Genomic DNA, 57532 nt, shown 5'->3' with positions numbered 1-57532 from the left:
CGGGCGCGTAGTCGGCCGGGTCCAGCAGGTGGTTGCGCATGAACTTGAGGATCAGCGCGAGGTTGACGTGGACCGTGCCCTCCAGCTTGGGCAGTCCGCGGATCTCGACGGCGGCCTGGGCGAAGTAGTTGTCCTTCTCGAAGCCCTTGGCGGCGATGACGTCCCACATCAGGTCGATGACCTTCTCGCCCTCCGTGGTCACCTTCATCTTCGTCATCGGGTTGAAGAGGAGGTAGCGGCGGTCGTCGGGCCCGGCGGAGCGGAAGTAGTCGACGGCGCGGTCGCTGAACAGCTTCATCCCGACGAGCCGGACGTACGCGTCGGTCAGCTCGCGGCGCACGTGCGGGAAGGCGGTGACGGGGCGGCCGTAGAGGACGCGGTTGTGCGCGTGCGTGACGGCCTCGTACATCGCGTGCTCGCAGATGCCGATCGAGGCGGTGCACAGGTTGAACTTGCCGACGTTGACCGTGTTGAGGGCGGCGTCGAAGGCGGCGCGGCCGGTGTGCAGGACGTCGTCCGGGCCGACCGGGTAGTCCTCCAGGTGGAACTCGCTGACGTACTTGGAGGAGTCCACGACGTTCTTGACGAGGTGGTACGAGGTGTGGCGGCTGTCGGCCGCGAAGAAGACGTAGCCGTCCGGGCCCTCGACGTCGGTGCGCCGGCCGAAGACCGACACCAGCCCTGCGGCGTTGCCGTTGCCGATGTAGTACTTGGAACCGGTGGCCCGGAAGCCGCCGTTGCCGTCGGGTTCGAGGAGCATGTCGGTGGAGTAGATGTCGGCGCCGTGCGTCTTCTCCGACAGGCCGAAGGCGAACACCTCGCCCTGCGAGAGCAGTTCGGCCGCGCGGGTGCGGGCGGCGGCGTTGTCGCTCTGCCAGACGGGGCCGAGGCCGAGGATGGTGACCTGCCAGGCGTACCAGTAGTCGAGGCCGTAGAACCCGAAGATCTCGTTGAGGGCAGCGATCCGGGCCGTGTCCCAGCGCTGGTCCTCGTTCCCGGCGTCCGAGGCCGGGGTGAGGAAGGTGGCGAACAGGCCTTCCTTGGCGGAGAAGGCGAGGAAGTCCGCGAGCCAGGCGCGGGAGCGGTAGTCCTCGATCAGCTTGCGCTTGCCGCGCGCCTCGAACCAGTCGACGGTGGCGCGCAGCAGCCTGCGGGTCTCGGGGTCGAAGTGCGCCGGGTCGTAGGTACGCGGGTTGAACAGCAGGGCGTCGGCCATGAAAGGTCTGCCTTTCGAAAGGGATCGGGGTCGAAGGTCAGTGGTCGTCGGTGGTCGGCGAGCCGGTGGACAGCCGGTGGATGGTGGCGAGGACGTCGTCGAGCCAGGCGATCGTCATCCGCTCGTACGCGATGCCGCCCCGCAGCACGACGTGCTGCAGCTCCTGGCCGGTGTCGAGCGGGGCGGGGGCGGTGGGCCCGGTGAAGTCGCGCAGCTCCCCGGCGAGGTAGTGGGCGAGCCGGTCGCTGTGCACCCGGCGGTGCCGCTCGACCTCGTGGAGCACCGCGGCCGGGTCGTCGAAGGCCGCACCGCGGATCTTCACGGCGAGGTCGTGCCGCAGGCTCTCGGGTTCGATCGGCTCGTGCAGCCACTGGGAGAGGGCGGCGCGGCCGGGGCCGGCGACGGAGTACTCCTTCTTGTCCGGCCGGCCCTCCTGGGCCACCTCGCGGACGGCGAGCATGCCGTCGCTCTCCATGCGCTTGAGGACGCGGTAGATCTGCTGGTGCGTCGCTGTCCAGAAGTAGCCGATGGACCGCTCGAACCGCCGGGCCAGCTCATAGCCTGAGCCCGGCTTCTCCAGCAGGGAGACGAGGATCGCGTGTTCGAGCGCCATACCGCGATCCTTCTATGCAACTCGTTGCATAGCCAAGCCGCACCGCCCGAGTGAGACCCGGATCACCCCGGCGAAGGTCCGCGCCGACTGTGCTGTGGTGGCTCGGCGGCTCGTTCGTACCCGTCGAGGAAGGGGTCGCAGTGGCCGCCGGCATGCGGACGAGTTCCCCGTGCGGCACCCGCCCGCCCGGCGGCGTCGGCGGCGGGCTCGGGGAGTGCCGGCGACCGTCTGCCGCCACTCGGGGTAGGTGTTGCCCGGGTTGAGCGCCCTGTCGGCGTCGATGCCGTCCGGTGTGGTGAGGAGCGCGACGGTGCCCGGTTCGCCCGCGAGCGGGACCGACAGGCCGCAGGCCGATCAGTTGGCCGACGGCGTCGAGCAGGGCCGGCCGGTCATGCGCCGCGCCGCGAGCGGCTTCTGGTGGCGGGCCGCGCCGCGCGTGGCCGCCGGCCCGTCGGCGAGCGGGCGTCCGGGCGATCGCCGCCGCGAGCTGCGGGTTGCGCGCCGCGACGGGGAAGACCTAGCAGCCCGAGAGGGAGAAGCCCCAGATCGCGAGTCCGGCCGGGTCGACTCCCGGCAGGGTCGCCGCACAGGCGATCGCGGCCTGCCAGTCGTCCAGTTGCTCACCGATGGGCAGCACCTTGTGCGTCGTGCCCGCCGCCCGCGCCGCACGCCGCACGCCGCGGCGAATGTGCGAGATTCGTCGAGCGGCCGGGCCGCCGCCATGGCTGCGATCGCCCGTATATGAAACATAGATGCCCCACTGCGACACTCGGGCGCAGAACTACCCGCAGGCCAGGTCGCAGCCGTAGGCCTCCTCGAAAGACAGGGAATTCCCGTGCAGCACAACCTGAAGTCCGGCGCCCGCCGTACGACCGTTCTCGTCCCGGCCCTCATCGCCGCCCTCCTCGCCGTCTCGGGACCGGTCCTGTCCGCGGTCCATTCCGGTGACACCGCACGGACCTCCCTGGCCGACGGCCCCTTCCACTCCGGAAAGGACACCAACGAGTTCAACACCAAGGCGTGACGGCGGCTGCCACCGGGGTCATGGCGATGTAGGGCGGACCCCCCTGCCCTACATCGCCATGACCCCGGTGGCCTCCTCCACGAGCAGCCGCGCCTGTGCCGCCTCGGGCAGACCGGCCCGGGTGAAGACCTCCAGCGCCTCCCGGGAGTGGGCCAGCGCCTGCCCGTGGTGACCGGCGTCGGCGGAGATACGGGCGTGGATCAGCAGCGCGTAGCCCCGGTCGCGGTCACGGTCGGGCACGGTGCGGAAGTAGGACACCGCGCGGGCGGCCGCGTCCAGTGCCGACTCGACGCGGCCCAGGACGCGCAGGGTCTCGGCGTAGCGGTACAGGGCCTGCGCCCGCTGGCCCGGAATCCTCTCGGCCTCGCAGACCTCCAGGCACTGGGCGTAGTCGGCCAGCGCGTCCGGCAGCCGGTCCAGTTCGTGCAGCGCCTGGCCGCGTACGCACAGCGCGTGGGCGATGCCGTGGTGGTCCGCCATCTCGCGCAGGGCGCTCAGCGCCTCGTCGCAGGCGGGCAGCGCCTCGTCGGCCCTGCCTCCGCGGATCCTGGCCAGCGCGGCGTTGAGGGTGGTGGTCAGTCCGCCCGAACGGTGTCCCAGCTCCCGAGCCAGGGCGAGCGCCTGGTCGAAGTGCTCGGCCGCGTCGTCGTAGCGCTGCTCGAACTGGGCGATGACGCCCAGGTCGTTGTACGCCTGTTGCAGGATGGCGCGGTCCCCGGCCCGGCGGCATGCCTCGGCGGCCAGTTGGGAGTCGGCCCGGGCCTGCGCCAGCTGGGTCGCCTGGAGCGCCGCGTTGCCGCAGATGAAGTGGGCGCGCCCGGCCGCGTGGTCGTTGCCGTGCTGTGCCGAGACCCGGGCCAGCGCCCTCGCCGTGAGGGCCATCCGCCCGTACGGGATGTCCTGGCCGAACGAGCTGAGGGCCACCAGCAGGTCCGCCGCCACCGTCAGCAGGTCCGGTTCGGCGCTGTCCCCGCGCGCGACCAGGAGCTGGACGGCGTGGACGGCGCAGTCGAACTCCGCCACCACCCAGGCCCGCGCCTGCGCCAGGGTCGCCAGCCGGTGCTCTCCCGGCTCCGCGGTGACGACGGAGATCGTGCTGTGCACCGGGTCTCCCGGGACCATCCGGTGGAACGCCTCGGCGGCCATCCGCAGCAGATGGTGGAGCAGTCGGCGCTCCACCGCGAAGTCCGCCTCGCCCGGCGGTGCGGTGTCCGGCCGCGGCAGGTGCAGCGCGAAGTCCCGGCCGAGCTCGTGGTAGCGGTACCGTCCCGCTTCCGGCGATTCGAGCAGCGCGGCGTCCACCAGCGCTTCCAGCAGGGTCTCCGACTCCGACTCGCCGAGCCCCAGTGCCGCCGCCGCGGCGGACAGACCGATGCTCGGCCAGGCCACCGGGGCCAGCGAGCGGAACACCATCGCCTGTCGCGCGGTCAACTGGCGGTAGCCGAGCTCGAAGACGGCGGAGACGGCCAGGTCGTCGGCCCGCAGTTCGCTCAGCCGCCGCCGTTCGTCGGCCAGCCGGGCCAGCAGGTACGCCACCGTCCAGCCCGGCCGGGCCGCCAGCCGGGCGGCCACGATGCGCACCGCCAATGGCAGATGGGCGCAGGCGCCGACCAGGGCGACCGCGGCGGCCTCCTCCTGGTCGATCCGGTGGGCGCCGACGACGTGCCGCAGCAGGGACAGGGCTTCGGCCGGGGTGAACTCGGTGAGCTGGACATGGGTGCCGGACGGCACACCGGCGAGGTGGGCCCGGCTGGTCACCACGACCGCGCAGTGGACGGCGCCCGGCAGCAGCGGCTTGACCTGCGCGGTGTCGCGGGCGTCGTCGAGCAGCAGGAGGACCCTGCGGCCGTCGAGGACCGTACGGAACAGCCGGGCGCGGTCCTCCACCGAGCCGGGCACCTCCTGCCGTGCCACGCCCAGCGCGGCCAGGAAACTGGCCAGGACCGCGCCGGGGTCGGCCGGCTCCGCGCCGGTGCCGCGCAGGTCCGCGTAGAGCTGGCCGTCGGGGAACTCCTCCTTGACGCGATGGGCCACCCGCAGGGCCAGCGCGCTCTTGCCGATGCCGCCCATGCCGCTCACGGTGGCGACGGCCAGAGCGGTGCGGTCCTGATCGGCGAGGGCCTCGCACAGCGCGGACAGCGTGGCGGCCCGGCCGCTGAAGTCGGCGATGTCGGCGGGGAGTTGCGCCGGGCGCGGGAGGTACGCCGGGCCCGCACCCCCGGCCTCGGCGGCCTCCTCCCTGGTGGACGGCGACGCGGCGGGGGCCTGGGCCGGCGCGACCAGTTCGGCGTCTCCGGCCAGGATCCGCTGGTGCAGCGTGCGCAGCTCCGGCCCCGGATCCAGCCCCAGCTCCGCCGCGAGCACCTCGCGCGCCGCCCCGAACACGGCCAGCGCGTCGCCCTGGCGCCCGGCTGCGTACAGCGCGCGCATCAGGAATCCGTAGGGCCGCTCGCGCAGCGGCTGTTCGCCGATGAACGCGGTCAGTTCCGGGATGACCTGGGTGTGCCGCCCCAGCAGGAGATCGAGGGCGAATCGTTCCTCCAGCAGTTGTCGGCGCAGCTCGGACAGGCGGGAGCGCTGCTGCTCGGCGAACGGTCCCGGCACCCCCGCCAGCGGCTCGCCGCGCCACAGCGCCACGGCCTCGGCGAGCAGTGCGGCCGCCTCGTCGTGGCGTCCGGCCTCGCGGGCGCGTGCCGCGTCCGCGGCCAGCTGCTCGGCGCGGAACGCGTCCACCGACTCGGGAGGCACGGCGAGCCGGTAGCCGTCGTTGACGGAGGCCAGTGCCTGCGGATCGCAGCCGCCGCTCTCCAGGATCTTGCGCAGCCGCCACACGTAGGTCCGCAGGATCATCACCGCGGAGCCCGGTGCCGCCTCGCCCCACACGGCGCTCATCAGCTCGTGCAGGGGGACGACGTGACCGGCGCGGAGCGCCAGCGCGGCCAGGGTGGCCTGCTGCTGGGGCGGGCCACCGCCCACGACGCTCCCGCCGCTCTGAATGCCCATGGATCCGAGCACGAAGAATTCCACAGTTCCCCCGGCGCGCGCGCAACTCTCACCGGCTGCTGGTCTCCAGCGGTCTGGCGCAAGCCGGTAAACGGAGGATCATCTTACGGTGTTGGGGACTCCGACCAGGTGCGATGTGATGGCGTCCGGCTTCAGACCGATGGACGCCACATCGGCCAGCGGCACCCACACCAGCCGGTACTGGTTGTCGCCGGATTCCCGCTCGCTCTCCGGGCCGCCGAGGCGCGGCGTGCCCGTGGCCGGGCCCATCACGAAGTAGTGCTCGGTGCGGCCCGCGTTGTCGAGGGTGTGCAGTAGGGACTCGACGGTGGCGTGCAGCCCCGTCTCCTCGGCCAGTTCGCGCACGCACGCCTGCTCGGGCGTCTCCCCCTCCTCGACTCCTCCGCCCGGCAGGGTGTAGTACTCCGCGCCGTCCTTGCGGCGGTGGATCAGCAGCACGGCGTCGTCCTTGCGGACGATCGCCACGGCCCGGGACTTCATCGGGTCCTCCCATGATCGACAAGTGTGCGCAGGACGTTACCGAGGTCGTCGCGCCCGTTCCAGAAGTGCAGCACCAAGGCGGTGCAGGCGGCCCGGTCGGCGGGGTCGAGCGTGTCGAGGTCGAGCACCCCGACCGCCCGCATGACCAGGTACGGGGCCAGCCCGCGGTCGAAGAGCTCGGGGCCGAAGGCGTCGGCGAAGACGTCCAGCAGACGGCCGAGCAGGTCGGCCCGGGCGGGTGAGAGCCGGTGTGCGAAGTCGATGTGGAGTGTCGCGGTGCGGGGCTCCAGGCGCGCTCTGCAGAGCGGGGCCGCGTCGGCGTAGGGGGCCTCGCGCCACCGGTAGGCGGCCGGATGGTACTTGGGGAACAGGTATCCACCGCCGAGGAAGAGCGACCAGAAGGCGGTCGCCAACTCCCCGCGCACATCGTTGTGTCCGGCGTTGCTCAGGTCGACGAAGACCGCTCCCCGGCCCACGTTGGTCTCGCTGAAGTCCCCCTGGGACAGCATGCATTCGCGTGCGCCGAGGCCCTCGAAGAAGGCCGCGGTGCCCTCCATCACGTCGCGCATCGTCACGGGCTGCGGCACCGAGTTGACCACCACCCGCTGGTCCAGCCAGGGCCGGTGGCGCGCGAAATACCAAGGGTGGAGCCGTTCGGTGACACGGCGGGCGAAGAACGCGTCGATGGGCGAGGCCGAACTCACCGTACGGTAGCCGCAGTTCGCGCGGATCCGGTCGAGCAGCGGCTCGACCTCCCGCTCCGGCAGCAGCGTTCCGGCCCGCTCGGCCCGGCACAGCAGGTCGAACAGGGTGCCCCGCCCCAGCCCCATCGAGGGAAGGTACTCGTACACCATGACCGTCCCCGCGTCCGTGCGCAGCAAGGACAGCAGGGCCGGCACCCGGTTGCCCGCGGCGCCGAAGTCCAGGTACCCGGCGAGTTCGGCGACGGCGCTCCGGGCGCGTACGTATTTGAAGAAGTACGGCCGTCCGTCCCGCTGGGCGAAACCGCAGGTCGAGTTCTTCAGCTCGCTCACGTCGGTGATCCGGTAGCCCCGGGACACGAGCGCGTGCCGCCAGGCGGGGGCGCTCGGGCCGGCGGCCGACGGCACGGGACCGAGCACCTCGACACCGCTGAGCGCCTCCACCCCGGCCCAGTCCCGCGCGTCGGCCCGGTCGGCCAGCAACTGCCGCAGGGAGGTCGCGGTGGTCGGCGCGGTCACGGGGACCCGGCCAGACCGGTGCGCACCCAGTCCGCCGCCCGGGCCGCCGTCGTCTCCCGCTCCGCTCCCGGCAGGCCGAGTGCGTCGGTGTCCTTCAGCAGGTCCTCGACGATGTCCTGGACGCGCTGCTGGTAGGCGATGAAGCTGTCCCGGTAGGCCTCCTTGGGCCCGGCGAACCGCAGTCCGTCGTCACCGTGCACGTCCACCCCGCACTCCCAGTACGAGAAGGTCGTCGACAGCGCGGCCTTGCGGTCGAAGCACTGCGCGACGGGAGTGCGCAGATGCAGGGTGCGGTGCGGCAGGGTGGCCGGGGCGAGGAGGTCGGTCAGCCACTGCCGGTCGCAGCCACGGGCCTCCGAGCGCCCCATGACGGAGTAGAGGTAGCGGTCCATGATGACCACACCTCCCGCGGCCAGGTGCGGAAGAACCTCCCGGTTGACGAGGTCGACGAGCGAGGAGGCGTACATGAGCGCCATGGTGTACGGATCCCAGTTGTCGTACTTGCCGCGCGCCTTGGAATGCCAGATGAGCGGGTTCCTGATGAACGCGCAGACCCGCACGTCCCAGCCGTCGGCGGTGAGCGCCGCCTTCAGCAGCTCGATCTGGGTGGTCTTGCCGGCGCCGTCGGACCCCTCCACCGCGATGAGCCGGTACGGCGACACGGCCGCGGCGGCCTCGGCTCCGATGTTGCGCACCGGAGCCAGGCGGGGGTAGGGCCGGATGACCTCGCCCGGGTCGGGAACGTCGTCGTCGATCTTCACAGTGCGGTACTCCTACGGATCAGACTGCGGTCATGGCTGCCGCGTCGACGGTGGCCGACGCGGGGGCGGTGGCCAGGTACTCCTCGAACCAGTGCAGGACGGACGACGCGACCGCCGCGATCTCGTCCAGCCCCAACTCCCGGTACTCCACCCGGTCCGGGATGCGGGCCCTGCCCCGAGCGGGGAACACCCGCTCGAACTGGGCGGAGATGGCGGCCGGATCGGTCTCCTCGACACCGGCGAGCCGCAACAGCATCTTGGCGGCGTTCAGCACCGACTTGTACAGGCGGTAGCGGCTCGTCTCGACGCCGAGCAGGGGACGCCGGATCTCGTGCAGGGTCCGGGCCAGGTACTCGATGGTCCGCTGATGGCGCTGCGTCCCGCTGAAGTCCGGCAGTTCCAGGTCCGTGCTGACGTACTGGCAGCCGATCCGGCCCTGCCCGAGCGAGTACAACGCACTGTACGTACGCGAGTCGCAGCGCTGCAGCAGCAGTTCGTGGCGGGTCAGCACGGTGATGCCGAGTTTGACGTCCGACTCGCCGCGCAACCGGACCAGTTCGGCGGCGAGGTCGGTGGTGCATCCGGTCTCGACGACCACCAGGACGTCGAGGTCGCTGAGTTCGGGGTCGGCGGTGCCGAACCCGACGCTGCCGGCCACGGCGAACAGCAGCAGCCGATCGCCCAGTGCGGTCCGGATCCCGCGCAGGGCGGTGGCGGCGGCCTGTCGCAGCGCGGTCGGCGCCACCAGCTCCAGGGGATCGGTCACCCGCAGGGACGCGGCGGCCGGGCGGGCGGTGGCTCCGGTCATCAGACGGTCCAGCACGAGCTCCAGATCGGGGCGGGGACCGCTGTTGTCGACGAGCAGGTCGCAGGTCTCCGCGATCCGGTCGGCTCCCCGCGCCCGCTTCACCTCGTCGTTGTGGGCCAAGGTGGCCGGGTCGACGAGCGAGCGCCGGGCGCGCACCTGCGGGGAGGCATCCAGGTAGACCACGTCGAGACGCTCCCCGAGCAGCCGCTTCAGCTCCTGGGTGACATCGAGGCGGTGCAGGCTCTCGATGGTGTAGTCGAGCAGGTAGTAGTGGGCGTGGGCGTACCGGTCCAGTTCGTCGACGACCAGCTCGGCAAGGAGCCGGGGCTCTTCGCCGTAGGGATCCGCGAGCCCGTGCCGGGCCGCCGCCAGCTCGATCAGATAGCCCAGCTTCAGCCGGGTGGTGGCGAACCGGCGGCGCAGATACTCCCCGGCACTGCTCTTGCCGCTCTCCGACATACCGCCGAGGCCGATGACCCGCCGGACGTCGCCCAGCAACGGCCTTACGTGTAGGCCGACTTGGGCCAGCTGGACTCGGAGATGGTTCTGCACGGTGACGATGTCGGCCCGGTCCGCCTCGATGACCGCGCTGTGGCGGTTCCGCCGGGTTTCGAGGGCGGTGTGCAACAGGTGCTGGTAGCGGGCGTACCGCTCGTCCGCCCCTCCCTCCCGCCCAACACTGAGCGCGGCCCCTTCGACCGCCGGGCCCAGACCCAGCAGAACGCTGTACGGCTCCGGCGTGGACTCGCCCAGGACCTCGGCGCGCACCTCGGCGACCATGGCCTCGGCGTCCCGTGCCGAGCAGTCGTCCTTGAGCATGACGGAGGCGACGCAGCTCGCCTCGACGGTGGCCAGGCCGCGGTCCAGGACCACCCAGCCGGGCTGGCCGGTGAGCGCGTCCAGACGCCTGCGGTAGCCGTCGAGGAGCAGGGTGACGAGCTCTTCGCTGCGCGACTCGGTGAACCACCAGTGGGCCAGCTCGGCGCCGGAGAGCTCGGGCCACCGTGGCTGGTAGTGGTGGACGCTCCCGCCGATCCGCACCTCGTCGCCGGTCGCCGACCGCAGCAGCCTCAGCTGGGTGGTCTTCCCCGAGTTGTCGGCTCCGTCGAGGGCGATGACGCGGGGCTGCCGGTGGCCGTTCACGAGGCCCAGTCCTGCTGGAAGTCGGTGTGCAGGCTCAGTCCCCCGTCGATGAGGACCGACTGCCCGGTGATGTAGCGCGCGGCGTCCGAGAGCAGGAAGAGGGCGAGCGCGGCCACCTCGTCGGGCTGTCCGATCCGGCCCAGCGGAATGCGCGCCTCGGCCCGGGCCTTCTTGTCCCGGTCGGACACCCAGTCCTGGTTCATCTCCGTGTCGACGGCGCCCGGGGCGATGGCGTTGACCCGGATCCCGTGCCGCGCGTACTCCAGGGCCAGGGTGGCGGTGAGCATCCGCAGCGCCGCCTTGCTCGCCGCGTAGCTGACGAACCCGGGCTTGGGGACGGTCTCGTGGACGCTGGTGATGTTCAGGACCGCGCCTCGGACGCCGGTCTGCACAAAGTGGTCGAGGGCCGTCCTGGCGCACAGGAACGCCCCGACCAAATTGGTGTCGAGGACGCGGGAGAAATCCGCCAGAGAATGGAGGTGCGTGGCCGAGGGAAGCTGTTCACCGGCGTTGTTCACCAGAAAGTCGAGCGAGTTCGTCCCGCTCAGCGCGAGCTGGTACATGTCCTTCACCGCGCCTTCCGATGAGACATCCGCTTCGACGAGCTGGTAGTCGGCCCCCAGGCCGTCCAGATATTCCCGGGTCTCTTTTTCCCGGCGGCGGCCTTCCGTGCTGCTCCAGTCCCGGTCGTTGAGCACCACGCGGGCGCCGGACCGGGCCAGGCCCCAGGCTATCGATCGGCCGATCCCGGAACCCGCACCGGTTATCAGGGCACTTTTGCCTGCCATCGGCAACTGGTCGGTCATGGCTGGCCGAACCCCTCTCATCTGCTGGTGAGCACCCGATGCTGGCAAGCCTCCATATATCTCTGATCTACGCCGGAGCGGCCGCGCATATACAGCTCATCAACGAATTATCTATGCGCGAGAAAAACGAATGAGACGCTCGATCCTGGCTTGACGCGGTGTTTCTGATGCTCATATGTTTCTGGGGCACCCCCGGCGGATCGAGAAACGAAGGGAGGGAACGAAAATGCGAGCTCACAAGGTGACGCTCCGTCCGCGTCTGGACAAGACGTCGACGAAGCAGCGGTAATTTCCGCTCATAAAAGCAGGGCGGGGCACTTGCTCCGCCCTGCTTTGTCTCTCCGTATAAAGCGTCCGTGACACATCGTCCGAGCACCCCAGGGAAAGGCCGAGATGCCAAGCTCGCCCACCGTCGTCGAACCTTCCGCACTGCCGACGATCGCACTACTGGACGAGCGGCTGCGCACGACCAGCATCTGCCTCGCCGTCCGCTACGGCTCGCGCGACGACCCGGCGGAGCACGGCGGCCTGGCCCACCTGCTTGAGCACACCTTGATGTCGGCCCCGCTGGACGGGCGCCCCTCGTTCTGCGAGCAGGTGGAGCGGCTCGGTGGCCACGCCAACGCCGAGACCGGTCTCGACATCATGCTCTTCTACGCCCAGGTGCACGCCGACGACGCCGATACGGTGGCGCGACTGCTGCACCAGGCGGTGCTGCGGCCCGAGTTGACGGACGCGGTCCTCGACACCGAGCGCGACGCGGTCCTGCAGGAGCTCGCCGCGGCACAGGCCGACCCGGGCGACGTCGTGCAGGACGCCTTTCTGGCCCGGCTCTTCCCCGCCCACCCGCTGGGCCGGCCGGTCGGCGGCGACGTCGAGCAGATCCGCCGGATCACCCTCCCCGACGTACTGGACGGATACCGCAGCAGGTTCCTCACCAGTGCCATGACGCTGGTCGTGATCGGGCCCCGGCTGCCGCGTCTCGACGGCCTCGGGCGGACCGTGCCGACCGCCGCCGTCGCACCGCCCGCCCATGCGCTGTCCCCGCTTGCCGAGCCCACGGAGACTGCCGTGGCCTGGCCCGACGAGTACGGCTGGGTCTGCGTCGGTGCCCGCTCCAGCGCGGCCGACGACCCCGGCCGCCGCCGCTTCGCGATCCTGGCCCAACTCCTCGGCGACAGCCCGTCGTCCCCGCTCTACCGCAAACTGCGCAACGAGGCCGGGCTCGCCTACTCCTTCGCGTGCTGGGACCGCGGCTACCAGGAAGCGGGCGCATGGCGGGTCCTGGTCGGCATCGAGCCCGGCAACGGCGAGACGGTCGTGGCGATCGTGCGCGAGATCCTGGCCGATCTGGCGTCCGCCGGCCCCGCCCCGGACGACCTGGCGGCCGCCCGCCGGCAGGCCCGGATGCGGCTGATCCTGGACAGCGAGTCGCCCCTCGACCATCTGCGGATGGTCGCCCAGCGCACCCGCGCCGGAACCGCCGCATGGTCGCTGGCCGCGGAGTTGGCGGCCCTGGACGCCGTCGACACGGAGCAGGTCCGCACCGCGGCCGCCGAGGTACTGAGCGAGCTGACCGTCGTCGTACGACCGGAGGCGTCATGAGCACCCCCACCTCTGCCTCCCCCGCCTATCTGACCTGGGCACACGAGCAGCGGATGCGGGCCGAGATCGCCCACCACGTCTACGTGGCGGGAGCGCAGACCGACCCCGTCACCCGGGAACAGCGCTGTCTGGTGGAGTACGCCGCACCGGAGCTGCTGGCCACGCCCACCGCCCTGGCCGAGCTCGAACGACAGCTGGCAGCAGCCCACCCCGAGGCGGGCGAGCTGCTGCTGCGTGCGCCCGGCGACACCCGACTGCCCGCGCCCTGGCTCCCGTCGGTCAGCTATGTGCGCTTCACCGGCTCCGTACCGCAAGCACCGCGCCCGTCGGACGGTCTCGCCATCGCGCCGGCCGGACCGGAGCACGACGCGCTGATCGTGGGCTGGCTGGCCCGCGCGATCGCCGACGGCTACGGGCCCGGGAACGTACCGGACGCGGAGCTGATCGAGGCCGCGGCCGCGGACGTACTCGACGCCCCCGACCGGGTCTCCTTCCTGCTGACCCGTGACGGCCGCCCGGTCGGCCACGCGTCCGTGCTGACCGAGGCCCAGGACGAGGTCACCGGTACCGAGTTCATCGACCTGTTCGACCTGCTGGTCGAGGAGAGCGACGTCGTACGGCCCGGCACCGCGGCACTGGTCGCCGCGTGCGCCGCCTTCGCCGCCGAGCGGGAACGGCCGCTGTTCGGCAACGTCGTGCACGACGGCACCGGCCCCGACAGCGGCGCCCGGGTCGTGGCGTCCCTGCTGGAGCGCGGCTGGTGCCTCGACCACCGGTTCTGGCGCCGCCCCCGCCCCGACGAGGAGACCTCCGCATGAGTACCCGCGCCCGCGCCGACTCGGTCGATCTGCCGCTGCTGTACCGGCTGTTCGACCTCTCCCCCGACGACGACCTGCGCTTCCTGGTCCGCCGCGCGAGGGCCACCCGGGAAGCGCTCGTCCAGCTGGTCTTCTCGGTCGCCGAGCGGGCCGGACACAAGCTCGGCACCGGATCCGCCGACGATCTGCGCCGCGCCCGCGCCCGCGCCGACGGCTACCGCCGCCTGCACTCCGCGGTCTCGGCCGCCCACCCCGTACGCGTGCTCAAGGGACCCGCGATCGCCCAGCACTACCCCGAAGGCGTGCTGCGGCCGACGGGCGACCTCGATCTGGTCGTCTCCGGCGAGCGGGAGCTCTGGAGCGTCGTCCGGGTGGTGCTCGACCACCAGGCCGTGGACGCGATCGACTACTCCCTGGTCGACGGCGAGCACCGGCACATGATGGCCACCCTCTCCTGGGTGCCGCTGGACCCCCTGCTCGACCGCGATGCCAAGATCGACGTGGGCACCGCCGCCTACTTCGGGGACGGCGCGGTGCTGCCCGTACGCTCCCGGCCCCCGGCGGACGACGTGCTCACCAGCCTCCTCGCGATCGCCGAGGAGAAGTTCCAGCGCGCCTTCCACGCCGTCGACGCGATCGACGTGATCGTCCTGTCCCAGGTCGGCCCGGACTCGGTCGCGGACGCCGAGGCGACGGTCCGCGAGTACCGGCTGGCCCCGGAGGTGGCGGAACTCCTCGCCCACGCCGGACGGTGCGCGCCGCTCGGCCCGTTCGAGGAGCTCCGCCGACGGCTGGAACCGGCCGCCGAGCAGGAGCGCGAGCTGCGCGGCGCGGTCGCCGCCCGGGAGACCGCGCCGACCACACGGGTCCGCTACGGCATGGAGCTGCGCCGGGCCCAACGCCCCGACTGGCGGCGCGCGGTGGAGCACCACGCGGGCGGCGACACCCTGATGCTGACCCCGGTCGGCGACTACCTGCTGGTCGAGTCCGAGCTGGTCGCACCGGACCGCTACGAGGCGGCGCTCGCCGCCCTCCCCCATCTGCCCGAAGGACCCCGATGAGTGCCATCGAGATACGCGCGCTGTGCCGCGACTACGGCGTGGGACGGGCCGGTGCCAAAAGGACCCAGGCCCTCAGCGACGTGGACCTGACCGTCGAACTCGGCGAGGTACGCGGCCTGGTCGGCCCCAACGGCGCGGGCAAGACCACCCTGTGCAAGATCCTTTCGACCGTCCTCGAGGCCACCTCCGGCAGCGCCAAGGTGCTGGGCCACGACGCCGCCACGGACGCGGCGGCCGTCCGCCGCCACATCGGGATCGTCTTCGGCGGCGACCGGGGCCTCTACGGGCGGCTCAACGCCCGGCAGAACCTGCGCTTCTGGGCCGCGATGTACGGACTGCACGGCTCCGCGCTGCGGCTGCGGGTCGACGAACTGCTGGAGCGGCTCGGCCTGGCCGACCGCGCGGGCGACCGCGTCGACACGTTCTCGCGCGGCATGAAGCAGCGGCTGCACCTGGCCCGCGGGCTGGTCGGCGACCCGCGCGTGCTGCTCCTCGACGAACCCACCGTGGGCATGGACCCGGTGGCCGCCCGCGACTTCCGCTCGCTCGTCGGCGAGATGCGCGCGGAGCGCAGGACCGTGCTGATCACCACCCACGACATGGCCGAGGCCGAGGCGGTCTGCGACCTGGTGACCATGATCGACCGGGGGCGCGTGCTCCTCACCGACACCCCCTCCGCCATCGGCGAGGTGGTGCCCCGTCACGAACGCGTGGTCGCGGGCGCCGTACCGGCACAGACACGGCAGGCGCTCGCCGCGCTGCCGGGCGTCGTCTCGGTCGAGCCGGAGCCGTCCGGCCGGCTCCGGGTGGAGACCGCCGACTCCTCGGTGACCCGTACCGTACTGCGCCTCCTGGTCGACGCGGGGGTGTCCGACCTGTCCACCCAGCGGCCGAACCTGGAGGACGCCTACCTCCACCTCATCGGCGACCGAGGGATGGCGGTCGGCTGATGCGGATCTTCCTCACCGGCTTCCGGTTCCAGCTCAGAGTCGCCTGGGGCGCCCCGGACACCTTGCAGATCTGTGTCACCGCCCCGCTGTTCACGCTGGTCTTCATGGCCATCTCGGAGCACGCGGAACGGCCCGACCTCGCCCCGTTCGCCATCGTGTCCCCCACCCTCATGTCGCTGTGGACGCTGGCCCTCTTCATCGCGGGCGAGCTGATCGGCGACGAGCGCAGGTCGGGCACCCTGGAAGCGCTGATCGCCGTACCGGCGCGGCTCTCCACCCTGGTGATCGGGCGGATCTGCGCGGTGACCACCCTCGGTCTGCTCTCCTTCGCGGAGGCGTGGCTCGTCGCCGGGCTGGTCTTCGACCGGTGGCTGGCGGTGCGCCACCCGCTCCCGTTCGTGCTGTGCCTGGTGGTGACCGCGCTGGCGATGGCCGCCACCGCGACCATCTTCTCCCCGCTGTTCATCCTGATGCCCTCGGCCCGCACGGTCCAGAACACCCTCACCTACCCGTTCTACCTGCTCAGCGGTGTCCTCATCCCCGTGGCGATGCTGCCGTTCTGGCTCCGTCCGGCATCCCACCTGATCTTCCTGTCCTGGAGCGGCGACCTGCTGCGCGACAGCCTGGCCGCCCCGGCCCCGCACGACGTCGCCGCCCGCATCGCCGCCGTCCTGGCGCTGGGCGTCGCGAGCCATCTGATCGGAATGGCGCTGCTGCACCGCGTGCTGCGCCGAGTCCGCCGACTAGGAACGCTGTCCCACTCATGAGCCTCACGACATCGATCACCGCGCCCGCGCGCATCATCCGCTACAGCGCCGCCAACGCGCTGGCCGACATGCGCCACATGTACACCTGGAAGACCTGGACGTTCGGCTGGCTGGGCCGGATGCTGGCCCAGGTCACCTTCTTCGCCTTCTTCGGCCACGTCATCGGATCCGCCGACCAGACGCGGTATCTGCTCGTCGGCAACGCGGTCATGACCTGTGTCATCGAATCGATGATGGTCGTCGTCTCCACCACCTGGGAGCGACGGGTCGGCACCCTCACCCTGCTGACCGCGGCACCGGCCCCGCTCTCCTGGGTGTTCATCGGGCGCAGCCTGCAGTGGCCGGTCAGCGGCACGATCACCTCACTGGTCGCGCTGTTCGGCCTCGGACCGGCGTTCGGGGTGCACTGGGAGGCCGGGCAGATCCTGCCCGTCACCGCACTGGTCGTCCTCACCGCGGTGAGCACCTACTGCTTCGGCCTGTTCGTCGCCGCGGTGGCGTTCAACGCCGACGGCGCCCGCAACATCATCTCCAACGCCACGTATCTGCTCATGATGGCGGTGTGCGGAGTCCAGGTGCCGACCTCGTACTGGCCCGACTGGGTACGGGCCGTGGCACAGGCGATCCCCCTCACCCAGACCCTCAAGGCGATACGTTCCGTCAGCGGCGGCACCGGCCCCGCCCTGCTCCCGGCCTGCTGGGCCGTGCTGCTCGGCATCGGCTGGCTCGTCGCGGCCTCCTGGATGTTCCGGCTGATGGCCCGTCGGGGCCGCCGGTCGGGCTCGATGGGAACGGGTGCCTGACGTGACCCGGACACGCGCCACCCGCGTACCCCCCACCGACGCCGTGGTCCTGGACTGCGACGGCACCCTCGTCGACACCCAGACGCACTGGGACCGGGCCTGCGCGGCCGTCTGCGCCCAACACGGAGTGTCGCTGGGCGACGCGGACCGACTGGCCCTGATCGGACTGCACCTCACGGAGCTGGGCCGGGCCCTGGGCCGACTGCTCGGGCGGCCGGCCGAGCACGAAGCACTCGCCGGACAGGTCCGCGCACTCGTCTCCGACAGTCTCGACGAAGGCGTCACCGCCATGCCGGGCGCGGCCGAGTTCGTCGCCCGGCTGTCCACGAGCCGCCCGCTCGCGGTGGTCTCCAACTCCCCGCGCCACGCCGTCGTCCAGCACCTCGAACACGTCGGCCTGGCCGACGCGTTCGAGGTGGTCCTCGGCAGTGACGACGTCGACCGCCCCAAACCGGCGCCCGACCTCTACCGCACCGCCTGCGAACGGCTCCGCGTCGTACCCGGCCGTGCGGTGGCGGTGGAGGACTCGGCGATCGGCATCCGCTCGGCCCGGGCGGCGGGCCTGTACGTGGTCGCCGTCCCCTCCTCGCCCGGCCCGGCCCTGAGCGGCGACGCCCTCTACACCACCCTGGCCGAGCCGGAACTGCTCCGGAGCCTGCTGGCGGTCAGTTGACGGCGGCCGCGAACATGCCGACCTCGTAGGAACCCCCCTTCTGGTGCACCGGCACAGCGAGCCGGTTGGCCGCGTTGATCAGGGCGACCAACGAGACGAGCGCGGCGATCTGGTCGTCGTCGTAGTGCTCGCGCACCTGCGCCCAGGTCTCGTCGGACACGCCCTGGTGGGCGTCGGCGAGCCGGGTGCCCTCCTCGGCGAAGGCCAGCGCGGCCCGCTCGGCCTCGGTGAACACGGTGGACTCGCGCCAGGCGGCGACCAGGTTGAGCCGTACCGCGCTCTCACCGGCGGCCGCGGCCTCCTTGGTGTGCAGGTCGATGCACCAGCCGCAGCCGTTGATCTGGCTGGCGCGCAGCGCCACCAGCTCCTGCGTGGACGCCGGCAGCGACGACTGGCGGACCACCAGGGAGGCGTTGGCGAACCGCTTGCCGAACTTGGAGCCGAGCTCGTTCTCGAACAGGTTGAAACGGGTTTCCATGACTTCGTCCTCACTCGTGGTGTCGCGTGAACGAACACCAGATGCCGGCGGCGCGCTGTTTGTGACGCGGGCGGTCGTGTGACGAGCGCCACCGCTCAGGGGTGTCACAAGGCCTCGGGGTGCGGTGTCTTGTGCGCATGGCACCGTCGAGAGCGAACAGGCAGGAGCAGATGGTGAAGACCGAGCATGCCGAGCGGACCGAGGACACGGCGGAGCTCGCCGACGGCGGACACACCGACGCCGCCACCGAGGCGTTCGTCGCCCATCGCAACCTGCTGTTCACCGTCGCCTACGAGATGCTCGGCTCGGCCGCCGACGCGGAGGACGTCCTGCAGGAGACCTGGCTGCGGTGGGCGGGCGTCGATCTCGCCGCCGTGCGGGAACAGCGTGCGTACCTGGTCCGGATCACCACGCGCCAGGCGCTGGTCCGGCTGCGTACGCTCGGCCGACGCAAGGAGTCCTACGTCGGCACCTGGCTGCCCGAGCCGCTGCTCACCACGCCCGACGTGGCCGAGGACGTCGAACTGGCCGACAGCGTCTCGATGGCGATGATGCTGGTGCTCGAAACGCTCACACCGACCGAGCGGGCGGTGTTCGTGCTGCGCGAGGTGTTCGCCATCGAGTACGACGAGATCGCCGAAGCCGTCGACAAGAGCCCGGCGGCGGTCCGCCAGATCGCCCATCGGGCACGGGCCCACGTCACGGCGCGCCGACCGCGCGGGACCGTGACCCGCACCCAGACCCAGGACGCACTCGACGCGTTCCAACGGGCGGCCGCGACGGGCGACATCCAGGGCCTGCTCGACGTCCTCGCGCCGGACGTCGTCTTCCTCGGTGACGGCGGCGGAGTCAAGCAGGCCGTCCTGGAGCCCGTCCTGGGAGCCGGCAAGGTGGCCCGCCTGCTGGCCGCCGGGCTCGGCAGGATGAGCGCGTCGTCGCTGCGCCCGGCCCAGGTCAACGCCTACCCGGCGCTGGTCCTCCGGCTCGACGGCGAGGTCGACACCGTCGTGGCGGTACGCATCGACGACGGCCTCGTCACGGGCCTCTACGCGGTACGCAATCCCGCGAAACTCTCGCACATGCAGCGGGAAACCGCCCTGCGCCGATAAGGGGTGGAGCAAGTCACCTCGTACGAAGATCCGTCGGGGCCACGCCCCCGCTGAACCTTCGGGCTCCGCCGGGTCACCCATGGGTATTGGCGCGCGTCGCCACGGCATGGATCGGTAGTCTCCCTCCATGCCCACCACCCCGGTTCGTGTTCGCTTCGCTCCGTCCCCGACAGGAATGTTCCACGTCGGCGGGGCCCGGTCCGCTCTCTACAACTGGGCCGTCGCGCGACAGTCCGGCGGCACGTTCGTCCTGCGCATCGAAGACACCGACGCCGCGCGCAACAAGCCCGAGTGGACGGAGGGGATCATCGACGCGCTCGCGTCGATCGGCATCTCCGAGGCCGACCCCGCCTTCGAGGGACCGTACTTCCAGTCGCAGAACGCCGACCGGCACCGCGAGGCCGCGCAGCGGTTGTACGCGGACGGCCGGGCGTACTACTGCGACTGCACACGGGAGCAGGTCCAGGAGCGGACCGGGTCGCGGCAGCTCGGGTACGACGGGTTCTGCCGGGGGCGCGGTCTGGAGTACGCGGAGGGGCGGGCGCTGCGGTTCCGTACGCCCGACGAGGGCGCGACCGTCGTCGTGGACCTGGTCCGGGGCGAGCCGGCCTTCCCGAACTCCGCCATCGAGGACTTCGTCATCGCTCGCGGTGACGGATCGCCGGTCTTCCTGATCGCGAACGTGGTGGACGACCTGGCCGAGGGGATCACCCAGGTCATCCGGGGCGAGGAGCACCTGTCGAACACGCCGAAGCAGCAGTTGCTGTGGGAGGCGCTCGGGGCGACGCCGCCGGTGTGGGCGCATCTGCCCGTGATCGTGAACGAGAAGCGGCAGAAGCTCTCCAAGCGGCGCGACAAGGTCGCGCTGGAGGACTACCTCGCCGAGGGCTATCTGCCGAAGGCGATGGTGAACTATCTGATGCTGCTGGGCTGGGGCCCCGGCGGCGACATGGAGATCCGGCCGCAGGAGGAGCTGGAGCGCCTGTTCCGGGTCAAGGACGTCAACGGCTCCTCGGCGTTCTTCGACGTGAAGAAGCTGTCCGCCTTCAACGGCGCGTACGTACGCGACCTGTCGCCCGACGAGTTCATCGAGGCGTGCGGCCCGTGGCTGACCGAGCCGTACGCGACCTGGGCGCCCGAGTCCTTCGACGCCGCCGCCTTCGCGACCCTGGCCCCGCTGGCCCAGACCCGTATCACCGTGCTCAGCGAGATCACCAAGTACGTCGACTGGCTGTTCCTCGCCGAGCCGGTGGACGACGAGGCGTCCTGGACGAAGGCGATGAAGCCGGGCGCCGACGCGATCGTCAAGGACACCCGGGAGCGCTACGCGACGACACCGTGGGACGCCGAGTCCCTGAAGACGGCACTGGAGGAGGTGGCCGCGACCCACGACCTCAAACTGGGCAAGGCCCAGGCCCCGGTACGCGTCGCGGTGACCGGCAGGACGGTCGGCCTGCCGCTCTTCGAGTCGCTGGAGGTCCTGGGGCGCGAGCGGGCGCTGGCGCGGCTGGATGCCGCGCTGACGAGGCTCGCCAAGTAGTTCGGTCAGGCCCCGTCGTCGGCGTCCTCCCGCAACCCCGCCCGGTCGTGGAGGCGGCGCAGTGGTCCGGGGGCCCACCAGTTGGCGCGGCCCGCCAGGCGCATGAAGGAGGGGACCAGGACCGCGCGGACCAGCGTCGCGTCCAGGATCACCGCCAGGGCCAGGCCGACGCCGAGCAGCTTCAGCAGCGTCACCCCGGAGACCGCGAAGACGAACAGGACCACGGCCACCAGGACCGCCGCGGCCGTGATGATGCGGCCGGTGTGCTGGAGGCCGAAGGCCACCGACTCCGTGTTGTCGCCGGTGCGCAGGTAGCGCTCGCGGATCCGGGACAGCAGGAACACCTCGTAGTCCATGGAGAGGCCGAAGGCCACGCAGAAGGTCAGGATCGGGATGGTGGCGTCCAGGGTGCCGGTGTGCAGCGGGCTGCCCACCAGGAACGACAGGTGGCCCTCCTGGAAGACGAACACCATCGCCCCGAACGTGGCACTGAGGCTGAGGGTGTTGAGCACCAGCGCCTTCAGCGGCATCAGCACGCTCCCGGTGAACAGGAACAGCAGCACCAGGGAGAAGCCCACCACGATGCCGATCGCCGCTGGAGTGGCCCGGGTGATGGCCGCGGTGCTGTCCTTGACCTCGGCGGCCCGTCCGCCCACCCACACCCCCTCGGTGCCGTCGGGCGGCGCCACCGTCCGTAAACGGCCTACGAGTCGGGTGCCGGCGGACGAGTCCTGCTCCACCGAGGAGACCACGGAGAGCAGGGCCGTATCGCCGTCCACGAGGGCGGCGGAACCCGCGCCGGGCTCCTGGACCCGGCGTCCCGCCGCGTAGGCGCCGGTGGACGCCGTCACCTGGCGTACGCCCTGCACCGTGGACAGTGTGCGGGCGTAGGAATCCAGGTCGCGCCCCGCGCCCTGGACCACCACCGGGACCGTGCCCAGCACACCCGCGTCGAAGCGGTCGCGCAGCAGCTGCGTGGCGCGGTGCACCTGGGAGTCGACGGGCAGCGAGCGGTCGTCGAAGAGGCCGGAGGAGACCCGGGTGAACGGGGAGGCGAGGACGAGCAGCAGTACGATCACGGCCCCGCCGTAGAGGGCCGGGCGGCGCATCACCGCCATCGCGAACCGGTACCAGCGCCCGTCCTCGGGGGCGGCGGGCGGCGCGGCACCGCGCCACCGGGCGAAGACGTCGTAGCGGTTGACCCGGTGGCCCAGGACGGCCAGCAGCGCGGGCAGCACGAAGACCGCGCCCGCCGCGGCCGTGAGGACCACCGCGATCCCGCCATAGGCGAAGGACCGCAGGAAGAACTGCGGGAAGACCAGCAGGGCGACGAGGGACAGCGCCACGGTGAGCGCGGAGAACGCGACCGTCCGTCCGGCCCTGCGCACCGTGGGCACCAGGGCCTCCCGCACCGAGGCGCCACCGCGCAGCTCCTCGCGGAAGCGGGCGAGGATGAACAGGCTGTAGTCGATGGCGAGTCCGAGGCCCAGCGCGGTGGTGGAGTTCATCGAGTACACCGAGATCGACACGGTGTCCGCCAGCGCGTTGAGCACGGCCCGGCTCACCAGGATCGACAGCAGCGCGATGACCAGCGGCAGGGCGGCGGCCAGAGCGCTGCCGAAGATCAGCAGGAGGAGGACCAGGGTGATCGGCGTGGCGATCGCCTCGGCGAGCAGCAGATCGTGGGCGGTTTGCTTGCCGACCTCCGACTGCACCTGCGCGGACCCGGCCGCCATCACCGTCAGCCCCTGCGCGTGCCGCCGCACGTCCGGCACCAGCCGCTCGGCGGTCTTCGCCCGGTCGTCCTCGTCACCGCGCAGGGAGAGGGTGACGAGCCCGATGGAGCCGTCCCGGGAGCGCAGCGAGGGCGCCTGCCCGGATGTCCAGTACGAGGTGGCCGCGCGTACGCCGGGGGTCCGTTCCGCGCGCCGGGTCAGTTCTGTGCCCAGGGAGACCATCTGCGCCGAGTCGATCGGACCGGCGCCGCGCAGCAGCAGCACCAGGTCGTCGTCGGCGCCGGGAAAGTGCTCGGCCACCAGGCGCTCGGCGCGGGAGGACTGCGCCCCGGGATCCGCGAACCCGCCGTGGACCAGCCGGTTCTCCACCCCCAGGCCGCCGATTCCGGCCAGTACGACGACTACCGCGCTCACCCACAGCACGGCCACGCGTCGCCGGTACAGCGACGCGCTGACGCGGTCGAACATGGGGGGTCCTCCGATCGTGGAGCGGGCGTTGCTCCCAGGTACCGCACGGACCGGCATCCTGTCAGCGGCACAACTCGGCCACCTTTCGGGCCTGTTCGGTTGATGGGCCGGGCCGGCCTGGCGATACTGGCTGGCGCACGGCGACGCCGAGGTGAGTGGGGCCCATGGATCAGGAACGCGCACTCCTCGACCTGCTCGGCCTGCTCGATCTGGACCCCGCGCCCGACCGGGGCGAGGGCGAGCACTTCCTCGGACCGGCTCCCCTGGAGCCCTCCTCCCCCGTGTACGGAGGACATCTGGCCGCCCAGGCGCTGGCCGCCGCCGGCCGTACGGTGTCCGACGGGCTGGACGTGCACTCGGTGCACGCTCACTTCACCCGGCCCGCCGTGCCGCACACGCCCTTCGAGCACCGGGTCGAACGGGTCAAGGACAGCACGGCCTTCGCCGCCCGACGGGTGTATACGGGCCAGCGTGGCCGGGAGGTGTTCTCCCTGACCGCCTCCTTCCACCGGCCCGAGCCGGGCCTCACCCACCAGGACCCGATGCCTCCGGTTCCGGCCCCGGAGGACCTGCCCACCTACGAGGAGCGGCTGACCAAGGCGTTCGGCGCGCAGGTGTCGCCCCTGGGCAAGCCCTACGACCAGCGGTTCGTCGGGCCGTTGAGCTTCGACGTGGAGAAGGACCCGTCGCTGGCGTCGGCCCGGACCCAGGTGTGGTTGCGTGCCAAGGGCAAGCTGTCTCCCGGGGCGGGCGGCGACCGCGAACGGCTGCTCCACGCCTGCCTCCTGGTCTACCTCTGCGACGTCACCATGCTGGAGACGGTGCTGGTGCGGCACGGCGTCTCGTGGTTCCACGCCAGTGGCGCCAGCATCGACTACACGGTGTGGATCCACCACCCCTTCCGCGCGGACGACTGGCTGCTCTGCGCCCACGAGACGCCCGTGGCCGCCGGCGGACGTGGCCTCGTCCTCGGCCGGGTCTTCACCCGTGACGGAATCCTGGCCGCCACTCTCGCCCAGGAGGGACTCCTGCGCGTGAGCGGCGGCCATGGGCAAACGGTTTGAGCCACCCCCGTACGGCACCTATACGACCAGGCCGCCGGAGACCTCGATGGCCTGCCCGGTGATGTAGCGGGCCCGGTCGGAGGCGAGGAAGCACACCAGGTGCGCCACGTCCTGCGGGGTGCCGAAGGCGTGGCCGGGGATGAGGGATTTGAGGAACTCGGTCTTGTCCGGTGGTATCCCGGCCGTCATATCGGTCTCGATGAGTCCCGGGGCGACCGCGTTGACGGTGACGCCCCGTGCGCCGATCTCCTTGGCCAGGGCCTTGGTGAAGCCGATCACCCCGGCCTTGGCGGCGGAGTAGGCCGTTTGGCTGGGGATGCCGTGCAGCCCGGAGGAGGAGGCGATGTTGATGATGGCGCCGCCGCGCTGTTTCACCAGCGGCATCAGCAGCGGTTTGGTGACGGTGTACATGCTGTCGAGGTTGGTGCCGATGACCTCGTGCCACTGCTGCGGGGTCATCCGGGCGAACAGGGTGTCCCGGGTGACGCCCGCGTTGTTGACGAGGACGTCGAACCGGTCGAGGTGGCCGAGCGCCGCAACGGCGAAGCGCTCGGCCTCGTCGGTGTCGGCGACATGGGCGTAGAGCGGGACGCAGCGCTGGTCGGGATACGCGGCGCCCAGTTCGTCGGCGAGGGTGCGGGCGCGGTCCTTGTCGCTGTGGTAGCCGAAGACGACATCGGCGCCCTGCGCCAGTGCGAGGCGCACCACCGCGGCGCCGATGCCGCGCGACCCGCCGGTGACGACGCAGCCGCGCCCCGCCAGGGGGAGGTCGTCCGTCACTGTCCGCTCCGGGACGCGGCCGCGGGCCGGGACTCCTTCTTGCGCCGCGCCGCCTCCTCGCGCAGCTCGCGGTAGCGGTCCTCGGAGATCAGGGCGGAGATCATCGGTGCGTAGAACGGGCCGTCGCCGGTCAAGGTGATCCGCTCCGGTGTGATCCGCGCGTACCCGCGCTCGGCCAGGGCGTCCCAGACGGTGGCGAACTTGTCGTAGACGTCGAGGCCGAAGGCGGCGGCGTACTGGGTCCGGTCGATCTCCGTGCTGATGAGGCTGCGGAAGAGCAGCATCATCAGCCAGTCCTCGGAGGTGTGCCGGTAGCCCCGTTCGACGGGGAACCGGCCGTTGTCGACGGCCGCCTTGTACTGGGCCAGGTTGCGTTGGTTGATGAACGACCAAGAGCGGCCCGAGGCGAGTGCGGGATTGCCGAAGAAGGTGATCGCCGCGTAGCCGAGTCCCAGGGTGTCCAGGTGGTCGAAGCGGGTGGTGTAGCCCTCGCGGAAGTCGTGGGCCGCGGGGTCGCCGGGGCGGCGGAAGTTGTACGTGGACAACTGCTGGTAACCGCGGTCGAGCAGGAAGTCGCGCCCCGCCCGGTACATCTCCAGGTTGGCCAGGGTGCTGGGCAGCTCGTGGAAGCGGTTGAGCGCGAAGTCGGTGGGACCGCCGACGTTCAGCTCGTAGTGGGTGATGTCGTAGACGTCCCACGACACCAGGGTCTCCAGGTCCTCCAGCATCGTGTCGACGGTCTGCTGCGGCCAGCCGAAGATCAGGTCGACGTTGGCGGACAGCCCCAGTTCACGGGCCCACTCCAGGCTCTGGATGACGTGCTTGGTGGTCTGCTTGCGGCCGCTGAAGCTGTTGAGGCGTTCGTTGACCTGCTGCACGCCCATGCTGATGCGGTTCATCCCGGAGTCGCTGATGGCCTGCATCTTCTCCCGGGAGAACAGCTGGGGAATGCCTTCCAGGGTGAGGTCCGCCTGCTCCGAGATCTCCGGGAAGAGGCGGCGCACCATGTCCATCAGCCGGTGGTAGACGGGGCCCTTGTAGAGGTTGGAGGTGCCCCCGCCGAAGTACGCTCCGGCGAGGACGGAGCCCTGCATCTGCTCCCGGTACATCTCCGCTTCCCGCTCCACGTACCCGTAGTAGGTCTCCAGGGCGGCGTTGCCCTGGAACTCCTCCACGGGGAAGAGGCAGTACCCGCACTTTCCGGGATCGGTCTGGATGCAGTACGGGACGCCTACGTACAGGAACACGGGTGAGGTGCCGTGCGCTTCGCGCAGGCGGATCCGGTCCTCGGCGATCTCGTCGAGGGGTACGGACGTCTCGTTCCAGAAGCGCGGCGACGGGAAGCCGTGCTGGATCTTGTTGACCTGGCGTTCACCGAGGTGGCTGTCGAGGTAGTTGTTGACGAAGTCGGGGCTCAACACGGTTGCTGGCACTTCCCCTCTGGTGGGATCTGCCGGATGTGGTCTGCCGATCGCGGCGGTGGGCCGGGCTCAGGAGTGCGCCGGAGCGCCGGCGTCGGCCGGGTCCGCCAGGATCACCTGGTGGAGGAGGTACTCCGCCAGTTCGTCGATGCTCTGGTACTCCAGGGCCTCCATGGCCTTGAAACGGAAGTCGAGCTTCTCCTGGATGCGCCGCTGGAGTTCGGTGATGGTCAGCGAGTCGAGGCCGATCTCAAGGAGGGCCAGCGAGGGGTCGAGATCGCTCATGTCGATCTCCAGCTCCGTCGACATCCGGCCGAGGGTGTCGACGATCTCGACCATGAGCCAGTCGATGACCGCCTGCCGGCGCTCCCCGGCGGCGAGGGGTCCGACGCGTTCGCGCAGTTCGCGCCGCGACTCGCCGCTCTCGCGCGAGCGGCTGCCGGCGGGCCCGGCCGGGTCCGCCGAGGGATCGGTCAGCGAGCCCACGCGCCGGAACTCGATGGCGTCGAGGTCCGCGAGGAGGCGCCCGGTGTCGTCCAGGACGCGCAGGCGCGCCGTGAACGCGGTGTCGGTGGCATCGGCCAGCCGGACATGGCCCCAGATCTGGTCGGGCAGGGGTCCGTGCAGCACCATCTTGCCGATTCCCACCGGGAGGTAGGTGCCCTTGGCGGCGCCGTCGAGTGCGGCGGCCGCGGCCAGGTGCAGACAGCCGTCGAGCATGGTCGCGAACCGGTGCGGATGCCCGGCCCGTGCCGCGCCGTCGGGAGCGGCGGTGATCCGGCCCAGCGCCTGGCCGCCCGCTTCGTCGGTCCACAGCTCGCGGACGGTGGAGAAGCTCGCGCCGTACTCCAGGCCGTCCTCGCGCAGCAGTCCGTAGAGGCGTCCGGGCGCGAGCGACGTGGACATCTGGGCGCGCAGATCGTCAAGGCGCTCTACGGAGTCGCCCGCTTGCTCCCCGACGGGTCCGACCGTCCCGTGGCAGTACCGGGGCGCGTCGTCGCCGTCGCCCCCCGCCACGGTGAACCGGAAGCGGCCGTCCGCCGGAGCGCCCTCGCCCGCCAGGTCCACCCGTACGCTGCTGGGCCTGGCGGGGGCCAGGACGAGCGGCCGCACGAAGCTGACGTCGGTGAGCTCGACGGGCGCGGAGCCGTAGCCGTCGGCCGAGGCGCGGGCGTCGACGGCCAGCTCCAGATAGCCGGTGGCCGGGAAGACGGTCGCGCCGAGGATGCGGTGGTCCACCCACGGCGTGCCGGGCTGCACGTCCTGCCGGTGGACGCTGTGCGCCGCCGGTCGCGGCTCGGGTACTGCCGTCGGCGGCGCCTGCCGTCGCGGAGCCGCCGGTGCCGGCGCCGTGCGGTCGGCGTCCTCGGGCGTCACCCAGTACCGGTCCCTGCGGAAGGGGTACTGCGGGGCGGAGGAGGTACGGCGGTGGCGCGGGCCCCGGTAGAGCGCGGGCAGGTCGACCCCTGCACCCGCGGTGAACAGCGCGCCCGCGGCGGCGAGGAGGTTGCGTACGTCCCGCCCGTCCTGCTGGAGGGTGGGGATCACCGTCACGTCGGCCTTCCCGAACGCCTCCGCCACGTACGTCCGCAGCGCGGGGTGGGGGCCGATCTCGACGACCGCGGTGCAGCCGCTGGCGGCCACCGCACGCAGGGCGTCGTGGAACCGGACGGGCCGACGGGCCTGCTGGCTCCAGTACTCGGGTCCCTCCTCACCGGTCAACGCCTCGCCCGTGGCGCCGGAGAACACCGGGACGGCCGGGGCGACGGGACTCAGCGTGGCGGCGGCCTTGCCCAGCTCGGGCAGGACCGGGTCCATCAGCGGCGAGTGGAAGGCGTGGGAGGTGCGCAGCCGGGTGGTGCGGATGCCCTGTGCCCCGGCGAGGCGCGCCACCTCGTCCACCGCCTCCGCCCGGCCGGAGACGACCACGGCGCGCGGCCCGTTGACCGCGGCCAGGGAGACGTCGGCCTCCCGCCCGGACAGCCAGCCCTCGACGGTCCCGGGGTCGGTGGCGATGGCCAGCATCACTCCGTCGCGCGGCAGTTCGCCCATGAGTCGGCCGCGTACCGCGCTGAAGCGGGCGGCGTCCTCCAAGGTGAGCATGCCTGCGACGCACGCGGCGACGACTTCGCCGATGCTGTGCCCCACCACCGCGTCCGGAACCACTCCCCAGGAGCGCAGCAGGGACGCGAGCGCGTACTCGACGGCGAACAGCGCCGGCTGGGCGAGGCGCGTGTCGTCGAGCGCCTGCGGTGACTGCTCCTCGAAGAGGAGCTGGCGCAGCGGTACGGGCAGTTCGCCGTCCAGCACCTCGGCGCACCGGTCGATCGCGGCGGCGAACTCCGGCTCGTGGTCGTACAGTTCGCGGGCCATGCCCGGGTACTGGACGCCCTGGCCGGTGAAGACGAAGGCCGTCCTGGCGGCCTTGACCGGGTGGCCGCCGGTGACCGACGGGGGTGTGCGCCGGGTCCGCCACAGCCGCAGGTCGTTGGCGATCTCGGTGCCGCCCCGTCCGGTCACGGCGAGACGGTGGCGGTGCGCGGCCCGCCCGGCGGCGGCGGTGTAGACGGCGGCCGGCAGACTGTCGCGGTCGGTGCGCGAGAGGTACTGCGCCCAGCGGTCGGCCAGCGCGTCCAGGCTCGTGGACGACTTGGCGGAGAGCACAAGGAGTTCGGCGGGGCGTCGGCGCACCGCGTCGGTGTGCCGACGCGGGCGCGGGGCCTCGCGCAGCAGCACATGGGCGTTGGTGCCGCTGTAGCCGAAGGAGTTGACGGCGGCCAGCCGCGGCACGTCCCCCCGGGGCCAGGGCACCGGCTCGGTGGGGACCTCCACCGCGGCGCCCCTGAGATCGATCTTGGGGTTCAGACGGTCGAGGTGGACGCTGGGGTAGATGGTCTCGCGGTGCAGGGAGAGGGCGGCCTTGACGACGCCGAGGAGTCCCGCGGCGGCTTCGGTGTGTCCGAAGTTGCTCTTCGCCGAGCCGACGTACAGCGGCCGCCCTTCGGTGCGCGGCCGGCCGTACGCGTTGGCGATGGCGCCCATCTCGATGGGGTCGCCGACCGGGGTCCCGGTGCCGTGCGCCTCGACGTAGTCGACCTGCGCCGGGTCGATGCCGCTGCGGGTGAGGACGGCGCGCATGACCTCCTCCTGGGTCCGCCCGTTGGGGGCGGTCAGCGCGGGGGTGCGTCCGTCGTGGTTGATGGCGGTGCCGACGATGTGGGCCAGGACCGGATCGCCCCGCTCCTCGGCGAGCGACTGGCGGCGCAGCAGCGCGGCCACACAGCCCTCGCTGCGCACGTACCCGTCCGCCTTCGCGTCGAACGACCGGCACTGCCCGCTGGGCGAGAACAGGCCGAGTTTGCAGAACGCGATGTGGACCTGCGGGTTGAGGATCAGATTGACCCCGGCCACGATGGCCGAATCGCACTCGCCGGTGAGGATGGACTGCCGGGCCAGGTGCATGGCGACCAGCGAGCCGGAACAGGCGGTGTCCACCGTGAGACACGGGCCCTTGAGGTCGAGGAAGTGGGCGACGCGGCCGGCGCTGATGCTCATCGAGTCGCTCATCGAGTCGTAGGCCGTGATGCCGTTGAGGCCCACGGCCTCGTGTTTGAGGATGAAGTAGCTGTTGCTGTTCATGAGAGCCAGGAAGACACCGGTGTTGCTGCCCCTGATCTCGTCGGCGTTCTGCCCGGCGTGCTCCAGGGCGTGCCACACGGTCTGCAGGAGCAGGCGCTGCTGCGGGTCCATGCGGGTCGCCTCGGCGTCCGAGATGCCGAAGAACGTCGCGTCGAAGAGGTCGACGTCGTCGACGAATCCGCCGTGCCGGGTGTAGGTCTTGCCCAGGGCCAGGGGGTCGGGATCGTAGTACTCGTCCACGTCCCAGCGGCTGGACGGTATTTCTTCGACGCAGTCGCGCCCTTCCCTCAGGACGGTGTGCATGTCGTCAAGACCATGGACTTTACCGGGCAGTGTGCATCCGATCCCTACTAAGGCAATGGGCTCAGCGTCCATGCCGATCTCCTTCGGCTGGGGGGTGACGGCGCTGTCGTGGCGGGGCCCACACGGGGTGGCGGCCCAGGACGGCCACAAGGTGTGAAGTGTCAAAGCGCGTTCACTTGCCGGCTTCCAGGGCTTCGGCGAACCGCCGGTCCACGCATGAGTCAGCCGAAATGCCCCTTAGCGCACCTTTGCAAGGCTAGGTGCGGGGCAGCGGCGGGGTCAAGGACACCTTCAGCGGGCGGGGCGGTGCGTCCGGGGCGTGCGACGGCGCGGAGGCACGACAGAGGGGAGGGCGCGTAACTCGGCGTGCGCTTACGGGAGTTGAGCATGTGACGGCTGCGCCTTCGCGTGGCGGTGCGGACCTCTGCCCGCGGCTGGAAGCCGTGAGTCCGCACCGCCGCCATACCGCCATACCGTCACAGTGACGCGATGAGCCACTGCTGGCTGAAATCCCCCGTGTCGGTCTGTTCGACGATCTTCGCACCGTCGGTGGTCGCGTTGCCGGACACCCCTAGCACCTTCCCGGTGCTGACGCTGACGAGTTTCACGTACCCGTCGCCGGTGGGCACCTGGCGCCACCGCTGGTTGGCGCCGCCGTTGGCGGGCCACTGGATGACCGGTGTGCCGTCGGCGGACGCGTTGCCCTGCACGTCGACGAGTTGGCCCGAGTTGACGTTGGTGAACGTGCAGGTCCCGTCGGCGACCGCGGTACGGCGCCACTGCTGGTTGGCGCCTCCGTTGCCGCTCCACTGGTTCAGCTGCACACCATAAGCGGTTGACCAGTCCGGTACGTCGAGGAGTCTGCCGCTGCGCCGGTTGGTGAGAGTGCAGGGGGTTTCGGCGAGGGTCGCCCGGAACGGGATGGGCTGGGGGCGCAGTTGGTGCAGGTCGAGGACGAGGATCTCGTTCTGTCCGACGGTGAGCCACGGGGCGGGGCAGTACAGGCGCTGCTGGGGTCCGACCGACCAGTACCGGCCGAGATTGCGTCCGTTCACCCAGACGACCCCCTTGGTCCAGCCGGACATGTCGAGGTAGGTGTCGCCGGTCTCGGCGAGGGCGACCGTGGCGCGGAAGAAGATGCCCGCGCGGCCGGGGTCGCTGATCTTCGGGCGCAGGGCCGCGACGAACGCCTCGTCGACCGGCAGGGCGTACGTCTGCCAGTCACTGACCGTGCCGTTCAGCGGGCCCGCGCCGGAGAGGGAGACCTGCTGGGTGATGCCCTTGCGGTCGACCAGGCCGTGGCCGAAATTGGTGCGGCCCATGCCCTCGACGAGAATGTCCAGTGTGGGCCTTGCGCCCGCCGAACCGAGCGCCATGCGCGACCCCGTGGTCACCTTCAGCGGCGTCGCGTACGCCGAGGGGACCGCCGGACGGGAGATACCGCCCTGGTAGACGCCGTCGAGGAAGACCGTGGCGTAGTCGTGGACGGAGGTGACGTCGAGCGCGGCCGCTCCCGCGTACCCGGAGAGGACCTTGCGGTAGAGCATGAACCCGGAGTTCTGCCCGTAGTTCTCCATGGGTTGCGGCGCGACGGTCTGCGCGGGCGGCAGCGCGGCGGGCAGGTTGTCCCACAGCGACGCGTAGGCGCTCGGGATCGGGGCGTCGCTTCCGGTGCGCGTGATGGTGGGGACCGGTTCCGGTACCGGAGGCAGTGAGACACCGGGATAGCCGCCGATGAGCGAGCGGTACGCGGCGTACCTCGGCGCGGGCCGCCCCTGCTCGCTGATCGGCGCCCCGTAGTCGTAGGTGGTGATGTCGGCGGTGTAGCCGCTTCCGTCGTCGTTCGCATTGGCACCGGCCCAGTAACCGAAGTTGGTGCCGCCGTGCACCACATAGACGTTGAACGACTGCCCGGCGTTCATCAGGTCCCGCAGCGCCCCGGAGAGATCGGTGTCCTGCCCGGCGAAGGCGCCCTCGCCCCAGTGGGTGAGCCATCCCGGGTAGAGCTCCCCCGACATCGCCGGGACCCTCGGATACGCCGTGCGGCAGGCTCTGATGTCCGAGGAGGTCCCGCCGCTGAGACCGATCGCCCCGCCGGTGACGTTGGTGTGGTTCGCCACGACCTGGCCGAGCCCGTCCTGGGTGTAGAACGGCCCCTCCACACCTGCCCCGAGCCACAGTTGGCGCAGCTGCTCCAGATAGGTGCCGTCGCTGCCGTACGAGCCGTACTCGTTCTCGATCTGCACCATCAGGACCGGGCCGCCGTTGACCGCCATCAGCGGCCGGACGACCGGGGCGATCGCGTTCACGTACCGGGCCACGGCCGCCATGTAGTCCGGGTCCTGGCCCGAGTTCACCCGCAGCCGGACCGACGGCTTCTTCAGGAGGTACGAGGGCAGCCCGCCCAGGTCCCATTCGCCGCAGACGTACGGGCCCGGGCGCAGCAGCACGTACATGCCCTCCTGCGCGCAGAGCCGGATGAAGGCGGCGAAGTCGCGCCGGTCGGTGGTGAGGTCGAAGACGCCGGGCCGCTCTTCGAGGTAGTTCCACATGACGTAGAGCGCGATGGTGTTGAGGCCCATCGCCTTGGCCATCCGGATGCGGTGGCGCCAGTACTGCACGGGGATGCGGGCGGGATGCATCTCACCGCTGCGGATCTGGAACACGGCGCCGTCCAGGATGAATTGGGACCCGTCGGGAGAGAAGCCGAAGGTGTGACCGGCGGCGGAGGCGCGCCTGCCGGAGGCGGCCAGCGCGGCGGCCGGGCTCAGGGCGGCGGCGACCAGCAGGGTGCGTCGGTGCATGCGTACTCCCCGGGGCGGCGGGCGGACCGTGCGGTCATGAGGCGTTCGGCGGCACATGAGGCGGGCGGAAGGACACGCCTCTCTCCGCCGTGCTGCGCCGCAACGTAATTAATCGATCAAGAAGCGTCAAGAGTGCACGTAACCAAACACGCCGCCTGGGGAAAGCGTGCCTCGGACCTCCCCGAGCCACCCGGCCGTGCTCAACTCAAGCTGGGTGCACGGTGATTGAAGGTGCTTCAAACTCCGCGCTACGATGCATCATTAATCACGCCAGGCCGCACGTCCCCTTCTCACCACAGAGGAGCTCCCCGTGCCACGCCCCCCACGCATACGCACCGCTCTGACGGCGGTCGCCTCGGCCCTGCTGTGCCTGCCGCTCGCGACGGCGACCGGCGCGCACGCGTCCCCCGAGGCCCTCCCCGCAGCGGCCCAAGTACCGGCCTCCACCCCGCCGATGGGCTGGAACGACTGGGCCCACTACCAGTGCGGCGTCACCGAGCAGACCGTCACCGCCAACGCCGACGCCCTCGTCTCCACCGGCCTGGCCGCCAAGGGATACACCACGGTGACCGTGGACGACTGCTGGACGACCCGGTCGCGGGACGCCGACGGGAACCTCGTCGCCGACCCGGTGAAGTTCCCGCACGGCATGGCCTGGCTCGGCTCATACCTCCACGCCCGCGGGCTCCGGTTCGGGATCTACGAGGACGCGGGCTCGTCGACGTGCGGCGGCTACCCCGGCAGCGGCCGACCGCAGGGCGGCGGCGCGGACCACTTCGCCAAGGACGCCGCCGCGTTCGCCTCCTGGGGCGTGGACTACCTCAAACTCGACGGCTGCAACGTGTACGTGGCCCCGGGCCAGACGCGGGAGCAGGCGTACCGGCAGGCGTACGACGCCCAAGCGGCGGCGCTGCGCGGCTCGGGCCGCGAGATCGTTTTCTCCGAGTCGGCGCCCGCGTACTTCCAGAGCGGCGAATGGGGCAACCCCACCTGGTTCGACGTGCTGTCCTGGGTCGGCTCGGACGGCCAGCTCTGGCGCGAGGGCTGGGACATCGCCACCTACGATCCCGCGCGGCCGAACACGAGCCGCTGGTCCAGCGTGCTCGCCAACTACGGCTACAACCGCTGGATCGGCCGCTACGCCGCGCCGGGCAACTGGAACGACCCGGACTTCCTGATCGCGGGCGCGGGCGGGCTCACCGACGACGAGTCCCGCAGCCAGGTCGCCCTGTGGTCGATGATGGCCGCGCCGCTCATCCTCTCCTCGGACGTCGCCAAGCTCACCCCGGCGGCCCGGTCCGCGCTGGGCAACACCGAGCTGATCAAGGTGGACCAGGACGGCCTCGGCCGGCAGGCGGGCGTGGTGTCCACGGACGGCAGCACCGACGTGCTCGCCCGGCCGCTCGCCAACGGGGACCGCGCGGTCGCCGTGCTCAACCGGAGTGCGACCGCCCGCTCCCTCTCCACCGCGCTCGCCGACGTCGGCCTGCCGGGCTGCCCGGTGACCGCCAAGGATCTGTGGACCGGCGCCACCTCGACGGTCAGCGGCAGCCTGACCGCGAGCGTCCCCGCCCACGGCACGGCGGTCTGGCGCCTCACCCCCGGCAGCGGCTGCGGCGCCGCGGTCCCCACCGGCCAGCTCACCGGGAACGGCGCCAAGTGCGCGGACGTCACCGGCAGCGGCACGGCCGACGGCACGCAGGTGATCCTCTACACCTGCACCGGCAACCCCAACCAACGCTGGACCACGGGCACCGACCGCACCTTCCGCTCACTCGGCAAGTGCCTCACCGCGAGCAACACCACCGCCGGCAGCCCCGTCACCCTGTCCACGTGCACGGGCAACACGGCCCAGCAATGGACCGTCAACCCCGATGGCACAGTCCGCAATGCCGCGAGCGCGCTGTGCCTGGACGTGTACGGGGGCGGTACGGCCGATGCGACGAAGCTCGACACCTGGACGTGCGGCCACCTCCAGGCCAACCAGGTCTGGTCCCTGCCCAATTGACGAGCTCGCCTGCGCAGCCCCAAAACCCGGTTGACTTGGAGTGCACTCCAGCGCCTAGCGTCCTGAGCAGATCGTTTCACGTTCAGGAGGCAGCAATATGACCACCGTCCCCACCCGCTACCTGGGCAGCCTGGCGGTTTCCGCGCAGGGCCTGGGGTGCATGGGCATGAGCCACGGCTACGGCGCCACGGACGACACGCAGTCGATCGCGACGCTGCGCCACGCCCTCGACCTCGGGGTGACCCTGCTGGACACCTCCGATTTCTACGGTTCCGGTCACAACGAGGAGTTGATCGGTCAGGCCATTGCCGGGCGGCCCCGTGACGAGGTGGTGCTGGCCACCAAGTTCGGTTTCGCCAACAGCCTGGGCGAGCCCACCCGGATCCGCGGGGACGCCGCCTACGTGCGGCAGGCGTGCGAGGCGTCGCTGCGGCGCCTCGGGGTCGACCACATCGACCTCTACTACCAGCACCGGGTCGACCCGGCGGTGCCGATCGAGGAGACCGTCGGCGCGATGGCCGAGCTGGTCCAGGAGGGGAAGGTACGCCACCTCGGGCTTTCCGAGGCCAGTGCCCAGACCATCCGGCGGGCGCACGCGGTGCACCCGATCGCGGCACTGCAGAGCGAGTGGTCGCTGTGGACCCGCGATCTGGAGGAGGAAATCGCCCCGGTCTGCCGCGAACTCGGCATCGGCCTCGTCCCGTTCTCCCCGCTCGGCCGCGGCTTCCTGACCGGCCAGTACAGCTCGGTCGAAAAGCTGGAGGCCACCGACATACGGCGCAGCCAGCCGCGTTTCGCGGACGGCAACCTCGAACGGAACCTGGCGATCGTGGCGAAGCTCAACGAGCTGGCCACGGCGAAGGGCGTCACCGCCGGGCAACTCGCCCTGGCCTGGGTGCAGCACCGGGGCCAGGACGTGGTGCCGATCCCCGGCACCCGGCGCCAGCGTTACCTGGAGGAGAACCTCGCGGCCCTGACCGTCGAACTGTCCCCGCAGGACCTCGCCGCCATCGAGGCCGCCGCCCCGCGCGAGCAGATCGCGGGCACCCGCTACGACGCCACCAGCCTCACCTTCGTCGACAACTGAACCGCTGCTGAACCTGTACGCCCGAAGGGGTGTCGAGCTCCTGCCGCGGCCATGGAGCGGTCTGCGACGATGTGGCGCATGACGGTGTGCGGCAGGAAACATGTGACGGTGACCGGCCGGGCCGGGGGGCCGGTGGTCACCGTGCCCACCCTGGTCGCGCAGTGTTCCAGCGACGCGACCGGGCACTGCCCCCAGCTCGCCGCACCCGAGGGAACGGCTGACGCGATCACCGGGTTCGTGCGAGCGGGCCACTGATGTGCCCGGCCAACGGCGGCGACAGCGACGAGGACCGGGCTCGCGAAAAGCGGCCCGGTGACGGCGACGCCGCGTTCTCGGCCTTGCTGGAAGACAGTGCCGAGGATCTGTACGAGCATGCGCCGTGCGGCTACCTGTCCACCCTCCTGGACGGCACGATCGCGAAGATCAACACGACGCTGCTGGACTGGCTGGGCTACGCACGGAGTGACGTGGTGGGCCGCAGGACGTTCGCCGACCTGCTCACCGTGGGAGGCCGCCTCTCCCACGAGACCCACTTCGCTCCCCTGCTGCGCACGCAGGGCGAGGTCAGCGGGATCGCCCTGGAGCTCAAGGCGGCCGACGGCAGCCGTCTGCCGGTGCTGGTGACCTCCACGGTCAAGACGGGCGGCGACGGTCGGCCGCTGCTCATCCGTACCACCGTCCTCGACGCCCGCGAACGCCGCGCGTACGAGAGCGAGCTGCTGCGCGCCCGCCGGGAAGCGGAACGCGAACGCGAGGAACTCAAACGTCTCAACGCCACCCTGCAGCAGACCTTGCTGCCTCCGGCTCTGGTGAACGTGCCCGGTCTGAACGTCGCCGCGCACTACCACATCGCCTCCACCGACAAAGTAGGCGGCGACTTCTACGACCTCTTCCCCCTCACCCACGGAACATGGGGACTGTTCCTGGGCGACGTGTGCGGCAAGGGCGCCACCGCCGCGGCCATCACGTCGCTCGCCCGTTACACCCTGCGCGCCGCCGCCGTCTACGACCCCGACCCGGCCGCCGTCCTCAGCAACCTCAACACGGTCCTCAACCACGAATACAACGGCACCGACCCGCGGTTCTGCACCGTCGTCTTCGGACTGCTCACCCCCGACGCCGACCGGGACGGTTTCCGCATCACCCTGGCCAGCGGCGGCCACCCGCCGGCCCTGCTGATACGGGCCGACGGCAGCGCCGACTTCCTCCCCACCCCCGGAGGGCAGCTCATCGGCGTCCTGCCCGACGCCCACATCGCCACCACGACCGTCCACCTGGACCCCGGCGACACCCTGCTGCTCCACACCGACGGCCTCACCGAAGCCCACACCGCGCAGATGGGTGACAGCGACCGCTACGGGGACGAAGCGCTCCTCGACTTCGCCCGGGCCCTGGGACCCACGACCGCCGCCCACACCGTGGGCGCGGTCCGCGACCTGCTCGACACCTTCGGCACCGGAGTGGACGACGACACGGCCGTCCTCGCCATCAGCGTGCCCCGACTCCCCAGTGAAGAGCCGCAGTGACCGAGCTGACCGTCCGCACCCGCACCACCCCCGCCGGGCCCGTCATCGAACTGGCCGGAGAGCTCGACCACGACAGCGTCCCCGACGTACGCGCGCTCCTGCCCGGCCTCACACTCCGGGCAGGCCAGCAACTGGTCATCGACCTGAGCGGCATCACCGTCTGCGACTCCAGCGGCATCACCGTCCTGCTCGCCGCCCGCAACCACGCCCTCGACGCCCGGGCGGGCATCGCCCTGGCCGCCGTTCCCGCCCGTGTCAGCCGCATCTTCCACATCGTCGGCCTCGACCAGGTGTTCCCCACCTACGCCACCGCGCGAGCAGCCGAGGCGGCTTGGACACCACCCCCGTCCCATCCGTGAACGGGCAAGTCCGAACAAGTGGTTGTGCCTGTGGGGACGGGCGCCAGACTAGGGGCCATGGACTACGTTGCGCAGTTCCGCCACGAGATCCAGGCGTTCGACGCCGCGATCCGCACGGCGTCACTGGAAGCGGGGAGCGATGGGGTGCCCCTGGTGCCGTCCTGCCCCGGATGGTCGATGGCCGACCTGACGTTTCATCTGGGCTCGGTGCACCGATACGTGATCGACGTCATCGCCGAGAGGCGCCGACAGCAGCCGGAAACGGCCGACCTCTCCTACCTGAACCTCCCACCCGTACGCGCGAATTGGCCGCTCCCGGAGAACGCCCCGCACCGCGGCCCGTTTCCGCCGGAGCTCATCGACTGGTTCGGGGAAGGGGCCACCGCGCTGGGGAACCTGCTGGCCACCTGCGATCCGGCCGAGCACGTGTGGACCTGGTCGCGGGAGCAGTCCGTGGGGTTCTGGCAGCGGATGCAGACCATCGAGGCGGCCGTGCACCGCTGGGACGCGGAGAACGCGATCGGCACTCCCGGGCCGATGGAGAGGCGACTGGCCATGGACGCCGTCACCCACACCTTCGAGGTGATGGCCCCCGCCCGCCGGGCCAGGCGCAAGGCGCCGCCCGGAGCGGGCGAGCGGCTCCGCTTCAGGCAGTCGGACGGCTCCCTCATCTGGATCGTGCAGACCGACCCGGACGAGGTCCTGCTCAACGCGGGCAGCGGCTGCTGTGACGTCGAACTGACCGCCACCGCATCGGACTTGATGCTGTTCCTCTGGCACCGCATCCCCCTGGACGGCCTGGAAGTCCGCGGCGATGCCGCACTCCTCGACCGCTACTTCAAGTTGGTTCCGCCGGTCTAGGGCTGCTACCGGCTACGGGGGAAGTCGTCGGCCAGCGCCGTACCGGGCCGACCAAGCCCGGTACGGCCACGGCACCGGCATCGCTACTGCTCAGTCTGCGGGATGTGAGCCTTGGCGTCCTCGTAGGTGCCCTCGGGCTTCTGTTCGGCCGGGCCGTAGACCAGGTTCAGCACTCCGGTCTGGAACGCCTCGGACGAGATCAGCCTCAGCGGGACGGCGGGCTCGCCCTCGTCGAACAGGCGCATGCCCTTGCGTACGGCGAGCGGGTGCACCAGCAGGTGCAGCTCGTCCAGGAGTCCGGCCGCCAGCAGCTGGCGGATGACCGAGATCGAGCCGCTGAGGGCGATGTCGCCGCCCGGCTCGTCCTTCAGGGCGGTGACGGCGTCGACGAGGTCGCCTTCGAGCTGCTCGGAGTTCCGCCAGGTGAACTCCAGCTTCCGGCTCGACGCGACGATCTTGCGTGCGTCGCCGAGCATCTTCGCGAAGCCCGCGTCCTCGCCGCCGGCCGCCTCGCGCTCCGGCCACGCCCCGGCGAAGCTGTCGTAGGTCTTGCGGCCGAACAGGACGGTGTCGGCATCGGCGAGCATCGCGCCGACCGCCGCACCCATCTCGTCGTTGAAGTACGGGAAGTGCCACTGGTCGGGCGCCTCCACGACGCCGTCGAGCGAGATGAAAACGCCGGCCGTGATCTTCCTCATGGTGTTCCTCCCAGAGCCTTCGCCGTTTCGGTCTGCTCCAGTAAGACGGCGGGAGGCCGGGGAAGTCATCGGTGTCGACGCACTCGTTTCGCTTCCCGTGCGGCACGACCACGCCGCGGGTTGGCTTGTTCGCGCTCTGTGACGGCGGCGATGAGTACGTTGAGGTGGTCTCTGAACAGCACCGGCAGAACCGCACCGACAGAACCGCACCGGCACCTGGCACAAGGAGCACCACCCATGCCGTACGACCGCGCATCGAGTTCCGAGCAGGCGACCCGCAGCTACTACGACACCGCCGACGTCGACGCGTTCTACGACGCCGTGTGGGGCGGCGAGGACATCCACACCGGGATCTACACCCATGACCAGGAGTCCATCGCGACGGCCTCGCGCCGCACCGTCGAGCAGGCCGCGGACAAGGTGAGCGGCCTGCTCGCCGCGGACAGCACGGTGCTGGACCTCGGGTCCGGCTACGGCGGTGCCACCCGCTACCTGGCCGAACGCTTCGGGTGCCGCGTCGTCGCCCTCAACCTCAGCGAATCCCAGAACGAGCGCCATCGCGCCACGAACGCCGAGCGCGGCCTCGACGCTCTGATCGAGGTCGTCACGGGGTCCTTCCACGACATCCCCTTCCCGGACCGCCGCTTCGACGTCTCTGGTCCCAGGAGGCGTTCTGCCACAGCGGCGACCGCACGCGTCTGCTCAGCGAAGCCGTACGCGTCCTCAAGCCGGAAGGGGCTCTCGTCTTCACCGATCTGATGGCCGCCGAGGACGTCCCCGCCCGCACCCTGCGCCCCGCCGTGTCCCGGCTGGGCGTGGACGCCCTGGCCACCCCGAACCTCTACCGCCAAACGCTCGCCGGACTCGGCCTGTCCCGCACCGACTTCGACGACCGCAGCGGCCAGATCCTCACCCACTACGAACGCCTCACCGCCGAGACCAGCCGGCGGGAGCACGAACTGCGCCGGATCATCAGCCCCGCGTACGTCGACGGTCTGCTCGCCAACCTGCCGCTGTGGGTGGACGCGGCCCACCGCGGGCACCTGCGCTGGGGCATCTTCCACTGCCGCCGCGCCTGAGCCTCAGTTCCGCTCGCCCCGCATGGGCGGTTCCGGCAGCCAGTCGTGCGCCGGGTCGTACTCCAGCCAGCGGCTCCGCGCCGCCTCCGCCGCGCAGGCGGCGGTGAGGCTCTCCGGTCCCGGGTGTCCGTTGCCGGTGCGCCACAGCAGTGACCAGGCGTACAGCGGTGTGGGTTCGACCAGGGGTACGGACCGCAGCCCGGGGATGTGCGGCAGGGGCACAGGCGGACGAGACGGTGTGCGAGGCCCGTGTGCAGCGGAGGGTGGACCCGGCCGAAGGCGGCGTCGATGTCGCTGTGCAGCAGCGCCGCCGTCACCGACGGCAGATCGCGGCCGTGCCCGAGCACCAACTCCCCGGCCCGCCCGGCAACTTGGGCCAGCGTCCGCATCGGCGCGTAGAGGTGGCCCCAGACGTCGACGCGCAGCGGGCGGTCCGTGCCGATCGCCGCCGCCGCCACCGCGGCGGCGGCCAGAGTCTGCCGGGCCGGTGCGAGCAAACGCTGTCCGGCCTCGGTATCGCCGCCCCGCTCCTGGTCGTCGACGGCGGCCAGGACGTCATCCCAGGCGTGACGAACGGCGAGTCCCTGGCCCGGCCGGCGCCGCACGGCACCTACCTATCCGTCCCCCACGGCGACCACCTCCTCGGCAACGCACGGCCCGACTGGCTGTCCCCGCTGGGCGACCACATCGGCAACGCACTGACGGGAGCAGGGGGTCGACCGGCGCCACCTGGTGGCTCACAGCACCGCGTCACGGCGTGGAGTCGCGCCCCAGCACCCTCGTCACCAGGGTGCCCTCCACGAACAGGTCGACCCGTCGCCAGCGCGGCCACTCCTTGGCGGTGGGGCCGTCGGCCGATCGGTAGAAGTCGTCCCGGGTCGGATACTTCTCCGGATCGGGCAGGCCTCCCCCGGTCAGCGGGATGCCGTGGATCGTGAGGTCGCCCTGGGCCCTGGCGGGGTACTCGCCGTGGGCGGACACCACGAATCCGTCGCGGGCGATGTGCGGGCCGAGCGCGTCGACGATGGCCTGCCCGACGGCCACGGCCCGGTTCTCGGAGAGTACGTCGTTGTGCGCCTCCGTTCCCTCCGGGGAGGTGAACGCCAGCAGCACGGGGGCCGGTCCGTACGCCTCGACCACGGCCCGGACCTCGGCCAGATCGCGCTCGAACCGCATCCTGCCGTTGGTCTCGGAGCCCGGTTCCTCCTGGGGTCAGCAACGCTCCCCAGTTGAACGGGATCTTGGGTCCGGAGAGGTGATCCGCCTCGGTGATGGCGTGCATCCAGCCGTGCCCGGGCAGGTAGAGCTGCCACAGCGCGCTGTCGGAGAGGTTTCCCTGTCCCAGGTTTCCCAGCTTCCCTTGCCCACCGTGGTCGAGGCGACGACGATCCGGGCACCGGCGAAGTCCGCGGAATCGGACAGATCCAGTTCCGACCGGAAGTCGAGCTTCCCGAGATCCGCGACGCCGAGACCGGGTTTTCCCGCGACGCCCTGAGGGCACTCTTGAGGCCCACATCGGCCGCAAGCCCCCCGGCCACCCCGGCGAACACCGGGTGGTTGCCCGCCCACGGAACGGAGACCGGATCCTCGGTGACGGGCTGCCCGTTCTTGTCGTACACGCGGCCGCCGTCCTTGTCCCGTTTGAACACCAGCCGGAACTTGTCGATCTTCACCACGGCCACATAGGCACCGGCCTGGATGCCCACGAGCGGCGCTGAGGCACCGATGTCCTGGAAGGTCAGCCGGTACAGGAACGCCGCCTCACCCCCCACCCCCAGCCTTCTGAATGCTTCCTGCACCTGCGCCGTTCCCCAGCCCGTGGGGTATCCGGCGGCCTTGCTGTTCCTCACCTCGTCGTCCGGGTAGAAGCCATGCTCGTACACCTTGTCCGGCGGCAGGTAGTTGAGGGTGATGCCGTCCTCCAGGCGTTCGGTGACCACCTCCTGGCCGTTCTGGTGCTTCTCGACCACGCTGATGGCCACGTACCGCAGGACGTCGCGTACGGTGAGCGCGGCCGGGTCGAGGTTGCGGTAGCGGAGGACGAGGTTCGGGTCCGACCACGGGTAGGCGCGCAGTTTTCCGAGGATCTTGCCGCTCTCGCCCGCCGAGGCCGGCTGGTACAGGTCGTCGAGCCCTTCCGATCCCTCGATGCCGGTGTCGCTCAGCCAGTTGAGCGCGGCCAGCTCCTTGCCGGGCCGGATGGGCATCACGGCCTTGACCCACGGGGCGTTCAGGAACGCGTTGCGCTGGTGGTCGGCGTCGAGTTGCATGAGCCACCCCAGTGAACTGCCCATCCGGGCCGGGGCGGAGGACCCGGTGATGTAGCAGTTGTCCTCGCGGAGCACGTCCTGCTTGTCGGACCAGCCCACGACGTGCTCGTCCAGACCGGCGGGCTTGCGCCGGAGCGACTCGACGACGGGGACGGGCAGCCGTCGGCGCACCTTGACGGGGGCGGCCGGCGGGGTCGGCGAGCGCGTCGAGCTCGGGGGCGAACACCGGGTGGCTGTGGTCCCCGCTCCTCCTCGCACAGGACGTCATAGCCGCGGGGCTCCACGCGGCTCGCCGCGTCGATGCGCTCGATGGCCGCCTTCATATAGGCCCCGCGCTGCAACCGGTCCAGTTCCAGGGTGCGTTCCTTGACCAGCGCCGCGTTGCGGTCCTCGATCTCCTTCCTCTTGTCCGGGGTCGGTGTGTACTTCACCGTGATCGAGAACTGGAGCTGTTCGCCGCCCTTGCCGTGGCCCTGGGTGACGTACACGGACAGGCTGGGCGCCTTCGGCAGGGGTGTGCCGTCCGGGACGCCTCCCGCGTTGTCCGTACGGTTGACCACGATGTTGACGCTGAGCGAGCCGCCGCTGACCCACTTCAGGGCGCCGTGCTCCAGGTAGGTGTAACCGTCCTTCGGGTGCAGCGGGACGTCGCACAGCCAGAAGCCGCCGGCGTGGCCGGTGGAGCTGATGTACCCGTCCACCGGAAGCGCGAACGTGCCGGTGGCCTCTTCCTTGTCCGTGGTCTCCAGGCTGGTCTCCACGGTGCGCTCCACCAGGGTCGGGCGAGGGTCTGCAGCAGTGCCTTGCGGCGTGCGGGGTCGGTGGTCGCGGCGGTGCGCCGGAACAGCTCGGGGGTGACCTCGGTGGCGAGCATCGTGTCCAGCGCCGTGCGCTTCAGCAGCAGGAGCCAGACGGCGGGGTCGCGCAGGTCCTTGCCCTTGACCCGCTGCTGGAGCAGGTCGGCGAGCACGGAGTCGATCAGCGGGCTGTAGGGCTTGGCGGCGAGTGCGGTACCGGTGCGCACGGTGAGCGACAGATCGTCCGCCGCCTCGGCCGCTCCGAGGTGGACGATCCCGCCGTCGGAGACCGCCGCGTCCGCGGTGACCTGCTGGGACACCAGGGTCCGCAGGTCCTCGTCGGCGCGCGCGATCCCGTCGAGGAAGCGGGCGACCGTACGCTGGGAGCGCCAGCCGAGCAGCGGCTGGTAGAGCCGAACGACTCGCTGGCGTACGGGAGTGTGCCCGTGAAGCCGGGCAGCGGCCGACCCGTCACCACGCGCGAGCCCCCTGTCGGCGCGGGCATGACCTGGACGTTGTCGGCATCGCCCGACGCGGTCTTGGCGAACGGTACGACGGCCCAGGTGCGCCCGCCCGCGCCCTTGCCGACCAGGAACAACTCGCGGTTGCCCTGGGCCGGTGGCGCCACGAACGAGATCGTCTGCGTGCCGAGACCGCTCAGCACCCTGCCGACGTACTGACGGCTGATGTTGGTGTCGTGTTCCAGGAACGCACCGTTGAGCGCGGGCACGTCGGGGAACAGTTTCGGGTCCTGGACGTCGACACCGGCCGGAATCGCCAGGGCGATCCGCTGGGCGGTAGCGCGCGACCAAGCTCCGTTCCGCTGTGCGGACCGGCGCCCCGCGAGCCGCCCCTCACGTCGCGTGCAGAGCCACCGTCGGGTGCAGACGCGAGGCGCGGATCGCCGGATAGAGGCCCGCGATCACGCCGATCACGAGGGTGGCGGCCAGGCCGCCCGCCAGGGCCCAGGGCGGGACCACCGTCGTCCACCCCTGGGCCCGGGCGAACCCGTACGTCGCCGTCGCGCCCAGCAGGGCGCCCGTCGCCCCGCCCAGGCCCGACAGCAGCAGCGACTCCGTCAGGAACTGGAGGCGGATCGCACCCCGGGTCGCGCCCAACGAGCGGCGCAGGCCGATCTCCTGGCGGCGTTCCAGAACGGAGATGACCATGGTGTTGGCGACGCCCACCCCGCCGACCAGGAGGGCCACCGCGCCCAGGCCGAGCATCAGGGTCGTCAGGCCCTCGTCGGTGGCGGCCTTGGCGGCCAGTGCGTCCGAGGGGCGGGAGACCTTGATGCCCGCCTGGCTGCCGGGGTTGATGCTGCGGGCGAGCACCGCCCGTACGTCCTCCACCGAGGCGTCCGTGGACCGCTCGAAGACGGTCGTGGGGTGGCCGTCGAAGCCGAAGTAGCGCTCGGCGGCGGGGAATCCGACCAGGGCCACCCGGTCCAGGGTGGGGACCAGTTCGATGGGTTTGAGGATGCCGACGACGACCACCCGTATGTCGTTCATCATGATCGTCTCGCCGGTACGGGTGATGCCTAGGCGGTCCGCCGCCACCGCGCCGAGGACCGTCGTCGGGAGGCGTTCGCCGGCCGCGGTCAGCCACACGCCCCTGTCGACCTCGCCGCCGAGCGCGGACAGCAGGTCGAGGCGGGCGGCCTGGGTGGTGACGCCGGCGGTGCGCTCCTCGGGGACCACGTCGCTGCGGCGGACGCGGGCGTCGACGTTGGCGGTGGCGGTGGCGTGCCGCACCGGGCCGATGCGCTCGACCATCGCGACCGCGTTCTTGGGGAGCTTGACCGGCCGGCCCGTACCGTCGTCGTCCGCCTCGGCGGTGAGGAGGTTGGTGCCGAGGCGGTCGAGCCGGGCCATCAGGTCCGCGCGGCTCGACTCGGACAGGCCGACGACCGCGACCATGGTCGCGATGCCGAGGGCGATGCCGAGCGCCGAGAGCACCACGCGCGCCCGCCGCGCGAACAGGCCCACTGCGCCGACGCGGAGGATGTCACCGGGGGTGAGACGGGAGGGCTTGAGGTCGGAGGGCTTGAGGTCGTTCTTCATCGGCGGACTTCCCCCGTGAGAGACGTGGTCCGGGAGTCCGAGACGATCTCGCCGTCCTTGAAGCGGACCCGGCGCGGCAGCGAGTCCGCGATCGCGTGGTCATGGGTGATCACGCAGATGGTGGTGCCGGACGCGTTCAGCTCGTGCAGCAGCTCCATGACGATCTCACCGGACGCGGTGTCCAGCGCGCCGGTCGGTTCGTCCGCGAGGAGCAGCCGGGGCTCTCCCACCAGGGCGCGGGCGATGGCCACGCGCTGCTTCTCGCCGCCGGACAGCTCGTTGGGCGTGTGCGAGAAGCGGTGGTCCAGACGCACCTCGGCGAGCGCTTCCCGGGCCCGCGCGCGCCGTTCCCTCAGCGGTACGCCCGCGTACAGCAGCCCGTCGGCGACGTTGTCCACCGCGTCGCGCCCCGCCGCCAGATGGAAGTGCTGGAAGACGAAGCCGATGTGGCGGGCGCGCAGTGCGGAGAGCCGGGAGTCGGAGAGCTCGGACACGTCGTACCCGGCGACCTTGACGGTCCCCGTGGTGGGCCGGTCGAGGGTGCCCATGACGTTGAGCATGGTGGACTTGCCGGAGCCGGACGGGCCCACCACGGCGACCAGTTCGCCCTCTGCGACGGTGAGGTTCACTCCGCGCAGGGCGTGGACGCCGCCGGGGTACGACTTGGTGGCGTCCCGGAGTTCGATCACGGGGGACCGCGTCATGACGCCGCCACTCCGACCAGCACGCCCTCGCGCACGTCCGGGCCCGAGACCTCGATCCGCCCGTCGGCGGTCATGCCCGTCTCCACCCGCACCATCTTCGAGGTGGTGCCTTGCACGATCTGGAGGCCGTAGCCGCCGTTCTCGCCGCGCAGGGCGACGACCGCCTCGACGGGGACGGCGAGGACTCCCTTGTGTGCCTCGCTGACGAACTTCACGCTCGCCGACGCCTTGGCGTCCTCGCCGGACACGGCGCCCGCACCGCCGTCCAGCACGATCTCGACCGTGATGCCCTTCTGCGCGCTCGCACTCCCGGCGTCGGGCCCCTCGGGGCGCACCGTCCCGGCGACCCGCCCCGTCACGGTCCTCCCGCTCGGCAGAGTGACCTCGACCTTGGTGTTCTTGGAGGTGAGCGCGCCGTCGGTCTGCTCCAGTTGCGCCCGTACGACGGGCTGGGTGGCGGCGATGGTCACCACCGTTCCGCCCGGGGCGACCTGGTCGGCGAGCACCGCGTCGGCGGAGACCACCTTGACCTGGCCGGGCTGGAAGACGACATCGCCCTTGCCGACCCTGCCGCTGCTCTCCCGGTTCAGGGACTTCTGCCACCGCTTGACGGCGGCCTCGGTGTACTTGTCGTACTCCGTGTCGACATAGAGCCCGGCCCCGTACCCCAACTCGCGCAGATTGCGCTCCAGTTGGAGGACGTCACTGCCCCGGTCGCCCGCCTTCATCTCGCGGAACATCGGGACGGGTCCGTAGAGGAGGGTGACGGGCTTGTCGTTCAGCTCGTACAGCGCCTGTCCCCTCTTCACCGTTCTGCCTTCGGAGGCGGCCACGGTGACCGTGCCCTCGGCGGCGGATTTGACGGCGCGGCGCTGCGCGAAGTCGAGCTTGCCGTCGACCGTCTTGGACAGCACGAGGTCGGTGCGGACGACCTTCGCCGTGGCGGGCGGCAGGTCGCCGCCCTTCGCGGAGGCGCCCGCGTCACCGCCGTCGCCGAAGAGCAGGGCTCCCCCGGTGACCGACGCGGCGACGGCCGCCGCGCCGAGCGCGAGGAAGGCGGTGCGGCGCGTCACTGCATGCCGTCCAGACCGTCGAGCAGCTTCGACTCGCACGCCTTGCGGGCCTGCTTGTACGAGGGCGACTCGGTGTCGATGGAGCGGGACACCGGGTCCGGGTCGCCGCCCGGCTGGGCGTTGCCGCCGCTCATGGTGGGGTTGGTGAACTTGGAGACACCGTGGTCCCGCATGCACTGGGCGTGCGCGAGCATCGACTCGTACGCCTTCTGCTGGTCGCGCTTGGGCTCGGCGTTCATGGCGGCCTGGAGCTCACCGACGCACGCGCCGTTCTTGCCGCCCTTGATGCCGTCGTTGCGGCCGGGCCGGGAGCCGATCGCGTTGACCTTCGCCCAGTCCAGATAGCCGCTGAGCTTGGGGTCGGGGAAGTCCTTGTAGCCGCCCTTGACCCGCATGCACTGGACGTATTTCATCTGCGCGTCGTAGAAGGCGCTCTTGCCCGCGGGCCGCGTGCTCTCCGCTTTGGGGGTGCTCGCGGCCGGCGCGTCGGGTACGTCGGCGATCGCGTCACCCTTCTTCCCCGCGCCTGCGCTGCCGTCACCGCCGCCGCAGGCACCGCAGAGGGCGATGACGGGCACGGCCACGAGGGCGGTCATGCGCGCTGCGGCAGATACGTGAACATTGCGCCGCTTCATCCTGTTCGTCCTGAGAAAGCTCATGTGCTTCACGTTCGCCAGCGCAGATGATGGCCCGCCCATGGCCATGTGATGGGAACGTAACAATGCCTCCGACCTGCGCCTCCGCCCCCATACGGAGGAGGCGGAAGCGGCCCCGGCATGGTCATAATCGGCCCCATGCCGCATGTGCTGCTCATCGAGGACGACGCGTCCGTACGGGACGGAATGGAGCTCGTGCTGCGCCGGCACGGGTACGGCGTGGACACCGCCGCCACCGGCGAACAGGCCCTCGCCCTGCTCGCCGAGGAGGGCGGCGCGCGGATCGAGCTGGCCGTACTGGACCTGATGCTGCCCGGCATGGACGGCTTCGAGGTGTGCCGCCGCATCCGTGCCCGCTCGGCGACCCTGCCCGTCATCATGCTGACCGCGCGCGGCGACGACTCGGACATCGTGACGGGCCTGGAGGCGGGCGCCGACGACTACGTGGTCAAGCCGGTCACCGCACCCGTCCTCGAAGCCCGCATCCGGGCCGCGCTGCGGCGCGCGGAACCGTCCGGGCAGGCGCGTGAGGCCGACGACCTCGCGGGGCTGGTGATCGACCGCGCCGGGCTGACCGTCACCAAGCACGGCGTCCCGGTCGCGCTGCCGCCCTCCGAGCTGCGGCTGCTCCTTGAGCTGTCGTCCTCCCCCGGCCGGGTCTTCAGCCGTGAGCAGCTCCTCGAATCCATCTGGGACCACACCTTCCTGGGCGACTCCCGGCTGGTGGACGCGGCGGTCGCACGGCTGCGGTCCAAGCTGGAGGACGTACCGGCGAAGCCCCGGTACGTCCAGACCGTGCGGGGCTTCGGTTACCGCTTCGGGCCGCTGTGAGCCGTACGGACACGGGCAGGCCCACGGCGAACCGCACGGCGGGGAGCGGGCGCGCCACCGCCAAGCGGCGCTCCCGGCGGCTCATCGGCGGGCTGCGCACCCGGCTCGTCGTCACCTTCGTCGTCGTCGCCCTCATCAGCGCGGTGACCGCGACCGCCCTCGCCTACCGGGACGCCCGCACCGCCGTCCTCCAGCGCACCCAGAACACCGCCGTGAACGACCTCCGCAAGCGGGTCACCACGGTCGCCGCCGACTTCGACCTGCCGCCCGACCAGCGGTCGCTGTCCCGCTTCGCGACGGCGGTCTCGGACGGCATCGGCGCCCGCCTGGTGGTCGCCCGCTACCAGGACCTCGTCGCCGCCTCCGACTCGCTCGCCGACACACGGGGCCGGATCGGCACCGAGCTGCGCGCCGCCGTGCACACCGGCAAGGGGGCCCGGTTCCAGCGGGTGATGTGGCGCGGAGAGCCCTATCTGACCGTCGGCATGCCCGTGACGTACGCCGACGGGGACCACCGCACCTCCGGCCTGGAGGTGTACGCGATCACCGACCTGCGGGCCGAGCGCGACGACACGGCCGCCCTGCTCGACTCCGTACGGGCGGGCACCGCACCGGTGGTGCTGCTGGCCGCCGTCCTGGCGCTGCTGGCCGCGGGAACGGTCCTTCGCCCGGTACGCAAGCTGAGCCGGGCCACCCGTGAGCTCGCGACCGGAGACCTCGGCAGCCGGGTCGCCGTCACCGGGCACGACGAACTCGCCGACCTGGCAAGGACGTTCAACGAGACCGCCGACGCGCTCCAGGCCTCCGACGCGGAACTGCGCGAGCAGGAGGCGAAGGCACGGCGCTTCGTCGCGGACGTGTCGCACGAGCTGCGCACGCCCCTCGCGGCGATGACGATGGTGGCGACCGTCCTGGAGGAGGACGCCGACCAGCTGCCGCCGGACGCGGCGCGGGCGGCCCGTACCGTCGGTGCGGAGACGGCACGGCTGTCCCGGCTGGTCGAGGACCTGATGGAGATCTCCCGCTTCGACGCCAAGGCGGCACGGCTGAACGCCGCCGAGACCGACCTCGCCGACACCGTCCGGGCGTCCCTCGCGCTGCGCGGCTGGACGCACCGGGTGCACGCGCAGCTGCCCGAGGGCGTACGGGCGGTCGTCGACCGGCGCCGCATCGACGTGATCGTGGCGAACCTGGTGGGCAACGCTCTGCGGCACGGGGCCCCGCCGGTCACCGTGACCCTGGGGACGGTGACCGGCGCGGACGGGGAGTGGCTGACGCTTGAGGTCGCCGACCACGGCCCCGGGCTGCCGCCGGGGGCCCGGGAACGGGTCTTCGACCGGTTCTACAAGGCGGACGCGGCCCGTACGCGGGGCGCGGCCGACGACAGCGGACAGGGCAGCGGCCTCGGCACGGCGATCGCGCTGGAGAACGCACGTCTGCACGGCGGAACGATCGAGGCGGCCGACGGGCCGCGGGGCGGCGCGGTGTTCACCCTGCGCCTGCCCGCACGACGCACCGAAGGGGGCACCGGGTGAAGGCCCGCCGAGGAGCCGTGGCCGCGGCGCTGGGGATCGCGGGGATCGTCCTCGCGGGCTGCGGCGTCCAGCCGAGCGGAGTGGTGGGCGCGGGCGAGCCCGCGTCCGGGCTGACGCGCGGGATGCGGCTGTACTTCGCCTCCGACAGCGGACTGCGCGGGGTGCCGCTGCTCGACACGGAGGTCAAGGACCTCAACGCGGTGGTGAAACTGCTGGCCATGGGGCCGCCGCCCGCCGAGCGGCGCGACGGGCTCACCTCGCTGATCGTCCAGCTCGGCGGCTACACGGTGACCGGAACGGGCAACCGCGTCACGATCCACCTCGAAGAGCCCTATGCGATGTCGGGGCGCGACCAGGGCACCGGCCAGCTGGTGTGCACGCTGGCACGCGCCCAGTCCGTACTCGACCCGAAGACCAGGGCCGACGACGTCGAGGTGACCATGCGGCCGAAGGAGGGCGCCGCCCTGGGACCGTACCGGTGCGCGGAGTTCCTCAAGCGATGAGGCGGGCGGGTCACGGCGTTCCCAGGCCTGGCCCGACAGGTCGCCGAGCGCATCGCGGCGGCGCTCGCCCCGGACACCCCTCTGTGGGTCTGACGGGAACCACCTGCCCCGGCAACCCATCTTCACCAGCACCGGTGATCCAGACGTGTTGCCGGGTCGGGTGGGTTCGGATGACCAGGGGGATGAAGCATGTCGGCTTTGAGCGGGGCGTTCGGGGTGGTGTTCGGCTCGATCGGACTCCTCTTCGCCGCCTTCGGGATCGGAATGCTCGTCCTGGGCGCCCGGAAGAGCTCCGAGTACAAGCGGCTCTTCCGCGAGGGGCACGTGGCGGAGGCCCGCTGCCTGGAGACGTACATGGTGCATCGCCATTCGCCCGACATGCCGACCTCCAGTCAGCGGCGTCTGATCGTCGCGTTCCGGACCGTGGACGGCCGGGACGCGCGGGCCGAAGTCGTCTCCCGGCATCCGTATGTGGCGGGGGACGTCGTGCCGGTGCGGTATCTGCCGGAGCGTCCCGACCGGGCGATGGCGGCGGAAGCCACGCCCGGCATGGGAGTCGTCACCTGCCTCTTCGGCGGGGTGATGGTGATCCTGACCTTCGTGGGGCTGTGCTTCGCCGCCATCGGTTTCGGCGTCGCGGCGTTCATCGGCATGAGCTGACGCGTGGTACCAGGCATCAGCAGAGCTTGCGATAGGAGGCTTCGGGGATCAGCTTCCGCCATTCCTCTCTGCTGAAGTCCCGATGGACTCGTCGGCAGAGATCGGCGGAGAGGGCCTGGGCGGCGAGCGGATAGGAATGCCACGGGGTGAGCCGGCCCGCGGCGTACAGGGCGCTGCCGTCCGGGCTGAAGGCGAGGGATTGGATGACGTCTCCGCCGGTGGCCAGGGCCGCGCTGAAGGGGCGTTGGGTCTGGGTGTCCCACAGCTGCAACGATCCGTCCGAGTCGGCCGCCGCCAGGACGTGGCCGTCGCGGGACAGGGCGAGGGCCGTGATATCTGCCGACCCCTCGCTCGTCGGCTGAGTGTCGTCGGCGGTCACCGAGAACGGCTTCATGTGCCGCCGTGCGTTCTCGTCCCACACGGTGACTCGCGGGTACTCGGTCCCCGCAGCCATCAGCCCTCCGCCGGACGCGGCGAGGGACAGCATGTCCGGGGCGTGTGGATGCACGCTGGTGTGTCCGGTCGTCAGGTCGGTGACGTAACCGCCCCTCGTGACGGCCTGGTTCTCGGTCGGAGGGACCAGGAAGGAGTACCCGGGGCCGTCGGCCACCTTGGTCAACTTGCCGTCGTGGGTGTTCCAGAGTTCGAGGGCCCGGTCCTCGCCGGTCTCACGGATGGCCAGCAGGGTCTTTCCCGACGGGTCCAGGGCGATGTCCAGTGTCCGCTGGCGGGGCTTCCCGGGTGACGTGAGGTTCACGACGGCCTTGGTACGGCGCGTCGTCACGTCGTACAGCGTGATCTCCTGGCGGGGACGCGGCTGCTCCCAGGTCAGCACCCCGTAGGCGAGCGTCCGGCCATCCGCGCTGAATGCCATCCGTCCGACACAGACCTCGGTATCCGCCGGGCAGGGTTGGGACGGAAGCTCGGCGACGACCTTTCCGCTCGCCCCGTCACGGAGCTGGAACGCCCGTCGGGAGCCGTGGCGCACCGAGGTGGCCAGCATGCGGACGTCTTGGCTGAACACCGCGTTCTCGACCGGGTCTTTGACTGCTGTCGCACGCACGATGCCGCGCACATCCAGCGACCGGACCGCCCCGTTCTTGCGGCCGCCGACAAAGCGCAGAAGACCGCGGCCGACGTCCAGTCGCAGGCTTCGGGCCTCCTCGTCCACCAGCCGGTAGCGGAAGACGGGCCGCGACGGGGCGGCGGTCCGCCACATCAGGATCTCGCTCCCGGTCGCCGCCGCGAGGAGCCGTCCGTCGTCACTGAACTCGGCGTCCCTCAGGCCCTGTTGCCCGATGGTGAGCTCTTGACGACCCGTGGTGAGATTCCAGGTACGGACACCCGTGCTGTTCATCAGGGTCAGACCCCGCCCGTCGGGAGTGAACCGCATACGGTGGAAGTCGCCGCTGCCGGGGCACCGGGCGTACGCATCAAGGGAGCGGGGCAGAGGCAGCGTTCGTTTCGCCGCCATGTCCCACACTTCGAGCGACGCGCCCGCCGGGCACACCGCGAGGAGGCGCTCGTCCGAACTGACCGCCGTCCGGCGGGCGTCCAGCGGATGCCCGGCCGTGTTCTTGAACAGCAGGCGCTGGTCGGCGACGTCCCACACCTGGATGGACGGAGTGTCGTACGAGTCGGTGAGCACCAGCGCTCGGCCGTCGCCCTGGAAGCTGCCGGCGGTCAGGACGGATCCCGGCAGCGCGGGCCCGGCGCGCTCGGGCTGCCCGGGGTGCCACAGGCGGGTACCGGCCCGGCCGGTGAGCAACACCGTCCCGCCGTCCGCGCTCACGTCCATCCCCTTGCCGATCAGAGGGTCGGAGGACAGCACCCGATGGCTGTCGACGTCGCGGCGCACGGCGGCGCCGCCCACGAAGGTGGTCAGCGTACGGCCGTACCGATCCAGGAAGCGGGGAGTGTCGGGGTCGGAGTCCGGGTCGGCGTATACGTCGGTGTCCTGGTCCGGCCGGGAGGCGACGGCCACGAGGGCGGCGCGCGCCTCCGGTACGTGCGCGAGCTTCCAGGCGGCGAGGCTCAGCCTCATGGCGGTCTGCGGGTCGGACTGGAGGTAGCTCTGCGCGAGCGCGGCGGCGCTGCGGGCCGCCGACTGGCTGCGCTGCTGGTCGCGGGCCCGCCCCTGCTGCCAGGCGACGCCGCTCGCCACCAGGGCGAGCACCACCAGGACGGACAGGGCGGAGGCGATCACACCTCGGATGCGGCGGGTGCGGCGGTGCGCGTGCCGGCTCGCGGTGAGAAACGACTCTTCGAGCGCGGTGAGTTCGATCCGCCGGCCTTCCGCCCCGAACGCGGTCTGTGCCTGGGCCAAGCGGGTGCCGCGCAGCAGGGCATCGGAGTCCCGGTCCAGGTCGTGCCAGTCCTGGGCGGCTTCGGCGAGTTGGCGGTGGGAACGCAGACGGTCGCGGTCCCGCTCGATCCACTGGCGCAGCCGCGGCCAGGCGGTGATCAGGGCCTCGTGAGTCAGGTCGACGCTCCGCTGGTCCAGAGCGACCAGACGGGCCCTGGCCAGATGTTCGAGAACAGGACCGGCGTGCACGGGGTCGACGGCGTCCAACTCCTCGCGGGCGGCGGGGCGCCGCGTGTCGGGCGTTCCGGCACCGGGCGTGATCAGCCGCAGCAGAAGCTGACGGGCCACCTGGGCCTGCCCGTCCGGGAGTTGGGCATACGCGTGCTCGGCGCTCTGGGTGATAGCCCCGTGCAGCCCCCCGGCCAGTTCGTACGCCTGGAGGGACAGCGTCCGCCCACGCCGTCGGCGCCAGGTCTCCAGCAGGGCGTGCGACAACAGGGGCAGGCTGCCGGGTTCGGCGGCCGCTTCCTCCAACACCCGGGCAGTCAGGGCCCGTTCGACGATCAGCCCTTCGGCTGCCGTGGACTTGAGGATGACTTCACGTAACTCGGCGGGTGTGAGCGGTCTGACGGGCAGGCTCGCCTCGTGGACGACGGCGGCCAGGTCGGGGTGTTCGAGGCAGTGGCTGTAGAAGTCCGCGCGCGCCCCCAGCACCACGCGCAGTCGGCTCTCGGGATCGCGCGCCCCCGTCAGCAGGGCGATGAACCGATTCCGCTCCTCAAGGTCGTGGCAGAGGGTGAAGACCTCCTCGAACTGGTCCACGATCAGCCAGGTGTCTCCCGCCGCGTCGTCCGGGACGAAGACGCTTTCGTGGTCGCGGACGGGATGCGGTCCGGGAGTCAGTATCCGGACGGCGGCGGGCTGCACGCCGGGTTCACCGAGGGTGCGTAATCGAGGGATCAGCCCGGCGCGCAGCAGGGACGACTTGCCGCTGCCGGACGGTCCGAGCACCACGGTGACGCGATGGCGCAGGGCCGTCCGGACCAGCTCGTCCGTGAGCCGGTCGCGCCCGAAGAACCGGTCCGCGTCATCGGGCTCGTACCGCGCGAGCCCCCGAAACGGCGGTACGACGTCCTCGTCGTCGGCCCAGACCTGACCGGCTTCCTGCCGGGACGCCTCACGCCAGCGCTCCTCCCAGCCCGCCGGATCGGCGCCGCAGGCCGTCACATAGGCCAGCGCCACGGCGAGCGAGGGCAGGGTGTCGCCGGAGGCCGCCCGGGAGAGGGCCGCGGCGGAGTACTCCACCCCCCGCGCCATGTCCCGGTACGTCGGACCGCCCGCCTCCTGGCGCAGCCGCCGCAGCGCCTGGGCGAATCGCTGTACGGGACCGCCTGCCGGATCGAGGGGCTTCTCGCAGCGTCCCACCGTTTCCCCCTTCAGTGATCACGTGGATGTCGGGCCATGAACGCGCTGTCGTGGCCCGGCCCGTGGCAGAGCCGGGCCACGACGTCGTCATCGAAGACACCGGCACCGCTGACCCAGCGGTGGGCGGACAGTGGAAGCGATCCACCGACCCCGCACCTGCTGCTGGGTGCCGCGCCACCCCCGTGGGCGGCGGTACCGGGCTTGACTCGGCGATCCCATCGCCTCGTCGATTGATGCGCAGCCCCCGTCCGGGCGACTAATCAATCAGCCCGACTGCCGCCACCCCGCACCTCACCCCCGCCGACCCCCCGCGGCCAGCGCGAACAACTGCTTCAGCGCCGCGAACGCCGCCTCGCGGTCCACCAGGCCGTCGAGGTTGTGCAGGGTGTGCAGGCCGATGCCGGTGCCGAAGACGATCGAGGCCAGGCTCTTCGCGTCGGGCAGGCCCGGGGTGTCCTGGATGATGCGCTCCAGATAGCCGATCCATACCTGCCGGGTACGTTCGTACCCCTCGATGTAGGCGTCCCGCAGCGGGCCCGCGTCCCGTAGGACCTCCGGCAGGACCGTCGCGAACACGCGGCCGCACGGGGCGTCGGCCACGGCCAGGTGCGCGTCCACGAGGGCGTCGAACGACAGCGGGCCGGAGTGCGGCAGCCGTCGGCCGTACTCCTCCTCGGCCGTGCGGAAGGCGAGCTCGATCACCTCGACGATCAGGCCGTCCTTCGAGCCGAAGTGCCACGCGACCGAACCCCGGCTGATGCCCGCCCGGTCGGCGACCGCCTGCACGGACGCGGCCCTCGGGCCTGCCTCGGCCACCAGTTCCGTCGCCGCCTCAAGCAGACGGCGGCGGCTCTCCCGTGCGGACTCCTCACGACGACCGGTCATGCGGCGGATTGTTCCACAAGGGGCGCGGCCTCCCCAGACCCTCCGCCCGACGCCCTCGCCGGACACCGATCATGTGCGAAGTCTTGACGGCCTGTGTCAGCCGTCCAACGATTGGACCACTGTCCAGTATTCGCGGGTGAATCGCCCCGCCGATCGCGTTCTCGCCGTACTCGTTCCGAACCACCGACCGCACGATGGGAGACGTCATGCGCCTGGTCACGTTCGTGAGGAAGAACCAGACGGAACAGAAGCAACAGAAGGATCAACTGGGCCTGGAGTCCGTCGGGGTGCTGCTCGACGGGGACACGGCCGTCCTCGACCTCGCCGCCGCCGCGCCCGGAGAGGCGGCCTTCGGCTCCATGCTCGCCCTGATCGAGTCCGGGGACGAGGGGCTCCGCCGCGCGCGGGAGCTCTGCCGACTCCGGCACGGGCCCGCCCTGTTGGCCGTCGAGGACATCGTCCTGCGGGCGCCCCTGCCGCGCCCGGTCCGGTTGCGCGACTGCGGGCTGTTCATCGCCCATCTGGAGTCGGGGCTGCGCGAGCTGGCCCGGCGCTCCTCGGCCGGGGCCGAGGATCCCGACGCCGAGTTCCAACGGCTCATGGCCAGCGGCCGGTTCGACCTCAACCCGCTCTTCCGCGAGCGGGTCATGTACTACACGGCCGACCATCTGTCGGTCAGCGGGCCCGAGGACGTGATCACCGCACCCGCCGGGGCGAAGGAGCTCGACTTCGAGCTGGAGTTCGCCGCCGTGGTGGGCCGGACCGGCCGCGAGGTGAAGCCCGGTGCGGCGCACGAGCACATCTTCGGCTACACCGTCTTCAACGACTGGAGCGCCCGCGACCTCCAGATGCTGCTGATGCCGGCGGGCGTGGGCCCCTGCGAGGGCAAGGACTTCGCCGGGTCCAACACGCTCGGGCCCTGCATCGTCACCCGCGACGAGCTCACCGACCCGTACGCGCTGACGATGACCGCCCGGGTCAACGGCCAGGAGTGGTCACGCGGCGGCACCGACGGCATGCACCACAGCTTCGAGGACGCGATCGTGCACCTCAGCCGGGACCGGGCGGTGCACCCCGGCGACGTCATCGGCTC

The 57532-nt window shown here is 71.3% G+C and carries 50 protein-coding genes (2 of these 50 only partly in view); 25 read left to right on the top strand and 25 right to left on the bottom strand.

The genetic code is table 11. The annotated features are described in order from the left end of the window. From QIY60_RS29675 to QIY60_RS29665, 3 genes are all read right to left on the bottom strand, one after another. Positions 1-1216, bottom strand: the 5' portion of a protein-coding gene (locus tag QIY60_RS29675) for an acyl-CoA dehydrogenase family protein (RefSeq protein ID WP_283145250.1). Its footprint begins 503 nt before the window's first position; 1216 of the gene's 1719 nt are visible here — the first part of the coding sequence; the start codon lies at positions 1214-1216; its stop codon lies off the left edge, out of view. A 37-nt stretch (positions 1217-1253) separates the two neighbouring features. Then, positions 1254-1829 (bottom strand): PadR family transcriptional regulator, encoded by a 576-nt coding sequence (locus QIY60_RS29670; RefSeq protein ID WP_266989521.1) that lies wholly within the window; start codon positions 1827-1829, stop codon positions 1254-1256. Between the two features lie 517 nt (positions 1830-2346). After that, positions 2347-2505, bottom strand: coding sequence for a hypothetical protein (locus tag QIY60_RS29665; RefSeq protein ID WP_283145249.1), 159 nt, complete (start codon positions 2503-2505; stop codon positions 2347-2349). 159 nt (positions 2506-2664) lie between these two features. Between QIY60_RS29665 and QIY60_RS29660 the strand changes: the two genes are divergently transcribed. Next, a complete protein-coding gene (locus tag QIY60_RS29660) occupies positions 2665-2853 on the top strand; it encodes a hypothetical protein (RefSeq protein ID WP_283145248.1) in 189 nt (62 codons plus the stop codon). 48 nt (positions 2854-2901) lie between these two features. On the opposite strand, the gene QIY60_RS29655 is transcribed toward QIY60_RS29660, so the two are convergent. The 6 genes from QIY60_RS29655 to QIY60_RS29630 form a co-directional block, all read right to left on the bottom strand. Next, on the bottom strand, positions 2902-5856 hold the full coding sequence (locus QIY60_RS29655) for a BTAD domain-containing putative transcriptional regulator (protein WP_283145247.1): 2955 nt from the start codon (positions 5854-5856) through the stop codon (positions 2902-2904). Between the two features lie 99 nt (positions 5857-5955). Continuing rightward, complete coding sequence (locus QIY60_RS29650) at positions 5956-6357, bottom strand: NUDIX domain-containing protein (protein ID WP_283145246.1); 402 nt, start codon at positions 6355-6357, stop codon at positions 5956-5958. Then, entirely contained in the window at positions 6354-7577 is a 1224-nt protein-coding gene (locus QIY60_RS29645) for a hypothetical protein (protein WP_283145245.1), read from the bottom strand. Before QIY60_RS29645 ends, QIY60_RS29650 begins: the two co-directional genes overlap by 4 nt. After that, positions 7574-8338, bottom strand: a complete 765-nt coding sequence (locus tag QIY60_RS29640) for a hypothetical protein (protein WP_283145244.1) — start codon at positions 8336-8338, stop codon at positions 7574-7576. The genes QIY60_RS29645 and QIY60_RS29640 overlap by 4 nt, the downstream gene beginning before the upstream one ends. A gap of 19 nt (positions 8339-8357) precedes the next feature. Then, positions 8358-10289: a hypothetical protein gene (locus tag QIY60_RS29635; RefSeq protein WP_283145243.1), complete on the bottom strand. Its 1932-nt coding sequence runs from the start codon at positions 10287-10289 to the stop codon at positions 8358-8360. Then, positions 10286-11095 carry a glucose 1-dehydrogenase gene (locus QIY60_RS29630; protein ID WP_283145242.1) on the bottom strand — a complete coding sequence of 270 codons (810 nt, stop codon included), beginning with the start codon at positions 11093-11095 and terminating at the stop codon, positions 10286-10288. Before QIY60_RS29630 ends, QIY60_RS29635 begins: the two co-directional genes overlap by 4 nt. Positions 11096-11488: 393 nt before the next feature. Here QIY60_RS29630 and QIY60_RS29625 point away from each other — a divergent pair, with 393 nt between their 5' ends. The 7 genes from QIY60_RS29625 to QIY60_RS29595 are packed head-to-tail and all read left to right on the top strand — an operon-like array spanning position 11489 to position 17772. Continuing rightward, positions 11489-12700, top strand: coding sequence for a pitrilysin family protein (locus QIY60_RS29625; protein WP_283145241.1), 1212 nt, complete (start codon positions 11489-11491; stop codon positions 12698-12700). Next, positions 12697-13518: a hypothetical protein gene (locus QIY60_RS29620; protein WP_283145240.1), complete on the top strand. Its 822-nt coding sequence runs from the start codon at positions 12697-12699 to the stop codon at positions 13516-13518. The genes QIY60_RS29625 and QIY60_RS29620 overlap by 4 nt, the downstream gene beginning before the upstream one ends. Continuing rightward, positions 13515-14579 carry a hypothetical protein gene (locus tag QIY60_RS29615; protein ID WP_283145239.1) on the top strand — a complete coding sequence of 355 codons (1065 nt, stop codon included), beginning with the start codon at positions 13515-13517 and terminating at the stop codon, positions 14577-14579. The genes QIY60_RS29620 and QIY60_RS29615 overlap by 4 nt, the downstream gene beginning before the upstream one ends. Continuing rightward, positions 14576-15529, top strand: coding sequence for an ABC transporter ATP-binding protein (locus QIY60_RS29610; RefSeq protein WP_283145238.1), 954 nt, complete (start codon positions 14576-14578; stop codon positions 15527-15529). The genes QIY60_RS29615 and QIY60_RS29610 overlap by 4 nt, the downstream gene beginning before the upstream one ends. Further along, entirely contained in the window at positions 15529-16296 is a 768-nt protein-coding gene (locus QIY60_RS29605; protein ID WP_283145237.1) for an ABC transporter permease, read from the top strand. The genes QIY60_RS29610 and QIY60_RS29605 overlap by 1 nt, the downstream gene beginning before the upstream one ends. Further along, a complete protein-coding gene (locus tag QIY60_RS29600) occupies positions 16293-17099 on the top strand; it encodes an ABC transporter permease (RefSeq protein WP_283145236.1) in 807 nt (268 codons plus the stop codon). Before QIY60_RS29605 ends, QIY60_RS29600 begins: the two co-directional genes overlap by 4 nt. Before the next feature lies 1 nt (position 17100). Beyond that, positions 17101-17772, top strand: a complete 672-nt coding sequence (locus QIY60_RS29595) for an HAD family phosphatase (RefSeq protein WP_283145235.1) — start codon at positions 17101-17103, stop codon at positions 17770-17772. Here the strand turns inward: QIY60_RS29595 and QIY60_RS29590 are convergent. Further along, entirely contained in the window at positions 17765-18250 is a 486-nt protein-coding gene (locus QIY60_RS29590) for a carboxymuconolactone decarboxylase family protein (protein ID WP_283145234.1), read from the bottom strand. The two genes, QIY60_RS29595 and QIY60_RS29590, sit on opposite strands and share 8 nt — an antisense overlap. A gap of 137 nt (positions 18251-18387) precedes the next feature. Here QIY60_RS29590 and QIY60_RS29585 point away from each other — a divergent pair, with 137 nt between their 5' ends. Together QIY60_RS29585 and gltX are read left to right on the top strand one after the other, a co-directional pair. Continuing rightward, complete coding sequence (locus QIY60_RS29585; RefSeq protein ID WP_283145233.1) at positions 18388-19359, top strand: RNA polymerase sigma-70 factor; 972 nt, start codon at positions 18388-18390, stop codon at positions 19357-19359. 175 nt (positions 19360-19534) lie between these two features. Further along, complete coding sequence (gene gltX / locus QIY60_RS29580; RefSeq protein WP_283145232.1) at positions 19535-20899, top strand: glutamate--tRNA ligase; 1365 nt, start codon at positions 19535-19537, stop codon at positions 20897-20899. 5 nt (positions 20900-20904) lie between these two features. Here gltX and QIY60_RS29575 read toward each other — a convergent pair whose 3' ends face one another. Continuing rightward, a complete protein-coding gene (locus QIY60_RS29575) occupies positions 20905-23103 on the bottom strand; it encodes an MMPL family transporter (protein WP_283145231.1) in 2199 nt (732 codons plus the stop codon). 164 nt (positions 23104-23267) lie between these two features. On the opposite strand from QIY60_RS29575, the gene QIY60_RS29570 reads away from it, so the two are divergent. Next, complete coding sequence (locus QIY60_RS29570; RefSeq protein ID WP_283145230.1) at positions 23268-24167, top strand: acyl-CoA thioesterase domain-containing protein; 900 nt, start codon at positions 23268-23270, stop codon at positions 24165-24167. 18 nt (positions 24168-24185) lie between these two features. On the opposite strand, the gene QIY60_RS29565 is transcribed toward QIY60_RS29570, so the two are convergent. From QIY60_RS29565 to QIY60_RS29550, 4 genes are all read right to left on the bottom strand, one after another. Continuing rightward, positions 24186-24947: an SDR family NAD(P)-dependent oxidoreductase gene (locus QIY60_RS29565; protein WP_283145229.1), complete on the bottom strand. Its 762-nt coding sequence runs from the start codon at positions 24945-24947 to the stop codon at positions 24186-24188. Further along, positions 24944-26380 carry a radical SAM protein gene (locus tag QIY60_RS29560; RefSeq protein WP_283145228.1) on the bottom strand — a complete coding sequence of 479 codons (1437 nt, stop codon included), beginning with the start codon at positions 26378-26380 and terminating at the stop codon, positions 24944-24946. Before QIY60_RS29560 ends, QIY60_RS29565 begins: the two co-directional genes overlap by 4 nt. Positions 26381-26437: 57 nt before the next feature. Further along, entirely contained in the window at positions 26438-30382 is a 3945-nt protein-coding gene (locus QIY60_RS29555; protein WP_283145227.1) for a beta-ketoacyl synthase N-terminal-like domain-containing protein, read from the bottom strand. A gap of 404 nt (positions 30383-30786) precedes the next feature. Beyond that, the gene (locus tag QIY60_RS29550; RefSeq protein WP_283145226.1) at positions 30787-33114 is read right to left on the bottom strand and encodes a beta-galactosidase; all 2328 of its coding nucleotides are present in this window, start codon (positions 33112-33114) and stop codon (positions 30787-30789) included. Positions 33115-33424: 310 nt separating this feature from the next. On the opposite strand from QIY60_RS29550, the gene QIY60_RS29545 reads away from it, so the two are divergent. The 6 genes from QIY60_RS29545 to QIY60_RS29520 all read left to right on the top strand — a co-directional run bounded on the left by QIY60_RS29545 (position 33425) and on the right by QIY60_RS29520 (position 38955). Continuing rightward, positions 33425-35122 carry a ricin-type beta-trefoil lectin domain protein gene (locus tag QIY60_RS29545; RefSeq protein ID WP_283145225.1) on the top strand — a complete coding sequence of 566 codons (1698 nt, stop codon included), beginning with the start codon at positions 33425-33427 and terminating at the stop codon, positions 35120-35122. 97 nt (positions 35123-35219) lie between these two features. After that, on the top strand, positions 35220-36209 hold the full coding sequence (locus QIY60_RS29540; protein WP_283145224.1) for an aldo/keto reductase: 990 nt from the start codon (positions 35220-35222) through the stop codon (positions 36207-36209). A gap of 78 nt (positions 36210-36287) precedes the next feature. After that, complete coding sequence (locus QIY60_RS29535) at positions 36288-36464, top strand: hypothetical protein (RefSeq protein WP_283145223.1); 177 nt, start codon at positions 36288-36290, stop codon at positions 36462-36464. Then, positions 36464-37735, top strand: coding sequence for a SpoIIE family protein phosphatase (locus QIY60_RS29530; RefSeq protein WP_283145222.1), 1272 nt, complete (start codon positions 36464-36466; stop codon positions 37733-37735). The genes QIY60_RS29535 and QIY60_RS29530 overlap by 1 nt, the downstream gene beginning before the upstream one ends. Then, positions 37732-38094, top strand: coding sequence for an STAS domain-containing protein (locus QIY60_RS29525; RefSeq protein ID WP_283145221.1), 363 nt, complete (start codon positions 37732-37734; stop codon positions 38092-38094). Before QIY60_RS29530 ends, QIY60_RS29525 begins: the two co-directional genes overlap by 4 nt. Before the next feature lie 57 nt (positions 38095-38151). Then, complete coding sequence (locus QIY60_RS29520) at positions 38152-38955, top strand: maleylpyruvate isomerase family mycothiol-dependent enzyme (protein WP_283145220.1); 804 nt, start codon at positions 38152-38154, stop codon at positions 38953-38955. A gap of 83 nt (positions 38956-39038) precedes the next feature. Here the strand turns inward: QIY60_RS29520 and QIY60_RS29515 are convergent, their stop codons facing one another. Next, the gene (locus QIY60_RS29515; protein ID WP_283145219.1) at positions 39039-39653 is read right to left on the bottom strand and encodes a dihydrofolate reductase family protein; all 615 of its coding nucleotides are present in this window, start codon (positions 39651-39653) and stop codon (positions 39039-39041) included. 237 nt (positions 39654-39890) lie between these two features. Between QIY60_RS29515 and QIY60_RS29510 the strand changes: the two genes are divergently transcribed. Together QIY60_RS29510 and QIY60_RS29505 are read left to right on the top strand one after the other, a co-directional pair. Continuing rightward, positions 39891-40412, top strand: a complete 522-nt coding sequence (locus QIY60_RS29510) for a methyltransferase domain-containing protein (RefSeq protein WP_349253967.1) — start codon at positions 39891-39893, stop codon at positions 40410-40412. Continuing rightward, positions 40412-40732 (top strand): hypothetical protein, encoded by a 321-nt coding sequence (locus QIY60_RS29505; RefSeq protein ID WP_283146155.1) that lies wholly within the window; start codon positions 40412-40414, stop codon positions 40730-40732. Before QIY60_RS29510 ends, QIY60_RS29505 begins: the two co-directional genes overlap by 1 nt. A gap of 3 nt (positions 40733-40735) precedes the next feature. Here QIY60_RS29505 and QIY60_RS29500 read toward each other — a convergent pair whose 3' ends face one another. The 3 genes from QIY60_RS29500 to QIY60_RS29490 form a co-directional block, all read right to left on the bottom strand. Next, a complete protein-coding gene (locus tag QIY60_RS29500; protein ID WP_283145218.1) occupies positions 40736-40954 on the bottom strand; it encodes a hypothetical protein in 219 nt (72 codons plus the stop codon). Positions 40955-41482: 528 nt separating this feature from the next. Next, positions 41483-41908, bottom strand: coding sequence for a hypothetical protein (locus tag QIY60_RS29495; protein WP_283145217.1), 426 nt, complete (start codon positions 41906-41908; stop codon positions 41483-41485). A 1054-nt stretch (positions 41909-42962) separates the two neighbouring features. Beyond that, positions 42963-43763, bottom strand: a complete 801-nt coding sequence (locus QIY60_RS29490) for a hypothetical protein (protein ID WP_283145216.1) — start codon at positions 43761-43763, stop codon at positions 42963-42965. A 482-nt stretch (positions 43764-44245) separates the two neighbouring features. Here QIY60_RS29490 and QIY60_RS29485 point away from each other — a divergent pair, with 482 nt between their 5' ends. Then, on the top strand, positions 44246-44479 hold the full coding sequence (locus tag QIY60_RS29485; RefSeq protein ID WP_283145215.1) for a hypothetical protein: 234 nt from the start codon (positions 44246-44248) through the stop codon (positions 44477-44479). Positions 44480-44653: 174 nt separating this feature from the next. Here the strand turns inward: QIY60_RS29485 and QIY60_RS29480 are convergent, their stop codons facing one another. From QIY60_RS29480 to QIY60_RS29465, 4 genes are read right to left on the bottom strand one after another with little or no spacing between them, the layout of a single operon-like run. After that, on the bottom strand, positions 44654-45862 hold the full coding sequence (locus tag QIY60_RS29480) for an ABC transporter permease (RefSeq protein WP_283145214.1): 1209 nt from the start codon (positions 45860-45862) through the stop codon (positions 44654-44656). Continuing rightward, positions 45859-46566, bottom strand: coding sequence for an ABC transporter ATP-binding protein (locus tag QIY60_RS29475; protein WP_283145213.1), 708 nt, complete (start codon positions 46564-46566; stop codon positions 45859-45861). The genes QIY60_RS29480 and QIY60_RS29475 overlap by 4 nt, the downstream gene beginning before the upstream one ends. Continuing rightward, entirely contained in the window at positions 46563-47639 is a 1077-nt protein-coding gene (locus QIY60_RS29470) for a peptidoglycan-binding domain-containing protein (RefSeq protein ID WP_283145212.1), read from the bottom strand. Before QIY60_RS29470 ends, QIY60_RS29475 begins: the two co-directional genes overlap by 4 nt. Next, positions 47636-48235 carry a hypothetical protein gene (locus tag QIY60_RS29465; protein ID WP_283145211.1) on the bottom strand — a complete coding sequence of 200 codons (600 nt, stop codon included), beginning with the start codon at positions 48233-48235 and terminating at the stop codon, positions 47636-47638. Before QIY60_RS29465 ends, QIY60_RS29470 begins: the two co-directional genes overlap by 4 nt. 198 nt (positions 48236-48433) lie before the next feature. On the opposite strand from QIY60_RS29465, the gene QIY60_RS29460 reads away from it, so the two are divergent. From QIY60_RS29460 to QIY60_RS29445, 4 genes are all read left to right on the top strand, one after another. Next, positions 48434-49126, top strand: coding sequence for a response regulator transcription factor (locus QIY60_RS29460; RefSeq protein ID WP_283145210.1), 693 nt, complete (start codon positions 48434-48436; stop codon positions 49124-49126). An 83-nt stretch (positions 49127-49209) separates the two neighbouring features. Next, positions 49210-50661: a HAMP domain-containing sensor histidine kinase gene (locus QIY60_RS29455; RefSeq protein ID WP_283146115.1), complete on the top strand. Its 1452-nt coding sequence runs from the start codon at positions 49210-49212 to the stop codon at positions 50659-50661. Between the two features lie 17 nt (positions 50662-50678). Continuing rightward, the gene (locus QIY60_RS29450; RefSeq protein ID WP_283145209.1) at positions 50679-51164 is read left to right on the top strand and encodes a hypothetical protein; all 486 of its coding nucleotides are present in this window, start codon (positions 50679-50681) and stop codon (positions 51162-51164) included. Between the two features lie 189 nt (positions 51165-51353). Continuing rightward, positions 51354-51824, top strand: coding sequence for a DUF3592 domain-containing protein (locus QIY60_RS29445; RefSeq protein WP_283145208.1), 471 nt, complete (start codon positions 51354-51356; stop codon positions 51822-51824). Positions 51825-51840: 16 nt separating this feature from the next. On the opposite strand, the gene QIY60_RS29440 is transcribed toward QIY60_RS29445, so the two are convergent. Together QIY60_RS29440 and QIY60_RS29435 are read right to left on the bottom strand one after the other, a co-directional pair. Further along, entirely contained in the window at positions 51841-55554 is a 3714-nt protein-coding gene (locus QIY60_RS29440; protein WP_283145207.1) for a hypothetical protein, read from the bottom strand. Positions 55555-55845: 291 nt separating this feature from the next. Then, positions 55846-56439 (bottom strand): TetR/AcrR family transcriptional regulator, encoded by a 594-nt coding sequence (locus QIY60_RS29435; protein ID WP_283145206.1) that lies wholly within the window; start codon positions 56437-56439, stop codon positions 55846-55848. Between the two features lie 194 nt (positions 56440-56633). On the opposite strand from QIY60_RS29435, the gene QIY60_RS29430 reads away from it, so the two are divergent. After that, positions 56634-57532, top strand: partial view of a fumarylacetoacetate hydrolase family protein gene (locus QIY60_RS29430; RefSeq protein WP_283145205.1) — the 5' portion only. The gene runs 139 nt beyond the window's last position; 899 of the gene's 1038 nt are visible here — the first part of the coding sequence; the start codon lies at positions 56634-56636; the stop codon falls past the right edge of the window.

The organism is Streptomyces sp. BPTC-684, from assembly GCF_030028635.1.
GTDB classification, from domain to species: Bacteria; Actinomycetota; Actinomycetes; order Streptomycetales; family Streptomycetaceae; genus Streptomyces; species Streptomyces noboritoensis.
The sequence above is the reverse complement of the archived record's forward strand: the minus strand, read 5'-3'. Positions and strand labels throughout refer to the sequence as shown.

Coding starts and splice junctions, on each gene's coding strand:
- QIY60_RS29435 (WP_283145206.1), bottom strand. CDS start 56,439: ATGACCGGTCGTCGTGAGGAGTCCGCACGGGAGAGCCGCCGCCGTCTG.
- QIY60_RS29510 (WP_349253967.1), top strand. CDS start 39,891: ATGCCGTACGACCGCGCATCGAGTTCCGAGCAGGCGACCCGCAGCTAC.
- QIY60_RS29550 (WP_283145226.1), bottom strand. CDS start 33,114: ATGCACCGACGCACCCTGCTGGTCGCCGCCGCCCTGAGCCCGGCCGCC.
- QIY60_RS29555 (WP_283145227.1), bottom strand. CDS start 30,382: ATGGACGCTGAGCCCATTGCCTTAGTAGGGATCGGATGCACACTGCCC.
- QIY60_RS29535 (WP_283145223.1), top strand. CDS start 36,288: ATGACGGTGTGCGGCAGGAAACATGTGACGGTGACCGGCCGGGCCGGG.
- QIY60_RS29460 (WP_283145210.1), top strand. CDS start 48,434: ATGCCGCATGTGCTGCTCATCGAGGACGACGCGTCCGTACGGGACGGA.
- QIY60_RS29540 (WP_283145224.1), top strand. CDS start 35,220: ATGACCACCGTCCCCACCCGCTACCTGGGCAGCCTGGCGGTTTCCGCG.
- QIY60_RS29530 (WP_283145222.1), top strand. CDS start 36,464: ATGTGCCCGGCCAACGGCGGCGACAGCGACGAGGACCGGGCTCGCGAA.
- QIY60_RS29495 (WP_283145217.1), bottom strand. CDS start 41,908: ATGCGGTTCGAGCGCGATCTGGCCGAGGTCCGGGCCGTGGTCGAGGCG.
- QIY60_RS29650 (WP_283145246.1), bottom strand. CDS start 6,357: ATGAAGTCCCGGGCCGTGGCGATCGTCCGCAAGGACGACGCCGTGCTG.
- QIY60_RS29445 (WP_283145208.1), top strand. CDS start 51,354: ATGTCGGCTTTGAGCGGGGCGTTCGGGGTGGTGTTCGGCTCGATCGGA.
- QIY60_RS29475 (WP_283145213.1), bottom strand. CDS start 46,566: ATGACGCGGTCCCCCGTGATCGAACTCCGGGACGCCACCAAGTCGTAC.
- QIY60_RS29585 (WP_283145233.1), top strand. CDS start 18,388: ATGGCACCGTCGAGAGCGAACAGGCAGGAGCAGATGGTGAAGACCGAG.
- QIY60_RS29610 (WP_283145238.1), top strand. CDS start 14,576: ATGAGTGCCATCGAGATACGCGCGCTGTGCCGCGACTACGGCGTGGGA.
- QIY60_RS29570 (WP_283145230.1), top strand. CDS start 23,268: ATGGATCAGGAACGCGCACTCCTCGACCTGCTCGGCCTGCTCGATCTG.
- QIY60_RS29655 (WP_283145247.1), bottom strand. CDS start 5,856: ATGGGCATTCAGAGCGGCGGGAGCGTCGTGGGCGGTGGCCCGCCCCAG.
- QIY60_RS29620 (WP_283145240.1), top strand. CDS start 12,697: ATGAGCACCCCCACCTCTGCCTCCCCCGCCTATCTGACCTGGGCACAC.
- QIY60_RS29615 (WP_283145239.1), top strand. CDS start 13,515: ATGAGTACCCGCGCCCGCGCCGACTCGGTCGATCTGCCGCTGCTGTAC.
- QIY60_RS29605 (WP_283145237.1), top strand. CDS start 15,529: ATGCGGATCTTCCTCACCGGCTTCCGGTTCCAGCTCAGAGTCGCCTGG.
- QIY60_RS29465 (WP_283145211.1), bottom strand. CDS start 48,235: ATGACCGCCCTCGTGGCCGTGCCCGTCATCGCCCTCTGCGGTGCCTGC.
- QIY60_RS29515 (WP_283145219.1), bottom strand. CDS start 39,653: ATGAGGAAGATCACGGCCGGCGTTTTCATCTCGCTCGACGGCGTCGTG.
- gltX (WP_283145232.1), top strand. CDS start 19,535: ATGTTCCACGTCGGCGGGGCCCGGTCCGCTCTCTACAACTGGGCCGTC.
- QIY60_RS29575 (WP_283145231.1), bottom strand. CDS start 23,103: ATGTTCGACCGCGTCAGCGCGTCGCTGTACCGGCGACGCGTGGCCGTG.
- QIY60_RS29505 (WP_283146155.1), top strand. CDS start 40,412: ATGGCCGCCGAGGACGTCCCCGCCCGCACCCTGCGCCCCGCCGTGTCC.
- QIY60_RS29600 (WP_283145236.1), top strand. CDS start 16,293: ATGAGCCTCACGACATCGATCACCGCGCCCGCGCGCATCATCCGCTAC.
- QIY60_RS29520 (WP_283145220.1), top strand. CDS start 38,152: ATGGACTACGTTGCGCAGTTCCGCCACGAGATCCAGGCGTTCGACGCC.
- QIY60_RS29630 (WP_283145242.1), bottom strand. CDS start 11,095: ATGACCGACCAGTTGCCGATGGCAGGCAAAAGTGCCCTGATAACCGGT.
- QIY60_RS29480 (WP_283145214.1), bottom strand. CDS start 45,862: ATGAAGAACGACCTCAAGCCCTCCGACCTCAAGCCCTCCCGTCTCACC.
- QIY60_RS29670 (WP_266989521.1), bottom strand. CDS start 1,829: ATGGCGCTCGAACACGCGATCCTCGTCTCCCTGCTGGAGAAGCCGGGC.
- QIY60_RS29590 (WP_283145234.1), bottom strand. CDS start 18,250: ATGGAAACCCGTTTCAACCTGTTCGAGAACGAGCTCGGCTCCAAGTTC.
- QIY60_RS29625 (WP_283145241.1), top strand. CDS start 11,489: ATGCCAAGCTCGCCCACCGTCGTCGAACCTTCCGCACTGCCGACGATC.